Genomic DNA, 57,146 nt, shown 5'->3' with positions numbered 1-57,146 from the left:
GAGCAACAACACACCGCGACCGACACCGGCACGGAGACCGATGAACCCACCCAACCCCTCCGCGCCAGACCGTGGAAGACCTACCGACAGCAAAGAACACCCAACCGATCCACTCCTCGACGACCTCACCGCCGACACCTTCGAGTCGGACCAGGAGTTGGCGGTGTCCCTCGCCTTCACTCATGCGCAATGCCGCCACAACACGGCCTGAGCCGGTGCCGGAAACCGATGGCTCCGGCGCACCCATGTAGCTCGCTCGGCAACAAAAGCAGGCCCACCGGCTCAAAGGCCACCCACATGATTGGCCGCAAGCCGTTGATTGAATTTGTCAGCTCCGGTGAGCTCAGTCCTCGATCACCGGTCGACACGGCGAAAGGAATGGATCGAGGCGTTCCTGAATAACCCCGCGAGCCATCACCCGCACACGAAACGCCCCCGGACCTGGCGGATCCACAAAGTCGTCTGAACGCTCGTACAGCAGTCCCCAAGAGCCTGGAAATCGGGCCGCCACATGATCCAATAGCTCGGTCAACTCGCGGGCCTCGTCTCGACGCCGATTCACCAACCCATCAGCAATCAGGTAATACTCCCCGTTAAAATGCTCTAGCCGAACTTCGCCACTGAACCAGTCGATGCGGGAGATACGCACCTGCAAATCGGCAACGCCCCGCGCCAAGGAGCCGGCATCCGACTCCTCGGTGGACTCCGCAATCCCGAACCACCCATGAAACTCATACACGATCGTCACCCCAAGGGCTCAAGGTCAATTACCGGTTGAATGCCATAGTCGGCCCCATACTGCTGCAGTTTGCGGATAACATCGGGATGCGGTGGCCCTTCGAAGTGAAAATACGGAATACGGCCGGACTTGAGAGCCGCCTCGAATGTAGCCCTGGCCTGCTTCCGAAACTTGCTGCCGATGCCGAACCCGGCAGGCTTCGATTGAGCCACGTACAGATCACTGATCGCATCATATTCCCGCTTCTCCGGGTCATTCGCAAAGCGAACCCTGGAAACACCCGAGATCCTTACTGCCAAAGCATCCGCTGCAGGGTCCGGCTTGGGTACATCGACCAAGCCGCCGAGTCCACCATTGCATGGCTCCCCATCGGAACCGACCGGACCACGGCAGCTCGGTCGCGTGCCCGGCGGGGTGTTGTCGGTGGCACACGCGGAACCCGCGCCGGTGGTGCCTCGGCAGGGGGCCAGGCGGGTGTTGGGATCGCCCGGGGAGCTCGGTGGTGTGTCCGTCCGGCAGTCCACCAATGCGTCGGCGACGCCGAACGTGCCCGAGCAGTGGCCGATCAGATGTAGATCGCCCGAGTTCTCCCCATCCCGACACGCGGAAGTCGGGCCGCCGTCGCCACAGCCTCCGGTCAGCGAAGCTCCTGCCGGGAGGTCGGGAGCCACCGCCGCGTTCGGTACTTGGTTGACCTCTACGTGCACCGCGTTCGCCAGGTCGATCAGGCGCCGGGCGATCGTCTTCCAGTGGTGCTCGAACAGGGTGCTCCAACCACCGGCCGTGGTGGCACCGTTCGACCACTGGTTCCATTTGTGGGTCTCGGTGTACCGGAACCAGTCGGTGCGCTCGTAGGTGAAGGCGTTGTCGAAGAATTTGGTCACCGTCGACCAGGACCGCCAGGAAGTGGTCATGCTGGTCGCGGAGATGTACGGCGCCGGAGGCGCCGGAGGGTCGGCCGGCGGCGGAGGCGGCGGGCAGCACTTCGGCGTCACCGGCGGATTGGCTGCTACTGCCCGCTCCACCGGCACCTGGGTGGGAGTGGTCGAGCCGTCCGCGTTCACCATGACCCACATCACCGCCCCGCCGACCAGTGCGACCAGGACGACCGCACCGACGACGAGCAGGACTTCGGGGGTGAGCACCGCTTCGACGGCCACCACCGCACCGCGAATCGCGACCTGCAGTGCGGCCCGCGCCATCGGCCTGGCCGCAGTGGCCACTCTGGAGCCCGCGGACTTGAGGGCGCCGCCGACCTTGGAACCGGCCTTCTGGAGCTGTCCCTTGGCGGAATCCCAATCGATGTCGAAGTCGAAACCGATGTCGAAGCCCACCGCGAAGTGCCCGCTCGGGTCCCACCGGCTGGTCGGATTCCCCTCCCCATACGCATACCGGTTCGTCGACGCCGCCCCCCGCATCGGCACCGCCGCCGTGTCCCCCGACGCGAACGAACCGGTCCCCGGGTCGTACCACCGCGCCTGGGCCTGGACCCGGCCCGTCGTCTCGTCCGTCCACGACCCCTGGAACCCGATCGGCACCTGCGCCCCCGCCGACGCGGTGACCTTCCCGAACGCGTCGTAGGAGCGCGAGCCCGAGATCGCCCCTGTCTTGGCATCGATCAGCGCGATGGCGTCGTGATGCGCGTTGGTCAACACGCCGTAGGCCGGCGCGTCCCCCGACGGAAGTCCCCCGTCGATCCCCGGCTTCCGAGCCGCGAACGTGACGTCCGGCGGGCCGTCCCGCGCGCCCAGCACGGTGTCTCCGCTGCGCGTGAACCACCACCGGCCGTCCGTGGCGGGCTCCTTGTCGAACCCGTTGTAGCCGAACCGCCGATAGCTCGCCTCGCCCGTGTTGCGGGACATGGTCAGCCGATCGAGCGCGTCGTACTCGTAGGACGCCGTGCCGTCGGCGGTCAATCGCCCGAACGCGTCGAAGCTCTGGTTCACCGTCGACGGTGGTGCCCCCACCGCCCGGCGCGTCGTGCGCGCCAGTGTGCCGTTGGCGTCCCACGTGTAGTCCGTCGTCCCGGCCGCCGGATCGCTCGCCTGGACCAGCCGGTTGCGCTCGTCGTAGCCGAACGAGGCGCCCCCCGTGGCCACATGCTGCCCCGGTGTGCCCTCCCACTTCGTCGCGGCCTTGCGGTTGCCGACCTCGTCCCACGTGTAGTCCGTGCCGGTCCGCGCGGTCGGATCGAAGTCGCCCGACAGCCGACCCGCCTGGTCGTAGGTGTACTCCTGGGTCTTGGCACCGGCCAGTTCGCCCTCGGTCTTGGAACCGAGCAGGTTGCCCTCGATGTCCCAGCGGAAGGTCTGCTTCGCGGTCACGCCACCCGTGGCGTTGCGCACGGTGTCGCTGTCGACACGACCGCTCGCGTCGTAGGTGTAGCTGCGGGTGGCCAACGGCTTGAGGCCGTGCTTTTGTTCCTCGCCGGTGACCCGGCCCGCCGCGTCGCGCGTGTACACGCGGTCGATCTGCGAGATGGTGTCGGATACCAAGGCCAGATCCGAGTTCACGTAGTACCACGAGGTGGTGTCGGTCGCGGCCGGGCCGACACTGCCGGTGACTCGACCGTCACCGTCGTACGTGTACTTGGTCTGCCCCACATGCCCGGTCGAGAGCGTCATCAGCCCGCGATCGTCGTACTGGTACAGGGTTTCCGCGGCGCCGCTCCGGGTGTGGGTCACCCGCCCGGCGGCGTCGTACCCGAAGGTGCGCTCCGCTGCCTTGGCCGCGCCGGTCCCGCTCTCGCGCACCGTACGACCCAGCCAGTCGTACTCGAACCGCCTTGTCACGCCGCCCGGTTCGACCGCCACGGTCGGCTTTCCGGCCACGTCGTAGGACGTGGTCCAGGTGCGATCGGCAATCGCCGGATGCGCCGTCGTCGCGGGTTCGCGTTTTGTGGTCAGCAGGTTCCACGCGTTGTACGTGGTGTACGTGGCCCGCCCGGCCGCATCGGTGACCCGGGTCCGGTTGCCGACCGCGTCGTAACCGAATCGCGTGGTGAGCAACCGGATTCCGTCGGCATCGAGGCTCTCGGACACCGCCGTCACCCGACCGGCGGCGTCGAAGTCCGTGTTCCGAAACGTCCGCCCCAGCGTACCTCCGCGTTCGCCGCGAACCTGGGTGGCGTTCCCGGCCGCGTCGTACTCGTAGACGACCTCGCCCGCGAGCGAGCCGTCCGCCGCCCAGGCCACCGAGTGGAACAACTTGCCGTCGAAGTCCCAGGAGTTGTCGACGGTCCGGCCGACCGGATCCACCGTCTTGAGCACTCGACCGGCGATGTCGTAGGTGTAACTGGTCGGCCCGTGCCCGCGCACCGTCTCGGTCCGCACCTTGCCGTCCACGGTGTACGTGTAGGACACCGACTGGCCGCCCGGCGTGTCCACCCGCAGCACCCGGCCGAGGTCGTCGCTGGAGTAGGTGGTGGTGAAGCGATCCACCGAACCGCCCGGCTTTCGCTGGATGGCCGTCTCGGTGCGCTTGTGGCCGAGGTCGTCGTACGTCCACAACTGCTGGGCGCCGAGCGAGTCCACCCGGGACAGCGGATTGCCGTTGTCATCGTAGGTTGTGTCCACCACGTACGGCGCGGCACCGGTCGTCGGCTCCGGCGAGGTCACCTGGGACAGCCGGTTTCGCTGGTCGTAGCGCATCTTCGTGTCGTGGCCGTATCGATCGCGATGCCGGATGACGTTGCCCACCTCGTCGTGGACCCACGTCTCGACGGGATTCCGGACCGACCCGTCGGGGTTGGTCACCTGGGGAAACTCGACCTTCTGCCGCCGCCCCAGTGGGTCGTACGTGGTAACCGTCACCCGACCCAGCGCGTCGCGCTCGTGGGTCGCCTCACCGAACGTGTTGTAGCCGATCGCGGTCGTCGGGCGGACCTGCCGGGCCGGCGCCTCGTCACCGTTCTCGACCGCCAACGGCGGCTGCACGGTCTCGCGCGCCCGACCCAGCACGTCGTATGCCTGCTCGGTGGTGAACGCCGGGTTCGGCGTCGAGCCCATCCACGGCACGCCACGTGGATCGGTCGTGGCGATCAATCGGCCGGACCGATCCCGCTTGTACGCGGTCACCGTCTCGCCCGAGCAACACATCGTGCGCACTCCGGTGGCGATCAACTGCCCCGACGTGTCGTAGATTTGCCGCGAAGTGTCGAAGGTCGTCCGCCCGTCCGACAGCGCAGTGGAGGTCACCGCCCCGGTCTTGCTGTAGCCGGTGGAGGTCACCCGGTTGAGCCCACCGGGGTCGAGCGTGGTCACGGTGCTGCGGTTCATCGCGTCATAGCCGGAAGTGGTCACCACACTCGCCGCACCCGTACCCTGGACGTCCTTGACCACGTTCCCGGCCGCGTCGTACGTGTAGGTCCGCAGCGGCACATCCCGGGGCACGTTGGTGACCGGGTCGACGAACGCGAGCAGCGTCTCGGTCGAGCGCAGCCCGTCCGGCGTATAGCCGTACGCGACCCAGTGGTTCATCGCGTCGGCGACCTGGGACAACCGGCCACCCGGATCGTAGCGGCGAGCCGCGATCCGGATGTCGCGCGGCGTGCCACCCGGCGGGGTGTACCTGCGCAACCAGGTCTCGGTCAATCGGGTCTGCGCGTCGTAGACGAAGTCGTATTGGGTGCCCAACGGGTCGACGCTGCTCCGCACTTCGCCCAGGAACCCGTACCTCATGATGCTGGTGTCGATTCCGTCCCTGGTCACGCCGGTCTGCCGGTCGCGCACGTCGTACGTATAGAAGGTGACCCGCTCGGGGTCGCCGCCGGCAGCGAGCGGAGTCAGATCCGCCTCGTGTACCTCCAGCAGATTCCCGTCGGCGTCTCGGATGTTGGTGGTGCGTTTGCGGTGGGTCACCCCGGAGACCGGGTTGGTCACAGCCGGCTCGGTAGTGGTCTGCAGATTGCCGAGCGGATCGTAGGTGAACGTCGTCACCGCGTCGTCGACGCGCTGCTCGACCGGGCGGCCCAGGATGTCGTGCGTGACGTCGGTGACCAGTCCGGTCGGTGTCGTGGTACGCGTCACGTCGCCGAACCGGTTGTACTCGTAGTGCGTGGTACGACCGTCCGCGTCGGTCCGGCTGCGAGCGAGTCCGCAGGGCTGCAACGCGTCGGCCGGAGCACCCGGATCATTCACCACCGGCGGCCTGGCCTCGGGGGACACGCAGGTGTAGGTGAATCGGGTGACGCCGCCGTCGGGAGCCGTCGAGGACTCCACGAGGCCCTTGAAGCGACTGCCGTAGCTCTCGGGAACGTAGGTGTAGGTGGTCTGGTTCCGGTTGGCATCCTGCAACATCTCGGGCTGCCCGTTCAGCGGATCGCCGGGCAGACCGAGGTGGTTCTTGATGTGCGTGTTCACGATGGTGTTGGCGTCACGGTAGGCGTTGTGGTCGGTCGGGTGACCGGAATTCCAGTACGTCTCGGTGACGTTGCCGTTCTCGTCGAGCGTGGACGAGGGTTGACCGAACGCGTTGTAGCCCCAGATTTTCGTGTTCGTCTCGGTCGAGGGACCGCTTCCGGTCCAGCGATACAGCAGCGACGCATGGGAGTTGAAGGCATACGAGGTACGAAGCTGGTTCGGGTCGGTGACGGCGACCACGAACGCAGCGTCGGGCGTGGCCGCCGGGCCACGCGCGTACCGCCAGACCGCACCGTCCGCCAACGTCACGCTCTCAACGAAGTCGCCGACGTAGGAAACCTTGGTGAAGTTCTTCGGGTTCGGCCGGGTGGACTTGGTCAACCTTCCGGCCAGGGACGGACGTGCCGGGTCGACGTACTCGTACGTGTTGCACTCGGCACGCACGTCGCAGACCCGGCTCAGATAGGTGTAGTCGTGGGAGTAGTTCACGAACCGACCCGACTGGGCAGAGCCGTCCGGATTGTCGGCGATGTAGATGAGGTCGGCGCCGAGCCAGTTGAAGTACAGTCCACGACTCCACGGCTCCACACCGTCGCGGATGGACAGCAGTTTGCCCGTCGTGTCGTAGCTGAAGTAGTGGGTCTCGCCGCTCACGGCGACGATCTCGGTGATCTTCCCGCTGCTGTTGAATCGGTAGACGGTGCCATCCGCCATCCGCAGCGATTTCTGCCCGCTGACCTCCGTTCCCGCCGACTCGCCGTAGGCCGCCGTCCAACTCCCGTCCGGATTTTCTCCATACCGAACCTGTCGACCGTCCGGATAGGTCACCCGCAGGAAGGGGCTGTCGGGTTCGATCATCGACCGCATGTCCAGCAGCGAGGACCAGCCCACCCCGAACACGCCCTGTGTGGGGTTCGCGCTGTTGTACACCCGGACGACCTCCAGCGGGCCACCGCGCGCCGGCACGCTCAGGTCGGTCTCCTGGCGGGTGTAGTTCCCCCGATACAGCCCCACGCCCGCCGGGTCCACGGCGGCGGGGTCGATGCCCAGCCGGCTGCCGCCCTCGACCGCGGGCACGATGGTGGAGAAGCGCGACTGTGCGCTCCACGGCGTGGTCGCGGTGTCGTCCCGGACCCGGATTCGCCACAGATAGACGGTGTTCCAGGTCATCGCATCACGCGGCGGCGACCAACGATGGTAGATCGTGAAGCCGTTGTTCGGTGTCCCCGCCCCCAACCAGCCACTGTCCAGGCAGGGCTTGGCGGGCTGAACCTGCGGGCACACCTCGTACTGCACGTCGATCGGCCGGGTGTCGTCGCCGTAGACGCCGATCGACAGCTCGGTGTCGAGTTTCGCGTAGGTGGCGTCGTAGGGCGGGCCGTAGATCCGGGCGGACGGCGGCTGGTGTGGGAGGGTGAAGTTCATCGCCTTGGATGCCTCGACGCCCCTGTTGACAAACGGGATGCCGTCGTCCTGCACGTCCCAGACCAGATTGAACGTCCCCGCGGGCAGCGGCTCGACCGCCGCGTAAAGCTGAAGGTTGCCGCCCACCGGCACGTCCCTGGTCAGCGCGGTGGGGGTGCCGAAGTAGTTGTACAGGGCTCCGTTGGCGCGATAGACGTGGTAGCCCAGCGCGAAGCTGGAGTCCGCCCGCCAGGTGTAGTTCGACGTGTTGATGATCGTGACCCACGCGTAGCCGCGTTGGGCGTAGGTCGGCAGGATGCTGAAGAACTGCCATGCGTACTTGGCCCCATACACGGCGTCCGGTGGCGCCGAGGCCGGGGCCGCGTCTGTCGAACGGGCACCGCCGCCGGGGCCGTTCGCAGGTTGCCGGACCGGCCGCGGCGCATCGCCCGGTCCCGGCTGCCGATCCCGGTCCGGGATCGGTGGGGCGTCGGCCGCCGGCGTGGTGGCGTGTGGCAGGCGGTCGAGCGGTGGGCCCTCGGTAATCCGCTTCGGCAGCGCTATGTCGGGATGTTCGGCGGAGGGCTCGTCGACGATCCGGCCCTGACGGGCCAGGGTTTCGTTGGTAGCCTGCATCTCCGGGCTGATCGCGACCGGCTTGGGGGACGGCGGGGTTTGACGTTCCGTCACCGCCTGGGCGACTCGCAGCCGGGCCTCGTACAGCGCGTCGCCCGGTTTGGCCGCCACCCGAGCCGGTGGTGCGGACGGCGGTTCGGTCGGGGCGGTGGCGGTTCGGCCGGGCGGTTGGGGTTTGGCCAGGGATGTATCCGCCGCTGCGGCATTGTTGGGGCCGGGCCAGGGAGACAGGAAGCCCGCGACGAGGGCGAGGATCAGCAAGCCGATCAGGGCCGGTCGTATTCGGATCGCCATTGCGTCCCCCTGACGCCTGTGGACGCGGTGGGCGCGGTGCACCCATGGCGGCCTTGCCGATTGTTCCCAACCAGATCGCAAGTTGTCCGAGGGCGATCCTGACGTGATATCAGAAGGCGGGACAAGCATTGGGCGCAGGGTTCACCGGGCGTTTCCCCGGTGGACGTGCGGTGGTTGGCGGTGGGCGGGGGCGGTGCGCGGAAGGCCACCGTGGGGACGGTGGCCTTCGGTGAGAGCAGGCAGGGATCGAGGCGGGGGGCGGGCGTGCTCAGTTCTTGATGGAGTAGCTGTCGCCGTAGACCTTCCAGGTCAGTGGGGGGTTCAGGTCGAGGTTGCCGGCCTTGAGGAAGACGCGCTGTTCGGTGTCGACGCGGCTGGTGTCGCTGTGCGCCTCCTCGTGTTTCATGGCGACCTTGCGAGCGTCCAGGAAGGCGTTGAGGTAGGTGGTCTCGTCGCCGCCCTGGGCCGGGGGCTTGGCCTTCTTCAGGGCGTTGGCGCGGATCGAGCCGAAGCTGTCCCGGTCGCCGCTGTCGCCGTGCATGACGATCGCGTCGTAGTAGGCGAACTGGCCCAGTGCGCCCAGACCATCGGACTTGCCGCGACTGACCGCCGGGTTGAAGTAGACCCGGTCCCGCTCGTCGTCCTGCGCCTTGCGGAAGTCCGCGTCACCGGCCGCCGTCGCCCAGGCCTTCTCGAACGAACCGCCCAGCCCGGCGTGCGAGTCCGAGCCGTTGACCTGGCGCAGCGCGGGCAGGAATTTGGCCAGCGGGTTGCCGGGCTTGCGGGCGGTGTACAACTCGACCAGGTCGAGCATGTCGCCGGTGCCGGAACAGAAGCCGATGATGCCCGCCGTGTAGCCGCGACCGTCGTTGATGTCCTCGATGTACTTGTACTGCGCCTTCCAGTCCAGGGAGGAGTTCTCCGCGCTGGACACCAGCTGCATCGCGATGTCCTTCTTGTGCGGGTCGTCCAGGCCGATCCGCGCGGTGTGCGCCACGCCGGTCGAACTCGACTGCGCTGTGCCGTTGGTGGCCGCGTAGGCCGTCGGCCCGGGTACCGCGATCAGCAGACCGGTGGCCACAAGCAGAGTCAGTCGCTTGCGGGACCGTCCGAGGTGAGCGTGCACGTGCGTCTCCGTTCCGGCCGCTGCCGGCCAAATTCGAGGCTCCGTGTCGTCCCTTTGTTAGGAAAGTTTCCTAACTAGGATGAGTCACATTGAAGCACCACCGGGGTTCCCCGCCAAGGGGGATGCTGTTGGCGAATTGGCTGCGGTGGGTGACGCCGGTCTTCGAGACTCGTTCTCGAAGACCGGCGTTGCTGTTTGGGGGTTCGGGTGTCGATGCGCGCGGCGGAGTCCGGTGGGGTTCCGGAGGAGACGGTCCGGGTGGCGAGGGCGGCGTTCCCGAAGGGGAGTCTGGCCATCCGGGTCCGTGACCGGTTGGGTGTGGTGTTCTCCGACGGGCGGTTCGCCGGGTTGTTCCCCGTTCGGGGCAGACGTGCGTGGTCACCGGGGCGGCTCGCCATGGTGTCGGTGCTCCAGTTCGCCGAGGGATTGTCGGATCGGCAGGCCGCCGAGGCGGTCCGGGCCCGAATCGACTGGAAGTTCGCGCTCGGGCCGGAACTGACCGACCCCGGCTTCGATTTCTCCGTGCTCGGCGAGTTCCGGGACCGTCCGGTCGGAGGCGAGGCCGGGCAGGAGATGCTCGACACGGTCCTGGAGGCCGCCCGGGACACGGGGTTGCTGCGTGCCGGAGGCCGGGCCCGCACCGATTCCACCCACGTCCTGGCCTCGATCCGCTCGGTCAACCGGCTGGAGTTCGTGATCGAGACCCTGCGCGCGGCACTCAACGCGGTGGCCGCCGCCGCTCCCGCATGGTTGACCGAGCACGCGGACCCGGCCTGGTTCGACCGCTATGCCACGCGGGCCGAGGACTACCGACTGCCCGTAAAGCGGACCGAACGCGTCGTTCTCGCCGAGCGGGTCCGCACCGACGGCACGCGGTTGCTTCGAGCGGTCAGGGCGCCCGAGGCACCGACATGGCTGCGCGAACTCCCCGCCGTGGAGATCCTGCGCCGAGCGTGGGTCCAGCAGTACGAAGCAAACAAGGGGCGGGTGCGGCGGCGGGCCCCAAAAGACTACCCGCCGGGCGCGAAACGCCTGGTGACCCCCTATGACATCGAGGTTCACGCGAGCGTGAAACGTGACATCGCCTGGGACGGGTTCAAGGTCCACCTCACCGAGACCTGCGACGCGGACACGCTTCATCTGATCACCGCGGTGTTCACCACCGACGCGACGGTGCCCGACATCCACGCCACCGACGTCGTCCACGCGCAGCTCGCCGCCCGCAATCTCCTGCCGGACGAACACCTCGTGGACGGCGGCTACGTCGACGGCAGGCGCATCGTCACCGCCCGGGAAGACCACGGCATCACGCCGACCGGCCCGATCGCCGGTGACACCACCGCCCAGGCAACCGGGCCCCACGCTCAGGACACGTTCACCATCGACTGCGAGAACAAGGCCGTGACCTGCCCCGACGGGCGGACCAACGTGGTCTGGCGAGAAACGCTCAGCCACCGCGACACACCCGTGGTCAGGGTGAGGTTCGCCGCCCGCCACTGCACGCCCTGTCCTGCCTGGGGCGCATGCACCACAGCCTCGACCGGGCGGTCCATCACGCTACGGACCGCGACCCGAACACGAGGCGATCCGACAAGCCCGCGCGGTTCAGGGCACCCCTGCCTGGCGGGAACGCTACGCACCCCGCCGCGGCGTCGAAGGCACCATCTCGCAAGGCGTCCGAGTCTTCGGACTGCGCGACTGCCGCTACCGAGGACTGGCCAAGACCCGGGTGCAACACCAACTCGCCGCCACGGCGATGAACCTCACCCGCATCGACGCCTGGACCAACGGCACACCCCGAGCCCACACCCGAACCTCACACCTGGAAGCACTTCGCCCCACCGAGTAAACGGTGGGGCGAATTCGCCAACAGCATCGCCGACACCGGCCCGGGGCTCTCGGAGCGGCTTACGCCCAGAGGTGCTTGGCGTACCACCGCTGATCGGTGGGGTCTTCGGAACCCCTGACGCAACTCCCCTGCATCAGCTGTGCGTCCATCGTCGGGCCCTGCGGTACGAGACAGGTGCGTGTCTCGATGTTCATGAACTGGTAGTAGCCGCTGGGCAGGGGATACACCCACCAGAGTTGGTCGTTCCAGGGCTCACAGGTGACGACGCGTGCTCCTTGGTGCACTCGGGTCAGCAGACACAGGCTGCTGTTGACGTTGGCGATCCGCCACCGGTCGTTGCCCATGTCGATGACGCGCCATCTCTGGTCGTTGGGGGGTGAGCCTGCATTGCTGCATCCACCCGCCACGACCGGGGACTCTGGAAGGGATCCCGGGGCGAACATGCAGAGTCCGCTGTAGGTCATGAATTGGTAGTCGACGCCTTGGTCGATCCAGTCGGCTCGGGCCTGTCCCGGGGCGACGAGCGCGAGAATCAACCCTGCGATGGTGGTGGCGATGATCGAGGCTGTACGGCGCATGAGGCTCCTAGGTTCGACGGATGCCTCTGAATGGTCGTGGGGCGCAAGTAGTTGCCACAAGATCGTTTCAAGCCTCGGGCAGGCCGGTTGGTTGCGGCAGTCGGGCTCGGTGCGTCTGCCTCGTTGCGCAATCCCGCCGGGGTCAGGCTGCGTGTTCGCGGAGCGCTCGAATCTGGAGCGCGGCAATCATGGGGTTCGACCTCAGCGGCGCCTTGCCCGAATCGCGCCGGGCCTTCTCGCAGCGCGCCGCTTCCCTGACGGTGAAGCAGGGCGACCCGTTCACGGTTCCGGCCGCCCGAATAAGTACCTTGTGCTTCCAGTTGCGGACCGCCGACTCCGAGACGCCCGCGAGATCGGCAACCTGGCGGACGGTGAGGAGTTCGCCGAGGTGGGTGTCGTCGTCGCAGCCGTCGAGGATCACGATGGTGGGGGCCATGTCTGCCTCCGGGTACGCGAAAGGCCCCCTCGCGAGGGGGCCTTGGGTGTTCGAGGTGGGCATGGCTCTGCCCGCAAGATCGAGTTTACCTAAACGCGGCCGGCTGACAAGTGGTGCTTGTCAGGCGTCGGGCGCCCACTCGGCTCGGTAGTTGGGGTGGTCGGAGTGCGGCGCGGCGAGGTGGCTGATCGTGCGGCATGGGTAGTCGCCGATGATCCGGCCGTCGTCCCACTGGCACACGCCGCAGTAGTAGACGACGCTGCCCCGAGCGAGGGTGTGGGGCTCGGGGGGGGTGTTTGGCGAGGATCGCCCGCTTGGCCTCGATGTCGCGGAGGACGTACGGGGGCCGTTCGCCACAACGTGCTCGGCGCTGTCACCCGCGTAGTCAACGACCTTGTCGGTCATCCGGTGGGTGACGTAGACGTCGGTGCCTTCGTCCGTTTTCCACGGTCCCGGATGGGCTTTGAGGGCGTGGCGCTCGCGCTCGTCGAGCCGCGCGCCGAGGAACGCCACCAGGTCGTCGGCCATCATCCCTCCCGCAGCCAGTCGGCCCGCTTCCGAGCGTACTCGGCGACCGCCTGGTATCCCGTGGCGTATCGTTCGTCGTCCTCCAGGGAAAGCCCCGGTTGGTCGCTGGGGAACGGGTTGGGGCCGGTGCCCATGCCGTACCTGTACTTGGCGTCCAGGTCGTCGCCGAGTTGGTCGAGTTCGGTTGCGCGCTCGGCGCGGGAACCTCGGTCGCTCATGTCCTCATCGTCTCGCAGCGGGGTATCAGGCGTGGCCACGCCTTGGCGCCAGGCAACCCCTCGCGCGCGTGCAGCAGGCACCCGAGCATGATGTTGACGGAGGGGGCCGCCAACATGGTCGAAGTCGTAATCGCGGTGGTCGGATCCCTGCTGGGCGCGGTGGCGGCAGGGGTGGTCCGGCACGTGAGCGCGGTCCGTTCCGCGCGAGTTGCTTGCGCGGACCAGGCGCGCAGGGATCGCGATGCTGCGGTGCTGATCTGGCTGCGGCGGTGAGCGAGCACCGCCTGGCGATGTGGGCTCGCGGGGAAGCCACGCTCGGCGGGCGCCGGACGCGCGGGTGCAGGAGCTGCGGAACGCACTGTGGGCGACCCGGGCCGCGATCACGGCCCCACTGGTGGCGGTGCGGATCCGGGTCGCCGACGCGGCGATCGTCGGTGCGGCCGAGGGCGTCGTGGCGGCGACGTACGCGACGCGCGAGGCGTCCGACGTCGGTGAGTTGGCTGCAGCGCGCGCTGCGGCCGTGCGGGCGCATGACCTGTTCGTGGAGGCGGCGGCACGTCTGGGTGTTTGAGTCCTGGGGCCGGATCTCGATGGGACTCAAGCCGGCGAATGGCTGATTTCTTACTTATTTCGGCTACGTCTGACTGGTTGGCTTCGCTCGTGATCACGGATACGCCGTCGATCCATCGTCTCGGGAGCCATCTTTGAAGATCCGACACACGCTCGTCGCCGCCGCGTTCGCCGTCATGGCGCTCGTCGCAACCCCGGTCGCTGCGATGGCCAGCCCCAGCCTTGCACCGACGACACAAGCAGGCGGTTCGAGTGGGCCTCCTGCCGGCGAAGGCAGTCCTGCCGCCGATGCGCTCGTCAGCAGAACGCCGATACCCCCGAAGACAATCGCCCCGCGAAACGGGAGCACCTCGCTTGACACGAATCTGTGCTATTGGTCCGAGACTCGCAATGTGGGTCGAACCGGTAGTCTGTGCAGTCCGGCCAAGGCAGGCTTCACGGGAACCACGGGACAAAACAAGCCGCTTGAGTCCGCGTCCTTCTACTTCGATCAATCGACGGCCATGACCTTGTGGGTCCGAGTTCACTTCGCCGAGGTCGGATGGACCAACTGGCGTCCGATAACAAGCACCTACGTAATGCAGTACGGCGACATCGGCGTGGGGGGACCGGCGATCGAGGCGATCGACTTTTCGTCGACCAACGGATCGCTGACGGGCGCGGGTCATGTGCAGAACGTGGGCTGGGTCGGAACTGGGACAAGCTCGAACATCACCATCGGAACCACAGGACAAGCGCGGTGGCTTGAAGCGTTCTGGGTCACGCCGAGCTTCTAGGACGCACGGAGAGAGCCCCGAGCCTGGTCGAAACGCTGTTGGCGAATGGGTCCCACCTGCCGGAACGAGACGACACCCAGCGGCTTCACCGCAGGTGGCCGTAATCGAACCGGCAGGGTTCGGGACTTCGCCAACAGCATCCAAGGCGGGGCCCTCGGCCGAAACCCGATGTGCCGCCATCAGGTTGGTTTCGAACCGGATTGACGATCGATCGGATTCGGACGACGGCGCACACGAACTTGTCGTTCGGCACGACGATATGACCCGAACGATCCCGGACGGTGAACCGACTCGCATGGTTACGCTCGGGCGGCATCCGGCCGTGCCCGTCCTCACCGCGCCCTCGCATGCCCGCCCGGCAGGCGTTGCCGCAAGGTGCATCGGGCCAGGCGTGGGGAGCATCTCGGGCACGTGCAGGTCGGCACGCAGCACGCCGGTTCGCCGCGCCGGCCGGCGAAGCAGGGGCGCGGGCGCTCGGACGGACGCACCGGGTGGGCCGGATCCTCGCCCGGGCTACCCCAGTGACCACAACCGCGCATATCGCCCACCCGTCGCCAGAAGTTCCGCGTGACTGCCCTGTTCGACCACTCGCCCGCCGTGCAACACCACGATCCGGTCCGCCCGCGCCGCCGCACGGGAGCGGAACGCGGGGTCGGAAGGCGGGACTGGAACGCGGGGGCGAACACCGGCAGGGGACCCCGAGCCGGGATCGCCCGCCGGGACGGCCCGCCGAGATGACCCGCCGAGATGGCCGTACGTCCCGCCCCCACGGTGCGTGTCCCGGGGCCGTCCCGGTGTTCCGGGACGGCCGGGTCATCCCGCCGGGTCGGCGCCGTAGCGGGCGAAGCCCTCGCCGAGGGCGATTTCCGCGAGGATCGCCGCGCAGCGTCGGTGACGGTCGACTTGCGCCTGCGGGTCGACGGCGGTGCGAATTCCCGGCAGATTGCGCAGTATCCGGGTCGCCGGCGATTCGCCGGGAATCAACTCGGTGACCAGGAAGGCGTGTTCCCGACGACGGAAATACGCGATCGGGCGCGGTGCGCTGCCGGGGAGTTCACGGTCGAGTTCGCGGAGCATCTCGTATTCGTGGGCGACTCGGTCGGGCGTGGTGGTGCGATCGGAATGCACGCCGCCGTGTCCTCGGGCCTCCTTGACGAATACCTCCCGGCCGCCGTCGGCCGCTCGCGCTACGTGGGCGCCGCCGCCGTTGGCATGCCGGATCAGCCGGATCAGCCGGATCAGCCGGATGAACGGGACACCCTGCCCGACGCACACCGCCGAGGTCACGCCCGGCACTTGCCGGGCCCGCGCCGGCGTCGCCGACACGTGCACCTGCCAATCGTGCATCGCGCCGAGCCCGGCGGCCGGGAGGCAGACGTTCCGGATGCCGTTGGGGACGAGCCGCCACGACTCGGGGAGTTCGCCCGGTTCGTAGCGGGGGCCGGTTTCGGCGGCCTTCTCGATGGGCCGGTGGAAATCGGGTTCGGCGAGCGGATAGGGCAGTTGGTCCATGGTGTCCCCGTCATGAGGAAGTACCGGATGGCTTTTCGAGCATAAGCAGCCAACCGGTCGGATAACCAGGGCCGGCCGGAAATTCGTCAACGTCGGACAATAATCAATAATAGAATCCGCGAGGTGGCGATCTGCGACCTTTGTCGACAGCTCCGGCAACTCCTGGCCAAGGGACTGGAGTTGCCCCAACGGCCACTCGCCTCGACGACGCGACCCTGCCGGCCGCCGCCGAGGCGATGCTCGACCACTTCCGCTCCCGCCTCGCCAACCTCGACCCGGACGATCCGGTCGGCACCGCGCGCCGCGCACCGGTCCCGGGGCGCCCGCCCGCCGGCCGGCTCCCCGGGCCCGTCCCTCCCTCTCCGCTCTCACCGAGACGTGGTGCCAGAGCATCGCCAACTCTCCGGTAGGCGCCGAGGTTTGACGCTCTGTGTCGCGGACGTCACACTTCGCCGCGCCAGGCTGCGCGCGCCAGATCCCCAAAACATGCCAAACCGGCATACACGTAAGGGGGATTCGGTGTCTTGTCCCGAATCGATGGGTTCCGTTTTGCCAATCGATTGGGCTTCCGTGGCAGCCAACCCGGCCGTCGCATGGCAGCATCAGGGCATGGACGAGCATCAGCGGCAGCCCGAGGTCGAGCCCGAATGGCTTGACAACGACGACTTCGATCGACTCGTGGCCGAGGTACTCCCGGACGGCGAGCCGCTGTTGCCCCCGGCTCCGACCGAGCGGATCTACGAGGGCGCCGGCCGCGGCGACACCGCCGGCGGCTGAGCCGACCCGCTTCGACTACCCGGTATACCACCTCGAATCTTGCACCACGCGCGCGAGTTCGGCCTGATCCAGCGGCGGTGCGGCAAGCGGCGGACCATACGTCGAGCCACCGATCAGCCCGGCAGACACCTGGATCACGACGGCCCGGCCGTCCGCGCGGGACACACTCGCCCCGTAGCCGCCGGCCGACTGCCCGCCGGACGCGGGTTCGCGCTGCCCGGGCGGCGAGGTCCAGGTCTTGCGCAACGATCCGTCGGGCAACGGGGTTTCCGCGCAGTCGGTGTAGGTCACGGCGATCCCGGAGTCCGCGCACCGGTTGTGTGCTTGCTCGAAGGCGGTCGTCGGCGTCACCGTGCCGTAATTGGCCCGCGGGCCGTTCACGGTGATGTCGAGATAGCCCACGCGGCCGTCCTTGGTGACGAGGTAACGCCCCGACAGTCGATGGGGCCCGTCGTCCGGCAGGTATCCGGGCGGCTGCTTGCGCACGTCGCCGACGTCCGGCCGCAGCAGCCGGGCGACGAAGGCGGACGGGTTGACCGGTTCCGGCTGCCCGTCCGCAGTGGAGCCCAAGGGCACCGTCGGCGCGACCGACACCAGGCTCGACGCCGTTGCGATCGACACCTCACCCGTCCGCGTCTCGGTCGCCGCGGGCTCGGCAGAGCCGGTGGCCCACACCGACGCCGTGGCCGACGCGGTTCCCGTCGGACCGGGCCGGGGCGAGGCCGACTCCGTCGGGGGCGCACTCACCCCCCGGGCGTCCGTGAAGCCGGCCGGTCGGAGCAGCAACGTGCTCCCGCCGATCACCGCGGCCACGGCGGAGGCGGTACCCACCGAGGCCAACACGCGTCGCCGGCGCCGGCGCACTCGGGCGGCCTCGCGAAACACCTCGTCCACGCCCACCGGCCCGGTCGCCCCCACCGGCCCGAGGCCCAGCACCGCCTGCCCCATCAGGTCCTTCATGTCCTGCTCTCGCACAGCCGTGCCCCCTCCGGTAGTGCGGCTCGAATGCCGGTCGCGGGCAACGCGTCGCCCAGGGCCAGCCGCAACGTGGCCAGCCCCCGGGCGGATTGGCTCTTCACCGTGCCCGTGGTCACGTCGAGGATCCGCGCGGTCTCCTCGACGCTCAGGTCCTCCCAGAAACGCAACACGAGCACGGCCCGCTGGCGCGGCGACACGGTCGCCAACGCGGCGCGCACCGCAAGCCCCAGGTCGGTGTCGGCCCCGCCCGCCACGGGTCGATCGGGCAGCACGTCGTGCGGACGCTCACCGCGCCAGCGGCGCCGGCGCGAGGAGATGAACACGCTCATCAGGGTGCGCCGGGTGTACGCCTCGATGTTGTCGATCCGGTCCAGCCGCCGACCCGCGAGCACGACCCGCACCAGCGTGGACTGCACCAGGTCCTCCGCCTCGTGCACGTCGCCGCACAGGAGGTAGGCGCTGCGCAGCAGTGGACCCCGCCGCGCGGCGATGAACTCCCGAAGCGGTTCGTCCGCAGCCGCCAACTCCCACCCCTCCTCGCACCCCGCGCGGCTCCCACCGAGCGCTCTTCCCCTATAAGGAGACCCGGCACGCCTGAGAGGTTGCACGAGCGCCCGAACCAATTGGGGCGGGGGTTGGGATCGGGGTCGGGGGTCGGGGCCGGAGGCCGGGGGCCGGGACCGGGGGCCGGGACCGGGGGCCGGGGGCCGGGGGCCGGGGGCCGGAGGCCGGGGGCCGGGACCGGGGGCCGGGACCGGGGGCCGGAGGCCGGGGGCCGGGGGCCGGGGGCCGGGGGCCGGGGGCCGGAGGCCGGGGGCCGGGATCGAGTGGGGCCGGGGTCGGGTCGAGGCCCGGTCGGTGCCGGGGCCGGGTGGCGGCCGAAGCCGGGGCCGGCGTGGAAGCCGGATGAGGCCGAGTCCGGGGTCGAAGTCTGGGTCGGGGCAGGGGCCGGGTGAGGGTCAGGCCCGGAGCCCCGAGCCGGAGCTGTGCTGGGTCGGGACCGGATCGAACCGGGACGGGACCGATCGGGGCCGGAGCCAGGGCCGGGCCAGGGTCGGATCGGGACCGGAGCCAGAGCCCGAGCCGGAGCTGTGCTGGGTCGAAGACCGGATCGAGCCGGGTCGGAATCGACCAGGGCCAGCCCGGGACCGGCTCGGGACGTGGGCCGGAGCCCGAGCCCGAGCTGTGCCGGGTCCGGACCGGATCGAACCGGGTCGAGCCGGGTCGGGATCGAACCGGGCCGGAGCCAGAGCCTGAGCCGGGCCGGCGTCGGCGGCGGAGCCGAAGCCGGAGCCCGAGTTGTGCCGGGTCGGGACCGGATCGAACCGGATCGGGACCGATCGGAGCCGGGCCGGGAGCGGATCGGGACCGGAGCCGGAGCCGTGCCGCGTCCGGACCGGACCGAACCGGATCGGGACCGATCGGGACCGGGCCGGGAGCGGATCGGGACCGGAGCCGGAGCCGTGCCGCGTCCGGACCGGACCGAACCGGGACGGGACCGATCGAGGCCGGGGCCAGAGCCGGGTCAGGCCCGGAGCCAGAGCCGGGTCAGGCCCGAAGCCAGAGCCGGGCCGGGGTCGGACCGGAGCCGGAGCCGAGCCGGGAGGCAGGGCTGAGGCCGGGGCGGGGCGAGGGCCGAAGCCGGACCGCCCCGGGTCGGGAGCCGCGTGGGCGCCGCCCCCGGGGTCGGCGCCCACGGCTGACGGCGGCGCGTCAGTTGCCCAAGGTGACCGGGAGTTCGCCGTATCCGCGCAGCAGCAGCCGGTCCCGGCGGATCGCGCCCGGTGCCGGCGCCAGTGTCGGGAAGCGGTCGAGCAGGCGTGGGAAGGCCACCGTCGCCTCCAGGCGGGCCAACATCGCACCCAGGCAGTAGTGGATGCCCGCCCCGAAGCTCAGCGGCGTGATCTCGGCCCGCCACGGATCGAACCGCCCCGGTTGCGGATACCGTGCCGGATCCCGGTTGGCCGCGCCGATCAACAGCAGCACCTCGCCGAGACGCGGTACCGGCACCCCCTCGACCGCCACCCCGTCCCCGAGCGCGAGCCGCGAGGTGAGCTGGACCGGCGAGTCGTAGCGCAGTACCTCCTCGACGAAGTCGCCCGGCGGCAACTGCCCTCGGGACAGGGCGGTCCGTACCGTCGTGTGCTCAAACAGCAGCGCGAGGCCGTTGCCGAGCAGATTTGTGGTGGTCTCGAACCCGGCCGCCAGCAACAGCGCCAGATTGCCGATCAGTTCGGTATCGGTGATCGCCGACTCCGGCTCCCGATCCCGCAGTTCCACCAACGCACTGACCAGGTCCGCGCGCGGCCGGGCTCGCCGCTCCGCAACCAACTGCTCGAAGTAGTCGCCCAGTTCGGTCGCCGCCCGATCGGCCGCGGCCTGATCGAGATCGGTGGACATGAACTCCAGCACGCCGAGCAGCTCATGGGCCGGGCCCCGAAAGCGGTCCCGGTCCGCCTCCGGGATGCCGAGCAGTTCGCAGATCACCCCGACCGGCAGCGGCGCGGCGAACCGATCCATGAAGTCGACCGGCGCGCCGCCCCGGCCCGCCTCGGCCATCCCGTCCAGCAGCCGGTCCACGGCGCGCTCCACGGCCGGCCGCATGGCGGCGATCCGGCGCGGCGTGAACACCGCCGCGATCGGCGCGCGCATCCGCGTGTGGTCCGGTTGGTTGGCCTGCAGGATCGAACGGCCGAGCAGCCGCCACACCGGCGTCTCGGGATCGTCGCCGTACACCGCGGCGTTCGCCTCGCGGTCGAACACGCCGAACTCCCGGCTCCGCAGCACCCGGTCGACCGCCGCATATCCGGTGACCAGGACCAGCGTGTCGCTCACCCGCACCACCGGGCCCAGCCGCTGCGCCTGCTCGTACAGCGGGTAGGGATCGGCCCGGGTCTGCGGACTGGTGAGCAACTCGACGATCGCGGCTGCGTCCACGTGATTCCCTCTCGTCCGCGTCGACGACCCGCCGGCCGTCCCTCGGAGCGTCAACCTCGGCCGACGGGTGCGGAGTTCCCGGTTCCGTCACCCACCCGACGGGGCCCGGTCCGCGGCCGGCGCCCGGTTCCCATCGCCCGCGTCGGCCTCCGCCCCCATCGCGAAGCCCCGATCGTCCGGCGCCCACCGCCACACCGCCACCGCCGCGAGCAAGGTCACCACCGCCAGCGAGGCCCACAACACCCCCGTCCCCCACGCGAGCAGTGCCATCAGGACCGCCGACGACGAGGCGTGGCCGATGCCGTAGGAGAGTTGGAACCGGGTCAGCGCCCGCCCCAGCCGATGCGCCGGCGTGGTGGCCACGACCAGCGCGGTGGCGCTGCCGGTGTACATGATCTCGCCGGCCGTATAGAGCACCGACACCAGCGCGATGCCCGCCGCCCCACCCGCGCCACCCAGCCCGCCGGCCGCCCAGAAGCCCAGGTAGGACACGCCGAGCACGAGCCCGGCGCCGGCCAGCCCCGAGCGCCTGGGGCGTCGCGACAACCACACCACGAGGGCGATCTGGGTGGTGACCACCATGACGGTGTTGCCCACGAAGATGCCGGCGGACCAGGCCGGGGACACCTGGAGCTGGGTGACCAGTACGGCGGGCAGCGCCACCTCCAGCACGTTGAAGCAGAACGCGTAGGGCAGGTTGGCCACATCCAGCACGGTGATCCGCCGACCACCGGCCGGCTCGCCCGCACCCCGCGAGCCCGCCCGACCGGTACCGACCACCCGCAACGAGCGGGCCAGCAGCGCGGCGACCGTGTAGCCGAGCGCGGTCACCCCGGCGAGTACGCGCAGCGCCCCCGTACCGCCGGCCATCGCCACCGTCGCGATCAACGCGCCGGCCCCCATCCCGGCATTGCGCAGGGAGCGTCCGGCGGCCAGCGCAGCGTCCCGATAACGCTCGTCGGCCAGCGTGCTGACCAGCGCGGCATGCGCGGGCGGCCAGCACTGGTCGCCGACGCCGAGGAACAGCGCGGCGATGGTGAACCCCCACACGGCCGAACCACCGAGCCCGGTCGCGGCGAGCAACGCCACCACCCCGAGCACTCGGATCGACATCGCGCCGGCCACCGCCGCACTGCGCGCCCCCCGGTCCAGCCACCGCCCGAGGAACGGCATCGCGACGAGCCCGAGCAACATGCCCGCGGACATCGCCGTACCGGTCTGCGCGACGCCGAGACCGAGCACCTTGATCCCGAACACCAGCAGGAACGGCCGCAACATCCCGGCGCCGAGCGCGTCCACCCCCACGGCGACCGCGTACCGGGGACCGCCCGAGGCCCGGACCAACTCCCGCAGCGCGGGCCGCTCGGGTCGTTCCCGGCGCCCGGGTGGACCGCCGCCCCGCGAGCGCGAGTGCCCGGTCGTGTTCGTGATCGTGGTCGTCGGAGCCGCATCGACCGGGTGGGCGAGGTCGTCGGTTGCGGAGGCCGGAGTCATCGGGTTCGTGGTCATGCCGACACCGTGGCCGGCTCCGTCGCGACCGGTCACCTCGATTGACGACTGTCGTCAATCGACGCCGGCCCGACCACGCCGACCTGCGATGATCGATGCCGTGAGTCTGACCATCGAAATCGCCGGGGTGCCGGTCGAGCGGCTGCTGTTCGCGGCGTCCCCGCTCGCCGAACTGACCGCGATGTTGCACGTGCTCGCCGAGCCCGGACACCATCCGGAGCACCGGGACTGGGCCGCCAGGACGCGTTCGGCACTGGCCCCCGAACTCGCCGAGCAGTTGCTCGAAGCGGAGTTCCTGTGGCGCTCGTCGCGGGCGGACTTCCTGCTGCCGAGCCGCCCCGGAGCCACCCTCGCGGAGGAACTGGACGGGGTGGACCGGCTCGACGACGAGACCTACGCATCGACCGCGCTGGTCGCCACGTGCGGTACGGACCGGACGTTGCTCGGCAGACCGTCACCGTTGCACGACGCGGCCGGCCGGGACCGGATCCTGGACCTGGCCAACGCGCGTGGTCCGCGCCAGGCCTCCTTCGCGGAGCGGCTGATCGCGGATCCGCCGATGGTCCGCGCCCGGGTACGCCGGATGTTGGAGGACTGCCAGGCGGCGTTCTTCACCGAGACCTGGCAGCGGGTGGCCCCCACGCTCGCGGCGGATCTGCGGCTGAAGACCGATCTGCTGTCCCGGCGCGGCGTGGCGGACACGCTGACCTCGGTCTCCCGGGCGATCGAACTCGACCGGCGCCGGCAGCGGATCGTGCTGGACAAGCTCCAGGACAGCACCACCAGTGCGGTCGGCGACGGGGTGACCTTCCTGCCCACCGTGTTCGGCGCGCCGCACCTGGTCGTGGTACACGCGCCGGGGTGGCGTCCGGTACTGCAATACCCGGTCGCGATCACCGACCGGTCGGCCGCCGAGGCGGTGCCGATCGACCTGGTCCGGCTGCGCCTGGAAGCGCTGTCCCATCCGGTCCGGCTGCGCCTGGTCCGGACCCTGGCGCGCGGCTCGCACACCACCGGCGAACTGGCCTCGGCCTGGGACCTGAGCGCGCCGGAGGTCTCCCGACACCTGGCCGTGCTGCGCAAGGCGGGCCTACTGACCACCCGACGGCGCGGCCGCTACGTGCTCTACAACCTGGACGCGTCGGCGACGGCGGCACTGGGGGCGGACCTGATGGCGGCGATGTTGCGCTGAGCGGGGGTGTTCCCGAGCCGACTCGGTTCGCTCGGCTCGCGGTCCCGACGCGGCTCGGGTCGCCGTCTCGCCCCGGCGGGGCTCGCGCTTCGGAACCCACTCGGCTTGCGGTCCCGTTCCGGCTCGATTCGTGTTCCCGGCTCCACTCGGCTTGCGCCCCGGGTCCAGCTCCCGCTCGGCTCGCGTTTCGGATCCCACTCAGCTCGCGCTTCGGATCCGGGCCACCGACAGCTCGTTGGCCGGCGCCACGTATTCCGTGAACAGTTTGGCGACCAGTTCGCCGCGGCTGGCCACGCCGACCTTGGCGAGCACCGCCTTGATGTGGTCGCGCACGGTGTGCGTGGTGATCCCCAGCCGCCGGGCGATCTCGTCGGTGGCCAAGCCGGCGGCCACCAGCCGGGTGATCTCCGTCTCGCGCGTGGTCAGTTCGTACGCCTCGACGATGATCGAGGCCACCTCGGCCACCGGGGCCGGCTCCAGCATCACCACGGTGAACGCGTCGTCGCCGTCCAGTCGGGACGCCTGGCACACCAGCCACCGGCCGGCGCGGGTCCGCACCCGGACCCGGCCGGTACCGGCGGCGACCAGCGTGGCGATCCAGATCGGGATCGTCCCGTCCGCCGCGTCGCCGGCCACGCTCGCGATCCGGGCGCGGGCCTGGTCGTTGGCCGAGACCAGGCGCCCGGCGCGGTCGAAGAGCAGTACGCCGGTCCCCTCCTCGGGAGCGGCAACGGCCTCCTCCGGCACCACTCCCGGGCGCAGGAACGCGCGCAACCTCCCGGCCAGCGGCGCCGACAGGCCCGCGACCAACTCGGTCTCGGCGGCGGTGAACGCCGGCCCATCCGCGTTCCGGAACAGACTCACGCTGCCCCACGGCCGGCCGGCCACCCGCAACACCGCGCGCAGTTCGTCGCCGAGCCGCCGCGGGCGCAGGTAGGCGGCGTGGAGCGGGCTCGCCTCGGGACGATCGCCGGTACTCTCCCGCAGCGCCGCCGCCGGGATCCGCGCAGCGGCCAGGGCGCGGAACGGATTGACCGTGTTCGGATCCGACTCACTCGTCCAGAACGCGGCACAACCACCCTCGTCCAGGTTCTCCACCCGGATCGGCGCGGCGATCAGCCCGGTCAGCGGATCCGTCGCGCGCCATACGGCCGCATCGAACGGGACCAGGCGACGCAGCCGGGTGGAGGCGGTGGCGAACAGGGCGAGGGCGTCGGGCGCGGCGGCGGCACGGACGAGCAGTTCGTCCCGCTTCCAACCGTCGGCGTCGGCGCGGCGGGTCATCGGCGATTCCGTTCCTGGTGTGGGCAGACGGCCCGTTTGGATGGACGGCTCGTGTGGGCGGACGGCTCGTGTGGATGGACGGCCCGTGTGGGTGGACGACTCGTGTGGACGGACAGCCCCGCTCGGCGGCGGCCCCGGTCGGCCGGAGCCACCCATCGCGTCAAACCCGCGGAACGAGCAGAAGCTTCCCGGTCGTGCGCCGCCCCTCCAGGTCCTGGTGCGCCCGCCGCGCCTCGGCCAGGGGGTAGCGCCCACCCACATGCACCCGCAGGGTGTCGGCGCCGACCCGGTCGAACACGTCCCGGGCGCGGGCGAGCAGTTCCGCGCGGTCGCGCGTGTAGTCGGCGATCCCCGGCCGGGTCAGCCGCAGCGAGCCGCCGGCCAGGAGTCGGCCGGTGTCGAAGCCGCGCACCGGGCCGCTCGTACCGCCGAGCAGCACCATCGTGCCGCGCGGTCGCAGACTCGCGAGGCCGTCGTCGAAGGTGGCCGCGCCCACCCCGTCGTAGACCACGTCCGCGCCGCGCCCGTCGGTCGCCTCGCGCACCCGGTCGGCGAACCCCGGGTAGTCGAGCACCAGTTCGGCCCCCGCCGCGCGGGCCCGGGCATGTTTGTCCGGGTCGGACACCGTACCGATCACGCGGGCACCACGGGCGACCGCGTACTGCGTGAGCAGCCCGCCGAGACCGCCGGCGGCCGAGTGCACCACGACGGTCTCGCCGGCGCGTACCGGATGGGTGTCGTGGGTGAGGTAGTGCGCGGTCATCCCCTGCATCAGGACCGCGGCGGCGGCCTCGAAGTCGACCGCGTCCGGGATCGGTACCAGGCGGTCCGCACGCACGACGGCGCGCTGCGCGTAGGCGCCGTACGCCGTGGTCACCGAACCGTCCATGGCCCACGCGACCCGGTCGCCGACGGCCACCCCGCTTACCTCCGGGCCGAGTTCGGCGACCGTGCCGGCGCCCTCGACGCCCGGGACGAACGGAGTCGGTACGGCGAACACCCCGCGCCGCTGGCTGACGTCGATGAAGTTGACCCCACTGGCGGCGACGTCCACGAGCACCCGGCCCGGGCCGGGGCGCGGCTCCGGGTGGGTGTCGACGGTGGTCAGTACTTCGGGTCCGCCGTGGCGGGTGGCGATAACGGCTTGCATGTGGCGGCGCTCCCGGGGTTGGTCGGTCGGGTTCGACTCGGCTCAGCTCAGCTCGGCTCGGCTCGGCTCGGCTCGGTTCGACTCGGCTCGGCTCGGCTCGGCTCGGCTCGACCGATCCTGCGCCCGCGCGGCCCGGCGGCCCATCCCTCACGTGGGGGATGGTCGGCCGTGGGGATGGCCGCCACCTCCTCAACTCACCCGAGGTCCACCCGCTGTGCATCCGGCTCGGCGATCGCGAACGTGCACAGCCGGGCCGCCTCCTCCACCACCGCGCGGGTGTCCTCGGCGGACAGCGGCCGGAACGGCTGTACCCGCAGCCCGGTCGCCTGCACGGACCAGGTGCCCGCAACGAAGCCGTCGACCAGGAACGTGGGCAACACCAGCGAGTGGCCCGGCATCACCCGGCGGCGATCCACCTCGGCCAGGATCCGGGATCGGTCCGCGTGGCCGAGTACGGCGTTGTCGAACGCGGGCAGGAAACGTACCGGCGCCGGCCCGTCCGCGTCGGCGAGTTCCGCGTCCGGCAGGTCGTACAGTTCCCGCCCGTCGGCATCACGCAACACCCGCAGCGGCATCGACTCGACCACGTCGCGCAGCCGCTTCAGTCCGGACCAGACCTGTACGTCCGCCACGCTGGCCGGCCCGAACGCGGCCAGATAACGCTCGACCAGCCGACGCACGTCGGGCGCCGGATCCATCGGCCGGCCGGTCCACGCCGGCGCGAGCGCCATCGGTACCGACGATCGGGTCCCCCAACCGCCCCACACCCCGTTGGGCGCCGGATGCACGATCGGCAACATACGCTGGACCGCCGCCGCGAGCACCGTGCCGGCCCGACCCGGGTAGCGCTCGACGAGAAGCCGGCCCAGATCCCGCCGATTCAGCGGCCCGTCGGCCAGCAACGCCCGTGCGGCCGCCGCGAGTTCGGCGGCCCCGAGGCCGTGCGTCTCGCGGGCGTAGTAGGCGGGTCGCAGCTCGGTGCCGGGCGCGGGTTGCAGCAGCGGCCGGATCCACGCGTAGTCCTCGGCCGCCGTCACGTGCTGGGTGCCGCGCAACAGCGTGCCGCGCACCACGTCCTTGTCCGTGTACAGCCCGGTCAACTCGGCCTGGCGGAACTCCGCGGCGCGCGTCCACAGGCCCACGTAGGGCCAGTTCTGCTCCTGCGCCTGCATCGCGACCAGGTGCCGGACGACCTGCGCGGCGGGTCGCGGGGGGCGCTCGGCGAGCAACTGACGGGCGATCAGGGTCCGGTTGAGCACCCGTCGGGAGATCGGGGCCGGCGTGGCTTTCGCTGCCGCCGGCGCGGCGGGTGCCTTCTTCAGGGCTTTCACGGCGGTCGCGGCGGTCGAGGCGGTCGCGGTCATCGGGGTCGGCGCGGTCGGCGCGGTCGGCAGTCGGCCGGGAGCGGAATCCATGATCACAGTCTGGGCCGGAATCAGGCCGGCTTTCTGCCGCATTCACCCGGACTGCCGCCGCCGTCGTCGTCGGTGCGGCGATCGCGACCGCGGCCGGATCGGCGGCCGGCACCTCGACCCGCTCCAAGATCACCTGCACGGCGATGGGCTCCACCCGCTCCGGCACCAGGCGCACGACAGCCGACGCGGTGGACCCCGCCCGCCGGAGGACGCGGACCCGCCCTCGGCGACCGGGCCGCGCGCGATCAGGTCCGCGGCCGGCCCGGTGACCGACGCGGGCACGAGGCCGGTGCCCGCGGCGACCTCGGTCCGCGCACCCGGGCCGTGCGCGGCGATCGCGCGCAGGACGAGGGCCCGCCAGAACCAACTCTTGCAATATCCATTGCGGCGGGCTGATACTCCCCAATAGATAGATGCTCAATCGATTCAGCACTACCGCAGTACCACCGCAGCACCACTGCGGCACCACCGCACCAAAGAGGATGGCCCCGTGTCCCAGCAGCCGCTCGTCACCACCACCCTGGGCCCCGTCCGGGGCTCGTGGCAGGACCACTCCGCCCGATTCCTGGGCATTCCGTACGCCAAGCCTCCCGTCGGCGACCTGCGCTTCGCCGCTCCCGAGGCCCCGGAGCCGTGGACCGAGCCGCTGGCGGCGACCGCCTACGGGCCCACCGCGCAGCGCCGTACCTTCGGCGATGGGCCGACCATCATCCCCGAGCCCTCCATCCCGGGCGACGGCGTGCTCAACCTGAACGTGTTCACCCCGACGCCGAGTCGGGAGGCTGCGCTGCCGGTCCTGGTGTGGATCCACGGCGGCGGCTTCGTGGCCGGGTCGGCGGCGAGCCCGTGGTACGACGGCAGCGCGTTCAACCGGGACGGCGTGGTGCTGGTCTCGCTCGGCTACCGGCTCGGCATCGAGGGTTTCCTGCACTTGGACGGCGCCCCCGACAACCGCGGCGTACTGGACTGGATCGCCGCGCTGCGCTGGGTCCGGGACAACATCGCGGCCTTCGGCGGCGACCCGACCAAGGTCACCATCGCCGGCCAGTCGGCGGGCGGCGGGGCGGTACAGACGCTGATGGCCACGCCGGCCGCGCACGACCTGTTCCGGGCCGCGATCTCGGTATCCGGCGCGGTGATGGAACCGCAGAGCCGCGCCGACGGCCTGGCCGTGGCCGAACTCTTCACCGCCCGCACCGGCCTGCCCGCGACCGCCGCGGCGCTGCGCGACGTGTCACACGACGAGATGCAGCGCCTCCAAAACCTGGTCACCGCGCCCGAGGAGGGTGCGCCGGCGCTGCCCGGCCTGCTCCTGGCGCCGTTCGCCGACGGCGAGTTGGTCCCCGAGGACGTATCCGCCGCCTTCCGGACCGGCTCGGCCGCACCCGCGCCGCTGATGCTCGGCGCGACGCACCACGAGTTCAACTTCGCCGCCGAACTCGGCATGCCGAACGCCCCGATCGAGGCGGCGGTGGGCGTACTCGGCGCGGTCGGCCTGTCCCCCGAGGGCATCGCGGCCTACCTGGCACTGCACGACGGCGCGACCCCGGCGCAGGTGATCGGCCGGGCCCTCACCGACAACCTCTTCCGCGCCGCCGCCCTCGCCATCGCCGAGTCACGCGCCGCCCAGGGCCGCCCGACCTGGCTCTACGCCTTCGAATGGTTGTCCTCCGCCGAGCCGTTCACCGGCACGGCCTTCCACTGCCTCGACGTCCCCTTCGCCTTCGACCTCCTGACCGCGGAAGGCGCGGAGAACGCCACCGGCCCGAACGCCCCCCAGCCGCTGGCCGACGCAATGCACACAGCCTGGGTCACCTTCATCCGCGACCTCGACCCGGGTCCGGAGTGGCCCCGCTACACCCACTCCACGCGCACCACGATGTTGTGGGACACAAACCCGACAACCGCCCCCGACCCAATGCGCCGGGAACGCGAAATCTGGGGCGCCCGGGGGCCTGTCGCCGGCTGAGCGAGAGACGGTGACGGGGACGGGGATGTCCGGCGGCCGGGATCTCGGTCCGGTGCCCCGCCTCCGTGCCGCCCATCCGCCACGTGGCCGTTCCCACCCGTCCCACCCGTTTCCACCTATCCCACCCATCCCACCCATCCCACCCGATCGGTCCGTATCCGGGACGGAAATGGTCCGGCGCCCCTCACCCCATCCGAAACCGGATCGCGGTGGGGTTCGCCGGGCTTGGGGTGGCGCGTGACCTGGGGTTTCGCCTGACGCGCGGGATGGCGCAGGTCGGCGAGTGCGGGTTTCGGGCCAGTCGGGCCAGTCGGGCCAGTCGGGCTATTCCGATTATTCGGGCCATCTGTACAGCCCGACCCTCAGGTGAGCCCCGCCGGCAATTGCGCGATGTCGGGCCCAGGCTGGAAACAGGGGCGACGGTTCCAGGCGCCCCGATCGTTCACGAGAAGGTGACGCGGATGCGTCGCATACTCCTCCCGGTTTCCGCCGTCGGTTCGATCGTGCTCATCCTCGCGGCCGTCGGCGCGTGCGGTCCCGCCGAGGAGGCGCCCGGCGGCCCGCCGGCGAGCGTCACGATGACCGTGCCGCCGACCCCCGGCGTCGCCACGACGCCGACGCCGGCCGCGCCGGTCGCGCCCTCCCCCGCGGCGCCGGCGACCACCCTCCCGCCGAGTCACGCGATGTTGTCCCGATGACGCCCGGGCGCGGCCTGCGCCGGTGCGGGATGGGTCTTCGGCAGCCGGGAAACCGCCACGATCCGCAACGAGTTCCACCGCCCGACCGTCGGTCGACCCGGGCACCTGCCCGAGCGCGGATCGTCGCCGAATACCCTCGTGGGATGGACCGTTACGAGGTATCAGCGCAACTGGAGTGGTGGGCGAATCCCCTCACCTGCCTGGCCGACTTCCCCGTGCGGGTCAGCCACACCCACGGGCCCGACACGTGGCACGCGGCCGTCTCGCCGCCGCTCACCGGGGAGATCGGGGAAGGCGCCGAATGGCTCATCGCGCTCGATCCGTGGTTCACCCTCCGCTTCGCGGACGACTCGACCATCGAGGTCGAGGTAACGCACTCCGGAGACGTCAACGACCTGCGGTTGGTCGCCATCGAGGATCGGATCGCGGCATGACGGAGCACGTGGCGGCCGTAACGGCCCTGATCGTCGTGGACATGCAGGTGGCCTTCGTCACCGGGGACGGCGCGGTGTCGGAAGCGGATCGGGTGGTGCGGACGGTTCGGGGGTTGGTCGACGCGGCCCGCGCGGCGGGGGCGCTCGTGGTGCATCTGCAAAATGACGGGGATGTGGGTACGGAGGACGAAGTCGGCACTGCTGGCTGGGAGTTGCTGCTGCCGGTGCGGGTCGGCGACCGGGAAGCGGTGGTTCGGAAGGTCGAGGACGACGGATTCGAGGGAACGGCACTGGCGGAATTGTTGGCCGGTGCCGGGGTGACCGCCCTCGCCGTGTGTGGCGTGCAGTCGGAGATGTGCGTACGGGCGACCGCCGAGAGCGCGTTGGAGCGCGACTATCGGGTCGTACTGCCGCATGACGCGCATGGCACGTACGACATTCCGGCCGCCCCGGGGATCAGCGAGGCGGTACCGGCCGCGATGGTCTCGCGCGTGGCCGAGTGGGCGTTGGGGGACGAGGTCGAGATCGTCGCTCGCGCGGCGGACGTGGTGTTCCGCGCCCCCGGGGCCACGGTCTGAGCCCGACCAACAGCACCACGGCGACCCACACTTCGACCACTTCCCGCCGCGCCCGCAAGCTCGGTACGCAGCGGCCGAGGCCGCCCTGGGAAGGCATGCCGTACAGCGTCGTCGCGACCGAACGAGCAACGGCAGCCGACGCCCCTTGATCAACGGCATCCTCGGACGCGTCCCGGCCGGGCCCGAGCGCCGGGCGGTATGCACGCGGATCGCCTCGGTCAGGCCGGTGAACTGCCGCTCAAGGCCAGCGAGCGTCGGCAAGCCTCGGTGCGGTGTCGTGCGTGTCGTGCATCCGTCCGACGCCGGCGGCCGGGTCCGACATCGGGCTCGGGGGCGAGGCGATCACACGATGCGGACGACCGTGATGAACAGGAATTCCGCCGTTACCTGGTAGACCACGATGAAGTCCCCCGCCGACGCCTGCCGGTGGTCGCGGTCCCGCATCTCGGAAGTGGCGGACCCGTAGGGGTCGCCAGCGATCAGGGCCACGCCCCTGTCGAGCGAGGCACGCTGGCTGGAGGACAGTTGCGAGCGGATTTTGTCGCAATCCGGGCTGTACTTCACCGAATAGCTCATTCGGAATCGGCCTCCTGTTCACGGGCTTCGACCAGCAGGCGTTCCTCTTCTCGCAAGGCGTCGACCTTCGTGATGTCCTCGTCCCATGCGGGGGTCGGCATCAGAGCCCAACGGTGGAGGACGAGAAGGAGGTCACGCGCGTGCGCGTTGCCGACCTCCTCGTCGAACTTCTCGTGAAACTCATCGGGGAGTGCGGCGCGGATGCCGTTGATCGAGGCCGGATACCGGATCTCGTCCCCGTTGAGAAGATGGGTCGTGAACGTGGCCGCCATGGCGCCTCCCAGCTGTGTGCGGAAGGCCAGGGTGGCACCGCACCGCCCGTGATCGGTAGCCGGCGCACACGTCCGGAGTACGCGACCGCTGTGCGCCCTGCCATCCAGCCGGACGAACGGCCGGACTTGGCGGCGCTACGCTCGCGCGTCGAGGCTGCCTGGAGGTGCCGGTGCGGCTCGAAGTACAACCGCACCGAGGTCGGCACTCTCCTGCCCGATCCGATCGGCGACGGTGAGGTCCGGCCGAAGCTGTGCGAGTTGTGCGGGACGGCAATCACCGACAGCGGCGAGCCATAGGGGTCCCCGACTCGGGGAGAATCGGGCGGATACGGCGAACCAGGGATGGGTTCCGCTCGGCTCGGCACCGGCCGTTGCGGTTCCCCGTGTCGGCTGCGCGCCCGCCGTGCTCAGGGGGAAGCTGGTGTGGAGCCTGGTGCGGAACCCGTCGTCGAGCCGACGTGAGTGAGGCCCAACGACCTGACCATGTCGAGCATTTCGGCGCGGTGCAGTGCGGCCGGGTTGCCTGCGACGGGTTGGATGTGGCCGTCGATCTCCAGGGCCACCAGGCCGTGCATGCGGCCCCAGACGCGTAGCGCGAGCGCCGCTGCGGCGGGTGGCACGTCCGGGAGGTCTGCCCGGATCTTCGCGACGTAGTCCGGGTGGAGGTCGGACCAGGACGTGTCCTCGGGCTGGTTGTGCCGGGCGTGGGGCCAGGCGGCGGCCACCAGGCGGGTGAGGTCGCGGCAGACCCGACGGGCCGTCTGCTCCACCGGGCCGCCCTCGGGCGGCTGGTAACCGGGGACGGGCTGGCCGTAGAAGAGCCGGAAGCCCTCCGGGTGCGCCAGCGCCCATTCCCTCAGCGCCTGGCCCCAGGCCACCAGCCTGCCGCCGGGATCGGTGGCAGGCACCGCGTTGCTCGCGGCCTCCACCGCCTCCGCGAGCGAAGCGGCGATCTCGCTGATCAGTGCCGTGATCAGCTCGTCCCGGTTGGGGAAGTACCGGTAGATCGCGCGTGGGGTCATCCCCATCTCGCGGGCGATGCCGCGCAGCGAGATCGCGCCCGGCCCCTCGTCGGCCATCTGCCGCAGCGCGATGGCCTTGATCTCCCTGGTCGTCTCCGTCCGCAGCCGCTCCCGGCGGCTCGGCACGGCCTCGACGTGTCCGCCCTCGTCCTTGCTCACCTTGAGAAGGTTACAGCAGGTGTATTAGTCTCCGGCGGGTTGAAAAGTACACACCGTTTCCTAAGGAATCAGGGGATACACATGTCCGCTTACGTCATCGTCGGAGTCGACGTGCTCGACCAGGAAGCCGGCCTCGCCTACGCCGCCGTGGCCCAGCCGTCCATCCTCGGCCACGGCGGCCGCTACCTGGTGGCAGGCCCCACACCCGAGGCCGTCGAGGGCACCTGGGACTTCTCCCGGCTCCTGGTCATCGAGTTCCCCGACATGGACCGGATCCGGGAGTGGTACGACTCGCCCGAGTACCGGCGGGCCCGTGAGATGCGGAAGGGTGCGGCTCGGGTGCGGATGTTGTTCGCCGAGGGCTCGCCGCCCGAGGGCTTCTCCCTCCCCGCGTAGCCGAGGATCGCGGCAAGCGGCCGCCTGCGCTGCGGTTGGCGAGCCGTCACCGGGCCGAAGGCCGCCATCCGCAGACGGCACGTTTCGGCCGACCTCCGTCGGCCGCCTGCCGACGGAGGCCCGGCAACAGCGGGGGCGACCCATTCCGGCGTACTCGGGTGCTACCCCTTCGTCCACGCCGGCCCGACGAGCCGGTGCCGGCGCCGGTGCGTGCCAGTGCCAGTGCCGGTGCCAGTGCCGGTGCCAGTGCCGGTCCAGCAGGTACGCGGTCCAAATCAGGATGTCCGGCAGCCCCCGCTCGCGCAGCCGGTCGTCCACCCCCGCCGCCAACGCCGGCGCGGACGGCCGCCGGTCCGCGCCGATGCGCCGCTTCGGCACTCGGCGCCCCGCCTCCAGCACCAAGTCAGTGTCGCCCGGACAGCCCGCAGCCACCGACGCCACGACCGCGGTCGGCTCGCCGCGCCAAAACGCGGTCATCGCGACCGCCTCGACCGGGCTCCCGGCCCGACCGCAGAAGTCCGCCACCAGCGCGGCGCGCACTCCCCCACGCCATCATCTGCGCGTGCAGGTTCGCGCAGGTTCGCGTACGAATCCACCCCGACCACCGTGACGTCCCCGGACCGCAGTTCGGCGGCGAGGTCGGGTGCGGGGCGGGGTCGAGATCCTGAGACGCGTCAGTACAACCGGCCGCCCGGGCGTCAGGCCCACCCGGCTCATCCGTCGAGCGTGCTCGTGCCCCCGTCGGCTCCCACCGGGCCGGCGATCGGCTCCGATTCCGGCGCCGGGGTGGCCGGTTCGTGATCGGGGCAGTCCAGGCGTAGTTCGCCGTCGCCGAACGGGGCGTCGACAAAAGCGCAGTGGTGTGGGCGGTCCGGGTCGTCCGGGTGGGCGTCCGGCCGGTAGAAGCGGCAGGTGACGCAGGTGCGGGAGACCGGGATCGCCCGGTGTCGTTGCAGGACCCGGATCATCGTGGTGGTCCCACGCAACATCGCCGCCACGTCGTCGTCGCCGAGCGCGTCGAGGGCGGCGCGCAGCGGCGGGGGGACGAGGGCGAGCCGGTCGGCCTCGGCGCGGCCGGCCTCGGTGAGGGTGAGCGTGACCGCCCGGGTGTCGACCGGGTCGCGCTGTCGGTCGGTCAGCCCCTTCGTGGTCAGCGACCGCACCGCATCGCTGACCGTGGGGGCGGTGGACGCCAACGCCGTGACGATCTCCCGCTGCCGACGCGGCCTTTGGTCACCGGCCAGGTACAGCAGGATGTCGGCCTGCAACGGGGTGAGGTTGGTGGGGCCGGCCTGATGCCAGGCGCTCAGTTGTACCGCTCGGCCCAACCGGCCCAGCCCGATCAGCAGTTGCTCACTCGGTGACAGTCCCGGCAATTCGCCCGTCATTCGAACCTCCGTCACCACATTCCGTGCGGGATGGCCGCCATCCCCCTTGCATTCTAGGGAGTGCCAACTATATTTGGCACTGCCAACAAGGACTTGGCACTGCCAACAATGCTTGCCTCCTACTGTCTCCCGAAGGAGATCCACCCATGTCTCGTCTGTCTCGTCTGTCCACCGTCGACCCGGACACCGCCGCTCCCGCCGCCAAGCGCCTGCTCGACCAGGTCCAGCGTGCCCTGGGTGTAACGCCCAACATGATGCGCGCGATGGCCACTTCCCCGGCCGTCCTGGACGCCTACCTCTCCTTCGGCGCAGCCCTGGCCAAGGGCCACCTGTCCGCCGCGGTCCGCGAGCAGATCGCGCTGGTCACCGCCGTGGAGAACTCCTGCGAGTACTGCTACGCCGCACACCACGTCCTCGGCGCCAAGGCCGGCGTCGACGCGACCGACCTCGCGGCCGGCGGCCACGCCCGGGCGTCCGACCCCAAGGTCGCCGCGGCCCTCCGCTTCGCTCGGGCCGTCATCCGGGACCGGGGTTTCGTCTCCGACGAGGAACTCGACGCCGTACGGGCGGCCGGCTACGGCGACGGCGAGATCGGCGAGATCATCGGCTCGGTCGCACTCAACACCTTCACCAACTACTTCAACTCCGTCGGACGCACCGAAGTGGACTTCCCCCCGGTCCCCCTCCCGAAGTAACCACCCCGCCCCCACGACCACGCACACCCATCCACAACACGCCCCGACCACCCACCTTCACATCGGGCGGCCGGGGCGCGTCCCGTGCATTCCGGTCGTCGGGCAGGGTCACGGCTTGAGGCCCGCCAGCAGGACCACGGTCAATGGGTCGTCGGCGCGGGCGCCGGGGCGGCAGACCATTACCTTGACCAGGCCGGCGATCTCGGTGGGGGTGAGGTCGGCGCGTAGGCCGCCTTCCGTCTGGGCGCGTTCGATGAGGGTGGCGAATACTGCGCCAAGCCCCGGAGCCCACGCCGACAACTAGTCGAGCGCAGCGGCGCGCTCCGCGAGGGCGAGTAGTTCCGCCGGTGCGGATCGCCCTGCAATCAGCGTCAATTCGTGAATCGCGCCACGCGCAGCGACATGACTCCGAACCGTCTCGGGGGCAAGTTCTTCCGCCCGCAGCAGGCACTCGACCGCGTCGCCGACGTGACGGCGCTGAACATGCGCACGCCCGAGATCCATCAGCAACCGGGACTGCCGTTCCGGTGACAGCGCACCGGCATCGATGCGCGCCCCGACGTCCAGGGCCTCACCGGCGTCCCCGAGATCAACTGCGGTTGAAACCGCCTGGATCTCGACATTCGTCGGGCCGAACTCGAGATTGAAATCATTGCGGTCGGCGCCGAGTCGCCGTGCGATCGTCCGGGCCTCTTCGATCTCGCTTCGCGCTTGATCCCGATTCCCTGCTCGGGCATGAACCAACGCCAGCGCGAGGTGCAGTGCCCCCAACACCGAGAGCCCCTCCGATCTGCCCAGCTGCGCGGCACCGTGCGTTTCCAAAGCACGCACTGCCGTGGTTGCGGCATGTTCGGCTTGGTCCAACCGCTTGAGTCTGACGAACGCCTGCGCCAAGCGATAGATGCCGGCGAAGGTCCCGAGCACGTCGTTCGACTGCTCGGCGGCACGAATCGCACGGTCTGCCGCGACCCATGCGGCATCAGCTTCGTCTTGACGAGCGAAAGCCGCGGCGAGGGCCTGATACGTCCGAGCAAGGAGAGCGTACAAGGCGGGCCGCTCGCGGTCCGGAGCCGAACGGACCGCCGTCTCCAATCGATCCAGCAACGGATCGACCAGAACACTGAGTTCGGCGAACTTCGCAGCGTGGATGAGCGCCCACACGTCGTCTACCTGTCGACTCAGCTCCGACAGGGACGGAAGGCCCATCCTGTCCTCGGCGGAGAGGAGCACGCCCAACGCCGGATGGCCCGAGAGGGCCAACCGCGCCATGTCGAGATCGTTAGGCTCATCCGCGCCAACCGCAGGTACGGGCATAGGCGTTGGTGCGTCCGGGTTCAAAGCCTGCGTCGACACACCCAGGGCATTGGCGAGCAACTGCAAGACGTCGAGCCGTGCGACCGGTTGCACGCCTCGTTCGACCTGCGAAACCCAACTGGGTGTGCGGCCGACCAGGGCCGCGAGTTCCATCTGCGTGATGCCACGTTGGCGTCGCACGGCGGCCACCCGCACGCCGACGCCTTTACGCCCGCCGTCAGGCGTCACGCGTCACCCCGATCGGAATCCCCGCCGCTCCCAGCGGATCAAGGAAGTCGACCTCAACCGAGTCGACGAACGCTTCTCGCGCGGCAAGAAATCGCCGGATGTGAGGTTGCTGCTCATGTCGGTCGAACGCCTCACGGTCTACATACAGCTCATAGAAGATCCGCTGGAGGGGTTGGCCCTCAACAGCGTGGCTGACATACACGAGCGTTCCGGGCTCCTGCTCCCGGATGCCGACCAAGGTCTCCGTCACCAAGGCGTCGAAGGAACGAACCGCCGTTTCGTCGCGAGCGGTAAAGCGCACGTTCAGGCCGAAGGCCATCTCACTACTCCCCTCATCGAGCAGCAGACAGTCTTCCATGCTCGGGTTCCTTCTGCGACTCATAGTTCTTCTTGACTAGCAATTTCTCTGCTAGTAGATTCGCAGTATTGCTTCACTTCATGTTCGTAAGTACATCACCGTCGGGGGCAGCCAACTCGACACAACCGGCTTCGAGTTCACTGGCCCGGCGCCTGAGGCAGTACCTGGATGCCGGCGGGGAGATCTGTGGGCCACGGACACGACACCCCGAACCTGCTCGCTTCTTCGCGCCGCCGGAGGACTTCGTGGTGCTCGCCAACAAGCCCACTCCACCCGACTCCGACGCCGTCACAGTGCGGATGGGGCCCCCTTTGATGGGCGTCGTACGCGTGGATGGGTCGAAGAACGCGGCTCTGCCCCTGTTGGCGGGCGCCGCAGCCTTGGGTCGCACCGTGCAGGTGTGCGGAATTCCGGACAGCACCGACGTGCAGTTGATGCTCGACCTACTGGGGCCGTGCGGATACCGCGTAGCCCGGCCGGTGAATCAGCCGGGCACCGCGATCGTCCTGCCTCGGCCACGCGGAATCGAGAACCTGCCGCTTCCGAACGCCGCACGAATCCGCGCTTCCTACTACCTCGTCCCCGCCCTGTTGGCCTCGCAGGGTCGGGCAAACCTGCCATGGCCGGGCGGGTGCTCGATCGGTGATCGCGGCATGGAGGTGCACTTCAAGGTCTACGCGGCCTTCGGTGACACCGTCACGACCCATGAGTACGGGTACTCGGTCACCGCATCGACGTCCTGCCCACACGAGGTCCGTATCGCTCTGCCGTTCCGTTCGCGCGGCGCCGGCGTGGCCGCCATCCTCCGTGCGGTGATCGGAGGTCACCGGCTCCTGTTGGGCAATCCGAACCTGTCCGCGGAAACCACCGCTCTGCTCGACGCGCTCACCGCTGCGGGATGGCACATCGACGCCCGGCCGGAGGTGCTGCGCGTCGAACCCGGCGGCACGTGGGTGGAGTCCGTGTCCTGGTCGGTCCCCGGCGACAAGATCGAAGCCGGAACCCTGGCCTGCGCAATCGCCGCGACCGGCGGCTGTGGACGTATCGAAGGCGTACGCGATGTGGACATCACGATCGTGGCCGGCTTGCTGATACGACTTGGCGTCCCGGTGTTCGTCGAGCCCGACGCGCTGATCGTGTGCGAGGGCTCCCGGCACACGGGCCTGCCGCTGGAAGCGGTGGCGTCATTGGCACCCGGCGGCTTGGACGCCGACTTCGAACCGTCACTGATGGCCCTGGCACTCGGCCGGCCCGGCACGCACCTGTTCGCAGACACCATCAACCCCGGCAGGCACGGCAATCTCCTGCCCCAACTCGCCCGGCTGGGTGCCCATATCGAGGAGTTGACGCCCACCGAATGCCGGCTGACCGGCCCACAGCACTTGACCGGTGCCACTGTCGAGGCAACGGACATCCGTACCGGCTCCGCCCTGCTGATCGCCGGCCTGACCGCACACGGCAGCACCACGGTGACCGGGTTGGATCAACTCCGTCGGGGACACGCCGATCTGCCCGCCAAGCTCCGCACGCTCGGCGCGGACATCCCCGAGGTTCCCTCCCGATGAACCTCCCGAACCGAACATTGCAGCGAGTGGTCGCCACCACGGACGTCCACTCCTGCCTCGACGCAGCAAGCGGCATGCTCGCATACCTCCACGATGCGCGCGCCTCGTCCCTGGTGGTCGACTGCGGGGACTTCTTCGAGGGAACCGGCTACTACCGGCTCGGCGGCGGCTCGGTCGAACGCAAGCTCCTGCTGCGGCTGTACGACGTACTCGCCCCCGGAAACCACGGCTGGCCCCACCACTTCGAGCCGGGCCTACGCGCACGGACCGTATGCGCGAACGTCGTCGACGCCGGCCGGAACGAGCTGCTGTTCCGACCGCTGCACCGGACGAACATTCAGGGACGACGGGTCGCGGTCACCGCCGTGATCGGTCCGCAGGCATTCGCCGCCATTCCACTCGCCGAACGGGTCGGACAGCGCGTCACCGACCCTGTACACGCGCTGCGGCAGCTGATGCTCGAACACCACCACACCGTCGACGACTGGGTCCTGCTCTCCCACACCGGGTTCGAAGACGACCTCGACCTCGCCCAGGCGTGCCCCTTCCTCGACATCGTCTTCGCCGGGCACTGCCACAGCCACCACTACGCACCCCGTCAGGTCGGCTCCACGCTCGTGGTCAAGGGCGCCGAGCTCGGCCGCGGATACGCCGTCGCCGAACACGATGGGTCGTCGTCGGGATGGACGGCCCGAAGCTGCCGCTTCGCCGACATGGCCACGGTTCCCGAAGACCTGGTGCCGTTGGCGAACGAGATCGCACGCTTAGGGGAACGACTCGCCGTGCCGCTCGGTCTCGTGGCACGACGTTGGCGGGGCGCTGGCGCCCCTGGCCGGCGTGAGCTCCTGGCTGCCACCGCAGCCCGCCTGCACCGCGAGAGCAGCATCCCGGTGGTCCTGAACGAGACGGTGCTGCGGCCGACCGCTCTCGGCCGAGTCCTGCGATTGGCGGACGTCCTCGGCGTCGAACCCTTCGGGAACCGCCTGATCAACGCACTTCTGCCCGACGTCGCGATCGACGACATACCCGGTCTGCTCTCCCGACTGACGCACCGCGCGGGCCCGTTGGTCACCGCCCCCGACCCGCTGCCCGCCGACACGTACACCGTTCTGACCACCGACTACCTGGCCGAGACCATCGACGCCGCCCGTCCCCACGAGACCGGGCCGCTGCTCGGCGATGCCGTCCGCGATGTCCTCATCGACGGCGGCGAGCGCAACGAAGGAGAGCCACCGTGATCCTCACCGGTCCCGAGATCACCGCCGCCGTCCACGACGGGCGTCTGCGGATCGACCCGTTCGTTCCCGACCAGGTCAACCCCAACAGCTACAACATCCGGCTCGGGCCCAAGTTGCTGACCTACACCGAGCCCGTCATCGACGCGCACCGGCCCAACACCACGACCATGGTCGGTATCGGCGCCGGCGGCCTCGTCCTGGAGCCCGGCGAGTTGTACCTGGGACACACTCTCGAACAGGTCGGCTCCGACGCCTACGTGCCCCTGCTGTTCGGGCGTTCCTCCGTCGGGCGCCTCGGGCTGTTCGTCGAGATCACCGCGCCCATCGGCGACATCGGTTTCCACGGGCAGTGGACCCTGATGCTCTCCCCGATCCGACCCCTGCGTGTGTACGCGGGCATGAAGATCGGCCAGATCATGTTCTTCGTTGCCACCGGATCGGTCATCCTCTACGACGGCAAGTACCAGACGGCCAACGGGCCCCAACCATCGAGCTACTGGCGCGACCTCGCCCCGAGCGGGGTACCGTCGTGATCCTCACCGGCCCCGCCATCGCGGCAGCCGTCGCCGCACGAGAGATCTCCATCGACCCGTTCGACCCGAAACGACTCTCCCCAAATGCCTACGACTGGCGCCTGGGCGAGACCCTGCGGGTCTGCGACGGCGACCTCGACGCCGCTGCCCGCAGCACGTTCGTCGAGATCTCCATCCCCACCAACGGCTACGTCCTGAGGCCCGAAGTGTTGTACCTGGGCCTGACCTGGGAGCGCACCGGGTCCGAGACCTACGCCCAGTTTCTGAACGGCGACCGCACCATCGGATCCCTCGGCGTCTGGGTCCACGTCTCCGCTCCGCTCGGCCACGTCGGACACGCGATCCGCTGGACGCTGGAGATCCGCGCCGCCAGGCCAGTACGCGTCTACCCCGGCATGACCTTCGGAAAAGTCGTGTTCCTGCACACCTTCGGCGCCCGGACCAGCTACCGGATGTGCGGCCTCAAGTACGCCGCCACGCAAGGCATCGACATCTCCCGCCTCTACGAGGAAGATCCCGGAGGCCAGTCGTGAACACTCCAGGCAGCCCATCCGTCGCCACCGCGCTCGACCTGCCTGCGGGCAGCCCCGGCGGCAGCGTCGAACTCTTCCTCGACCTCTACACCGGCCGCAATCCGCGCATCCCCGCACAGGCATTCATGCTCGCTCCGGAAGGCGCCTCGCCCCGCACACCGGCCGGTCTGGAACTCCTGGCCGTCGACGACAAGTGCCTGTCCGGGCCCCGCTTCAGCCACTACGTCACCACCCTGCAACGCGCCCTCGCGATCGCGATCGACACCTCCCACATCGACCTCCTGCACCTGCAACACCTCACCTTCGGAGCTACCCCCGCCCTGATGCGTGCCCTCCCCGAACATCCCCGCATCGCCCTGGTCCACGGCACCGACCTGCTCTTCGCCGAAGCCCATCGCACCCAGATGCGGGTCCTGTACGAAACCGTCCGCGCCGCGCACGCGATCGTGGTCCCCAGCGGAGCGATGGCCGACCACCTGCGCAAACTCGCCCCCACCCTCGAACGCCGCAAGATCGTCCACATCCCCTGGGGCATCCCCGATCGACTGATCACCGTGCCGCCACCCCGACCCACACGCGGCCCCAGCGGCCATCTCCGCCTGCTGTACGCCGGCCGACTCAGTGCCGAGAAAGGCGTCGACTCACTCGTCCGCGCCCTCACCATTGCCCAGGGCGTACAACTGAGCATCGCCGCACCACAAGCGCAGTACCGGCAACTGATCCCGACCCTCAATCGCGTCGGCGTCAAGGTCCGCTACCTCGGGTGGCTCCGCCGACGCCAACTCTGGAAGGCATTCGCCGAACACGACGCACTCGTCGTCCCCTCCATCACCCTCGAAGCCATGGGTCTCGTCGCCCTCGAAGCCCAAGCCTGCGGCCTGCCCGTCCTGTACCAACCGGTCCCCGGACTGACCGAAACCCTCAAGGAAACGGCCCTCGCGACCAACCTCACCGACGCCGCGAGTCTCGCCCGCGAGCTCACCCGGCTACGGGCCTCACCCGAGTTGCTGCCCGCGCTTCGTGCGGCAGGGCTGCGCAATGCCGCACGGTACCCGCTGAGCACCACAGGCATCGCACTGACCGAACTCGGCCGCCGATTCGGCTGATTCCACGCGCCGATCCCGGAACGACCTCCGTCCGCCAATACGCTGACGAGCGAGGACCGCACAAGGAACGAACGGGGAGACGATGACACCCGGGACCGACGACATCGAACAACTGCTGACCACCGGCCTCCGTGACCGGATCTACCCGGGAGCGGTCTGGGCCGTCGGCGACGCCGGTGCCACCCACGCGACCGGAACCGTCGGAGTACGCGACCCGGCCGAGCCCGACGAGCCGATGCGCACGGACACGATCTTCGATGTCGCCAGCCTCACCAAGATCATCGCCGTGTGGGCCTCCCTCGGTGCCCTCTGGGAAGACGGCGACCTCCCCCTCGACGACGCCCTCGGCACGTTCTGGCCGGAGGTCACCGGCCGCCCACTCGGCACCGTCACCGCCCGCCGACTCCTCACCCACACCGCAGGCGTCCCCCTCCGCGCGAACCTCGAGAAGCTGTATGGCTCCGACCCCGAGGCCATCCGCGCCGGCGTGCTGCACGAGGCCCTGCACCGTCCACCCGGGGAGGCCGTCGAGTACACCGACCGGGCCGCCCTCATCCTCGGCTACCTCGCCGAACACCTCGCAGGCAGGCCTCTCGACCAGGTTGCGCACGCCCGCACCTGGCTCCCGCTGGGGATGAACGACACTCGTTTCGGTCCCCTCCCGGCAGCCCTCGCCGCCCGCTGCGCGCCCACCGAGCTCGACCAGGAGACCGGCAGGTACATCCAGGGCTCGGCCCACGACTTCTCGGCTCGTCTCCTCGACGGTGTGTGCGGCATCGCCGGGGCCTTCTCCGTCCTGGACGACTTGGCCCGTTTCCTGCGGTACCTGCTCGACGCGGCCTCGGCCGGCTCCGGGCCGGGCTTCGGCCCCGCCTGGGTCGAGGAATCCCTCACCGTCCACACCGGCGAACTCGAACCCGCCCGCGGTCTCTTCTGGCACCCCGCCCCGAGCACCGACCCCGCCGACGGCACCTACGTCCACTACGGCTTCACCGGCACCGCGATGTGGATCTCCACCAAACAGAATCGCTGGGCGATCCTGCTCACCAACAAGATCTACTACACCCGCGACCGCGAACCTTTGACCGCTGTCCGCAATGAATTCCGGAAGCTGGTCTTCGGCGGCTGACCACGCCGCCGCGCGGGACGGCGTGGCACGGATCGTGGGCACGACGATGCACATCGGGTGGTCAGGGCGCGTCCCAAGTAATCCGGTGGTCAGGCAAGATCACGGCTTGAGGCCCGCCAGCAGGACCACGGTCAGGGGGTCGTCGGCGCGGGCGCCGGGGCGGCAGACCATTACCTTGACCAGGCCGGCGATCTCGGTGGGGGTGAGGTCGGCGCGTAGGCCGCCTTCCGTCTGGGCGCGTTCGATGAGGGTGGCGAATACCGTGTCGAACTCGGCTTGCAGCCTGGCCACTTCGGGGTCGGCGGCCGGGGCCTCGGAGAGTGAGGCGACCAAGGCCAGGGGTAGGCCCATGCAGTACTCGACGATGTCGACCAGGGTCTGCCGGCCCGGTGCGTCCCGGTCGGTCGCCTCCCGGGCGTAGGCCAGCAGGTCGTGCAGTGCGTCGGCGGCGATTCGGCGCAGCAGGGCGTTGCGGTCCGGGAAGTGCCGGTACAGGGTGCCGACGGCGACGCCCGCCTCGCGCGCGATCCGGTCCATGGACACGTTCGCACCGTGCTCGGAGAGCAGGCGCAGGGCCGCCGCGCCGATCAGTTCGCGGTTGCGCTCGGCGTCGACTCGCACTCGGTGAACTCCTTCTTCCGGGCCGACGGTCGGCCCAACATGAATTCGAGCTTCAGTTTAGGCTACGCTGCCCCGGACAACCTGAAGCTCGGATTCATCTTGGAGTCGCGATGCGCATAGGGATCTTCCTCAACCCCGACCGGACCGGGCTGGACGAACTCCTCGGTCGGGTCGGGGAGGCGGCGCGGATCGGGCTGGACAGCGCCTACTTCCCGCAACTCGCCTCGTGGGACGCGCTCACCGTGGCCCCGCTGGCGGGCGTACGCACCGAGGGCATCGAGGTCGGAACCGCGATCGTGCCGACCTATCCGCGGCACCCGATCGCCTTGGCCGGCCAGGCGTTGACCGCGCAGGCGGCCGTCGGCGGACGGCTGACCCTGGGCGTCGGCCCGAGCCACGGGCCGTTGATCGAGGGGACGTTCGGCTACTCCTACGCTCGGCCGGCCGACCATGTCCGCGAATACCTCACCGTGTTGGGCCCGTTGCTGCGGGGTGAGGCCGTCGAGCACCACGGGCGTACGCTCACCGCGGTCGGCCGGCTCGACGCACCCGGGGCGGATGCGCCCTCGGTGTTGCTTGCCGCGCTGGGCCCGCGGATGTTGCGCATCGCGGGCGAACTCGCCGACGGCGTCGTGGTGGTGTGGACCGGCGCGGACGAGGTGGCCCGGCGGATCCGGCCGGCGGTGGCTGCGGCGGCGCAGGCAGCGGGGCGGCCCGAGCCGCGGATCGTGGCCTCGGTGGTGGTCAGCGTCACCGCCGAGCCCGATCGTATCCTCGGCGGGATCGAGGAACGGCTCGGCTTCGCCGCCGAACTCCCCAACTATCGCGCCCACTTGGACCGGCAGGGCAAGAAGGGCCTGGGTGAGACGGTGATCGCGGGGGACGAGGAGCTGGTGGCGCGGGAGGTGCGTCGGTTCGCGGCGGCTGGGACGACCGAACTGCTGATCAGCGTGGCGGGGGATGCCGAGGAGCAAGTGAGGACGTTGGCGGTGCTTTCGGGTTTGCGGGGTGGGTTGACCTCAAGCGCCGGCCGGGCTGATCCGGACTTCGGCTGAACTCGGGCTTCGATGAGGCTTTTTGGCCTCAAACGCCGGCCGGGCTGAGCTGGGTTTGGCCGACCTCGGGCGTTGGTCGGGTCGCTTTGGCCTCAAGCGCCGGCCGGGCTGAGATGGGCTTCCCCCGACCTCGGGCGTCGGTCGGGTTTCGTTGGCCTCAAGCGCCGGTCGATCTGATTGCTTTTGGCATACCTTGGACGCTATTTGCCCTGGGTTGGCCTCAAGCGCCGGCCGGGCCGGGGGACCTCCGGCAGGTGAAGATGCCTGGCCGGGTGGAGATGGTCGGCCAAGTGGTGGCACCCGGCCGGATCGGCCCGAGCGCGGGCCGGACCCGTTGGGGTTTGCGGGCTACTCGGCCTCGCGTACCACCAAGTCGGCGGTGGGTAGCGGCGTTGCCTGGATTGTGCCGACTCGGTGGGATAGTTCCTGGTTGAAGGCTGTGGTCAGGAGGTCCAGGCGGACTCGGTCTCGGGACTGGTCGAAGAGTGGCACACCTGCCGCCGGGTCGGCCGCAGTGATCAGTTCGGCGTAGCGGGCGCGCAGGCGGGCGTCGGACAGGTCTACCCGGTCGGCGAGTGTGTCGCGCAGGGCGGTGGAGAGTTGGGCTGCTTCGGTTCGGGCGAAGCTCTCCTCGTCGTAGCGTGGCACACCCGGCAGCGGTCGGCCCGCCGCCGCGGCCGTCGCGCGCCGGGCGTTCTCCGCGTCGAGCCGGGTTCGGAAGCCCGCCTCGGTCGGGTCCGCCAACAGCCCCGCCTGGCAGGCCCATTGGCGCAATACGGCGTCCCCGACCGCCGCGCGCAGGGAGCGTTCGACCAGGGCCGCGTGCGGCGTTCGCCCCTCGATCGGCGTGGTCCAGTAGTCGGCACGGGCACGGGCGCCCGCACCGGCGCGCGGCAGCTCGGCCACCACGTCGGCTCGCAGCCGCACCGTCGCCCGGCGCAACTCACCGGCAGTCAATGGGACTTCACCGACCATGGCGACAACCGTCGCAGCGTCGACGCGCGTCGGCGGCGCGGCGGTCCCCCGGTCCGCCGCCGGGGACGGGACGAGGAAGGCCACCAAGGCACCCACGACCACGACCGCAACCGCGATCAGCACGCTCGATGCCACAACCCCCCGGGTCCGGCCGGCCGACCACTTCCGGCGGACCGGCCCCTTGTCCCGCCCCCGGCGGGGCATCAGACCACCTTCAGATCGAACACGTGCAGTCCCGGCCCGGCGATCGGGCTGCCCGCCGGCAGGGTCACCGAGGCGACCGTCCGGGACGGGTCGATGGCGAGCGAGGCCACCCGTACCGTGACGTCCTCCTCGGACCGCGCCGAGGCCGGTGTCCGGTAGTCGGTCTGCGGCTTGTGGTGGTAGGCCGCCCGGACCGCGACCTGATCGGCGGGACCGTCGACCGTGCTCCACCAGTCGCCGAGGGCCAGGGTCGCCGTCGTGCTGCTCCCGTCGGTGTAGGTGACGGTCACCGTCCCACTCTGTGCGCCGTACGCGCCCGCGCCCAGTACGACCAGCCGGCTGCCGCTGCCGGTGAGCGCGATCCGCTGGCCCGCGACCTTGACGTTGTCCGGCAGGCCGTACGCGCGCGGATGCCAGGTGAACCCGGCCCCGCCCGCGCCGACCGTACCGCCGGGGGTGTAGCCGGCCGCCGCCAGCGCCTGGCCGGAGTAGCTGCGTCCGGACAGGCCGAAGCCGCCGGTGTTCGGGTTGGCGTCGTCCCCGACGGCGACGTTGTTGTACGCGGCGGCGATCGACGGGTACAGCGGCGCGTCGACCGCGGGCCCGTTGTACGCACCGCGGTTGACACCCACGGGGGTGACCGCGTTGCCGAAATAGTCGCGCGAGCCCAGGTCCGGGACGGCAACCCCGCTGCCCAGTGCGGGAGATCCGGCCAACAGCGCGTAACCCCCGGCGTCCGTACGGCCGGTCGCGGTGCCCGGTGCGGCAAGCCCGGGATCGGTGGTCACCGCCGAGGCGTCACCGCTGGGTGCGGTGAAGCCGCCGGAGTAGACGTTGGCCTGGTAGCCGACGCCCGTTCCGGTGGGCAGTGCGCCCTGTCCGGCGACGAAGACGTTGTTGGCGACGAGGGTGTCCGCGGCCGGGCCGTTGGGGAGTTCGACGTCGAGCTTCTTGCTCGGGCAGAAGAACGTGTTGTTGTACATGCGCAGCGGACTGGTGTTGTCGCCCGACGCGTTGGCCCGGATCCGGCAGTCGTCCTGGGCGATGTTGAAGCGCAGGATCTGGGTGGCATGGAAGTTGCCGAGCGCGGTGCAGTTCTCGCAGCCGAGGTAGAAACCGCCGCCGTTGTCGTGCGAGTAGTTGTACTGGTAGGTGCACGAGCCGGTGATCGCGCCGTCGCAGTCCCACGCGGTGGAGTCGAAGATCGATGGCCGCTGGCGGGTGACCTCGTTGTACTGGAAGACCGGGTTGCGCGAGTTGATCGGCCACATTCCGGCGAAGTTGCCGTTGAGGTAGGGGTACTTGCCGCCGCCACCGTCGTCGAAGAGGTTGTATTCGACGAGCGGCGCGTCCGAGCCGTGGACCACGATGCCGTCGCCGCCGACGCTGCGGATCGTATTGGCGCGGATGAGTACGTCGCGGTGGAAGTCGGCGGGCTTGACCGAGATCTTGATGCCGCCGCCGCCGGTGTCGTGTACCTGGTTGTCGGCGATGGTGATGCCCTCGATCGGGCCGGCGGTTGGTTTGCCGAGTACGACGATGCCGGCCGACGCGGAGAACCAGCCCGCGTTGGCGCCGGTCTTGTCGCTCCAGCCGGCCACGTCGGAGACCTCGAGGTCGCGGACCACGATCCCGTACTTGCGCTCGGGGGTGGTGGTGTCGATCTGAACTCCGGTACGAAGCGCCTGGGTCGGTGCCGGATTGGTGATGTGCAGGCCCTGCACGGTCCACCAGCTCTGGTCGACCAGGCGCACGGTGGAGGGGCCGCCGGTGCCTTGGATCAGCGGACGCGGGCCGTCGCCGTAGGCGCCTATCGTGATCGGGTTGCCGGCGGTGCCGTTGCCTTCGGGTTGGAGGGTCCCGGTGCATACCGTGCCGGCGCGCAGCAGGATGCGGTCGCCGGGTTGGTAGGTGTGGGCGTTGACGGGGGTCAGGTCGCCCAGGGGGTCCTCGGGGGTGGTCCCGCCGGCGTCGAGGCGGCCGACGCCGCAGTCCACGTAGGTGGTGGTGGGCCCCGTGGTGGTGGGTCCGGTGGCGGCGCCGGCCGTCGGGGTGATGGCCGCCGTGGCGGCCAGGACGGTTGCCGCGAGGGCGAGGGTGGGTCTGAAGCCGTGCATGTGACCTCCGGTCTGGGGGGTCTTGCCTTCTGCCTCCGGCGTGGGCCGGAAGTTGTGTGGCCGGCCGGGCTGCGCCCTGCCTGGCCTCAAGCGCCGGCCGGGCTGATTTTGGCTTTCGTCCGACCTCGGGCGTCGGGCGCCCTGGGTCGGCCTCGAACGCCGGCCGGGCTGAAGGAGCCGATCCCCGCTCCCCATCCAGCCCGGCGGGCGTTCGAGGCCACCGCACCGCGGCCCGCTACGCCGAGCGGGTGAGCGTCTCCGGCTCCACCGGGTGGGTGAACGGCAACCCCTGGGTGTAGCGGTCGAGTTCGTCCAACGCGGAGGCGACCATGCGACGTAGTTCGCCGCCCAGGGAGCCGGCGATGTGGGGGGTGAGGAGCACATTGGGCAGGTCGTAGAGCGGGGAGGCGGCCGGGAGTACTTCCGGTTCGGTGACGTCGATGACCGCGTCCAGCCGGCCCGCCACCAACTCCTCCGTCAGCGCCTCCTGGTCGACCAGCGAACCGCGGGCCGTGTTGATCAGCGTCGCGCCGTCGCGCATCAGGGATAGCCGGCGGCGGTCCAACAGGTGCCTGGTGGCCTCGAGTTCGGGGGCATGGATGCTGACCACGTCGGAGTGCAGGACCAGTTCGTCGAGGGCGACGCTCCGCGCGCCGAGTGCCTCGGCCTGTTCGGCGCTCACGTACGGGTCGTGCAGCAGCAGCTCGAAGTCGAACGGGCGGAGCAGCTCCAGCACCCGGCGGCCGATTCGGGACGCGCCGACGATGCCTATCGTGCGTCGGTAGTTGCCGAAGCCGGGGAAGCGGGCGTCCCAGTCGACCAGTCGCCGCTCGGCGCGGTAGGCGTCGCGGATCCGCAGTACCCGCTTGTTGGCGAACAGCACGGCGGCGACCGTGTATTCGGCCACCGGCAGCGCGTTGGCCGCCGCCCCCGAGGAGACGATCAGGCCGCGCGCCCAGGCCGCGTCGGTCAGGTGGTGCTTGACCGAACCGGCCGCGTGTACCACCGCGCGCAGTCGCGGCGCGCGCGCCAGTACCGCCTCGTCCAACCGGGCGCTGCCCCAGCAGGTGAACAGTACTTCGGCCTCGGCCAGCGCGGCGGCCGACTCCGGGCTGTCGAAGTCGCCCGCGATCAGGTCGAGATCGACCTCGGCCAAGGCACTGAGCCGGGCCCGGGCCTCGGGGTCGAGGATCCGCGTGGCCACCGAGGGGTCCATCGCCAGGAGCAGCCGGGGCCGGTGCCGGGCGGCGGCGGTGCCTGCCGCCCCGGCGTCGAATCGGGTGGCGCCGTTGGTCACTTGACGCTCCCCGCGGAGAGCCCCGAACGCCAGTGGCGCTGGAGCGAGACGAAGGCGACGACCAGCGGTACCACGGCCATCAGCGATCCGGTGATGACCAACGGGTAGAACTCGGGGGAGGCGTGCGCGTTGGTGTTCCACGAGTACAGACCCAGGCTGACCGGGTAGAGCTTCTGGTCGGAGAGCATCACCAGGGGCAGGAAGAAGTTGTTCCAGATCGCGGTGAACTGGAACAGGAAGATGGTCACGAAGCCGGGCATCATCATCGGCATGGCCACCGAGAAGAAGGTCCGGACCTCGCCCGCGCCGTCCATCCGGGCGGCCTCGAGCACCTCGCCGGGGATGTAGCCGGCGCTGAACACCCGGGCCAGGTAGACCCCGAACGGGTTGACGATGACCGGGATGAACACTGCCCAGAAGGTGTTGACCAGGCCCACCTTGGAGGCGAGCAGGTACAGCGGCAGCGCCACGGCGGTGGTCGGCACGAGCACGCCGAGCAGTACACCGCCGAACAACTTCTCCTTGCCGGGGAAGTCGAACTTGTCGAACGCGTAGCCGGCGAGCACGCTGATGAACGAACCCAACGCCGCGCCGACGCCCGCGTAGAGCAGGCTGTTGAGGTACCAGTGCCAGTAGATGCCGTCGCTCTCGTTGCTGACGGCCTTGACGTTCTCGGTGAAGTGGAAGCCGTCGAAGGCGAATCCGTCGCCGCCGAACAGGCCGCCCATGTCCTTGGTGGCCGCGATCAGCAACCAGGCCAGCGGCAACATCATGTAGAGGGTGACCAGCACCAGGGCGCCGTTGACGGCGACCTTGGACATCAGCGCCTCGGTGGCGCGGCCCTTGGCCCGCGGTCGGCGGGCGGGTCGGTGCGCAGGGGTGCGGTCGGTCGGCGCGGGCGCGGCGTCGGCCGTGGCCCCGTCCGGTTGGTGCACGGTGGTGCTCATGCGGTCCTCCGTCCGGACGACAGGCGGGTGACGCCGAACGACAGTGCCGCGGCGAATACGGCGAGCAGTACGGAGGCCGCCGCCGCCAGGCCGAAGTCGTTGGCGCGGAAGGCGGCCGAGTAGGCGTACATGTTGGGGGTCCAGGAGCTGCCCACGGCGGGGTTGGCGTCGCTGAGGATGGACGGCTCGGTGAACAGTTGCAGCGAGCCGATGATGGTGAACAGCATGGTCATCGCCACGGCGGCGCGGATCATCGGGATCTTCACGGAGACCGCGATGCGCACCGGTCCGGCGCCGTCCACGGTGGCCGCCTCGACCACCTCGCGCGGGATCGCCTGGAGTGCGGCGTAGAAGATGATCATGTTGTAGCCGATCCACTCCCACGTGGCGATGTTGACGATGGAGAACAGCGCGGTGTCCGAGGCCAGGAAGTCCCAGTGCAGGCCGCCGGATTCGAGCAGGTCGACGACCGGGCTCAGGCCCGGGGTGTAGAGGTAGACCCAGATCAACGCGGCGATGATGCCCGGCACCGCGTGCGGCAGGAACAGCGCCAGTTGGAAGAACCGCCGGGCCCGGGCCAGCGCCGAATCGAGGAGCAGGGCCAGGGCGAGCGCGGCGCCGACCATCACCGGGATGTAGAGGAGGCAGTACAGGCCGATCGCGACGAAGCCGTCACGGAACTTCTCGTCGCTCAGCGCGTCGGCGTAGTTGCCGAGGCCGGTGAACACCCGTCTGGTACCGCCGAAGCCCAGTCCCGAGGTCTTGTCGGTGAACAGGCTCAGCCAGATCGCGTAGCCGATCGGCACCACCATGGTGGCGATGAACAGCACGTAGAACGGGGTCAGGAACAGCGCGGCGGTGGTCTTCCGGCGCCGGCGTCCGGCGCGCAGGGATGTGCTCATGGAACTGCTTCCTCGTGGCGTCCCCCGGTGCGTGGTGGCGCGCGGCGCACCGGGGGCCTGCGGGTCACGGGTCCGGGCCGACGGGCGGCCTCGTGCGGGGTCAGCTCTTGACCGAGATGCCGCGCTTCCGCAGCTCTTCGACGGTGGTCTTCTGGGCCTCCTCCAGGGCGCCCACGATGCTGCCGCCGCTGGAGAGCTTGCCGAGTTGGTCCTTGAGCACGGTGTTGGTCTGGGTCATCGACGGACCCCAGGTCCAGCCCGCGCCGATCCTGCCGGTCGCCTCGGTGAACAGCGGGTAGATGTCCTGCTTGCCGAAGTAGCCGGTGTCGAAGAACTGCGCGGCGGTGGGCACCAGTTCGGTGGCCGCCGGGTAGGCGCTGGAGGAGCCGCTGGCGATCCGCGCGGAGATCCCGTCCTTCGTGGTGGTCATCCACTCGATGAAGGTGAGCGCGGCCTGGGTCTTCTTGCTGTCCTTGCTCACCGCGAAGGTCGAGCCGCCGAGCATGCCGTTGCTCGGTGTCCCCCAGTCCGGGAGCGGGGCGACGGCCCACTTGCCGGCCAGGTCGGGCTGGCTGCTCTTGAGGACGCCCGCGCTCCACGAGGCGCCGACGATGCCGACCGTGCCGCCGCTCTTGAGGTCGGCGTTCCACTGCTGGCTGAACGAGGGCTGGACGCGCACCAGGTCGTCGGAGACCAGCTTGTTCCAGTAGTCGCCGATCTTCTTCGAGTTCGGGTCGGTCAGCGAGACCTTCCAGCTGTTGCCCTCGGTGGCGAACCAGGAGCCGCCGGCCTGCCAGGTCAGCCCGGCCATGGTGCTGGGGTCGTCCGGGTAGAAGGTGCCGATCCGGGCGTTCGGGTCGGCCTTCTTGACCTGCTCGGCGGCGGCCCGGTACTCGTCCCAGGTCTTGGGCACCGCAATGTTGTGGTCGGTGAAGAAGTCCTTGCGGTAATACAGCGCCATCGGCGCGGCGTCCAGCGGCACCGCCCAGGTCTTGCCGCCCAGTTCGGTCAGCTTGTTGACCGAGGCGGGGAACTTGCCCTTGAGTCCGGACACCTTCGCGGTGAGGTCCTGCACGGCCCCCTGGCTGACGAAGTCCGGCAACTGCGGGTATTCGATGGTCAGTACGTCGGGGGCGTTGCCCGCCTTGACCGCGTTGGCCATCTTCGCGTAGCCGCCGGCGTTGCCGGACGGGATCTGTTCGTACTTGACCTGGATGTCGGGATGCGACTTGTTGAACGCGTCCACGACCTCCTGGGTGCCCTTGGTCCAGGACCAGAAGCTCAGTTCCTGCTTCTGGCCCGGGGCGCCGCCCGAGGCGGGGGCGGCGCCGGAGTCCTTCTTCTTGTCGTCGCCGCCACCGCAGCCGGTGACCAGGCTCAGGGCGGTGACCAGGCCGACGAGAGCCGTGCCGAGTCTGACGGATGTGCGTTGCATGGATGCTCCCGGGTCGAACCTGCATCGATGGCGATATCGAAGGCGATAGCGAGCATCATTCGGTCAGGAGCGAACAGCGTCAAGAGCAAATGAACAATCGATGAAAAACGAAACTCATCATGATCGTTCGATCACGGAGCGGTTCGTGCCGCGACGCCGGTTCGGGCGGTCTCGGTGCGCGGGGTCTCGGTACGAGGGTTCTCGGCCCGCGGGGTCTCGGTACCCGACGTCTCGGTACCGGTCGCCTCGTCCGCGTGCTCGTCCTCGCCCGTGGTGGCCCGCAGCCGCAATCTCGGCACCAGCGAGATGTGCCGCGGGGCCCGCTCGTCGTCGGCGTCGGCCAGCCGCGCGGCCAGCAGTTCGACCGCGATCCGGCCCACCTCGTGCTTGGCCGGCGCGATCGCGCTCAGCGGCGGATCGGCCAGCGCGGCGACCTCGTCGTCATACGCGATCAGCGCCAGATCGCCGGGTACGTCCAGGCCGGCCGCCCGCAGTCGGGACACCAGGAGCAGTGCGTCCTGGTCGTTGTGCACGAGCGCGGCGGTGGCCGCGCCCGACCGGGCCGCCTCGATCACCCGGGTGACCGCTCGATCGAAACCGTCCGCGTCCTCGCCCGGATGCGGCGTCTCCACCCCGGCCGGATCCGGCGGGGTCAGGCCGAGCGCGGCCATCGCGGCGCTGTACCCGGCGTGCACCGCCGGCGTGGTCGGACTGCCCAGCCGGGCCACCAGGAGGATCCGCTCGTGGCCCAGCGCGCCGAGCCGGCGCACCGCCCGCGCGGCGCCGAGCGCATGGTCGGAGGCCACCCGGTCCAGGTGTTCGAGGCCCGAGCCGATCTCCGCCCGGCGCTCCACCAGCACCACCGGCACCGGGAGTTGCCCCATCCAGGCGTCCTCGCCGCCCGGTCCTGGCGCCCGCGAGGGGGTCAGCAGCAGCCCGTCCACGCCGCCGCGCAACAACTGGTCGACCTGGTCCCGGTCTTCGGTGGGCAGATAGCGCGAGATGCCGAGCACCAGCCGGCCGCCGATCGCCTCCACCGCGTCCCGGGCGCCGCGTACCACCTCGGGAAAGTAGTAGGTGGCGGACGGTACGAGCATGCCCACCGTCGGGCCGTCGTGGTTGCCCGGGACCGGCCGGCCGCCCGCCACCGATGGACCGAAGGGCGCCGCCGCCGGGCGCGCGTGCGGCAGGGTGGCGCCGCCGTGTACCCGGGCCAGCAGGCCGCTCGCCACCAGCGCGGTGACGTCGCGGCGCACGGTGACCAGGGATACGCCCAGTTCCTCGGCGATCTCGACCACCTTGACGCTGCCCTGTTCGCGGGCCGTCCTGAGAATGAGTTCCTGCCGCTGTTCCGCCAACACCGTGGACGTCGTCCTTCCGCTTCACGCACGCCCGGGTCGGGGCATGCCCCCCTGCGCCCGGCTGCTGTCCGGTCGCGGCCTCAGCCTAGGGCATCACCATTCGATTTTGATTGAAAAGGATCGTTCGATCAAACCAACCCTTGACCTGATCGTTCGACCCCGCCTAGCGTGTCGAAGCCCGCGCGCGTCCAGCCAAGGAGATCCGTGAACGCCCCACACCCGTTCGTGCTGCCGCCCGAGGACCGCGTGCTGAGCCCGTACACCGGCTGGACCCGCGCACACTGGGAGGCGGTGGCCGACGGCCTGCTCGCCGCCGTCGGCCCGTACCGCTCACCGGGCGGCGCGCTGATCACCCTGCCCGGGCCCACGAGTTGGTCCGGCGCCCGCTCCGACGGCCTGGAGGGATACGCCCGCACCTTCCTGCTCGCCGCACTGCGGGCGGCGGGCACCGCGGCGTCCGGCCGACCGGTCCCGGCGGGGCTTCTGGAGCCCTATGCCGACGGCCTGCGCACCGGAACCGCCGCGCCCGGCACGGCCGATCCCCAGTCATGGCCGCTGATCGCCGATCGTGGCCAGGCCATGGTCGAGGCGGCATCCGTTGCCTTGGCCCTGCACCTGACGAAGGATCAACTCTGGGACCTGCTCGACGAATCCACCCGCGACCGGGCCGCCGACTGGCTGGCCGGCGCGCTGCGCCACGAACCGGTCGACAACAACTGGTGGCTCTTCCCGGTCGCGGTCGGCACGTTCCTGGACGCGGCCGGCCGACACCACGAATCGGCCCGCGCCGCGATCGAGCGGGGCCTGGCCCGGATCGACGAATGGTATGTGGGTGACGGCTGGTACACGGACGGCCACGGCCGCTACTTCGACCACTACAACGGCTGGGCGATGCACCTGTACCCACTGCTGTGCGCGGCGGTGGCGGGCGAGCCGGCCGACCCGGTCCGACGCGAGCGGTTGGCCGAATTCCTCACCGGCTACGGTCGCCTGTTCGACCGCGTCGGCGCACCGCTGCACCAGGGTCGATCCCTGACCTACCGCTTCGCCGCCGCGGCCCCCCTGTGGCTGGGCGCCCTCGTCGACGCCACGCCCTACTCCCCCGGCACCACGCGCCGCCTGGCCAGTGGTGTGCTGCGGCACTTCCTGGACCGGGGCGCGGCCCGCGACGGCCTGCTGTCCCTCGGCTGGTACGGCCCCGACCCCGCGACCGTGCAGTCCTACTCGGGCTCGGCGTCCCCGTACTGGGCGGCCAAGGGCTTCGTCGGCCTGCTGCTCCCGGACCACCACGAGGTATGGACCGCGACCGAGGCCCCCGGCCCGGCGGAGGCCGACGACACCGCGCTCGGCCTGCCGGGCCCCGGTCTTTTGCTACACGCCGGCCGGGGCGCGGCCAGGTTGGTCAACCACGGCGCCGACCACCAACCGGCCGCCGGCGCCCCGGAACCCGACGACCCGCTCTACGCCCGGCTGGCCTATTCGACGCTCACCGGCCCGACCCGCGAGGGCGATCCGGCGGACAACCACGTGGGGTTGGTCCTGGACGGGCGGGTGAGCGAACGCGGCCGGGTCGAACCGCTCGGCGCCGGGCCGGACTGGGCCGCCTCGGCACACGTTCCGGCGCCGGGCACCCGGATCGTGTCGATCAGCGTGGTGCGCGGTCCGTACGAGGTACGCGTGCACCACGTCGAGGCGCCGGCGGGCACCTCGGTATGCGAAACCGGCTGGGCGCCGGCAGCCGCGCGCGCCGACGAACTGCGCTCCTCGGCCGAGGGGATCGAGGCGCGAGTCGAGGCGCTGGTCGGCACGTCGTCCGTAGCGACCACCCTCACCGGCGCACTGGGCTGGGATCGGGCCGAGATACATCCCGTCCCGCACGGAACCGCGTTCGGCCCGGCGGCCGAACTGGCCGTCCTGCACGGCACGGTGGCCACCCGCCGGCCACTGGTCAGCGTGGTGTCGCTGACCTGGGCCGACACCGAACCCACCCCCGCGCCGCGCGTGTCGGCGACGGCGTCGGGGGTGGCGGTCGGGTGGGGCGACGGGACGGTGAGCGAGGTGGTGCGGGACGCCTCGGGGCGCTGCGCCGTCACCCACTCGGAGCCGGCGGTCAGGCGCTGATTCGACGCACCTTGAGGGTGTTGTCGATTCGGGTCGTGGGTTTGCCGTCGGGGTCGTTCTGGATCCGCTCGTGCTCCTCGCAGCGGAGCACCTCCCATGCCCCGTCCGGGAGTTCCAGCGCGGCGAGCACGCTCGCGGGGGTGGGGAGCTCCATCTCCGGGTGCGGGTTCTCCTCCCAGGCGGGCAGGCCCGAGTGGCCGACGATCAGGAGTACGCCGCCGGGCAGGACGGCCGCGGCGGCCGAGCGCAGGATCGCCTCACGGGGCAGGTCGCCGTGCGAGTGCAGGAAGTGTGCCGAGACCAGGTCGAAGCCGCCGGTGGGGAAGGTCGCGCCCAGGTCGTGCCACTCCCACTCGATCCGGTCCCCGACGCCCTTCTCCCTCGCGTGCTCGGCGGCGCGCGCGAGGGCGATCCGGGAGACGTCGATCCCGGTCACCGTCCAACCACGCTCGGCGAGCCAGATCGCGTCGCCACCCTCACCGCACCCGATGTCCAGGGCGCGCCCGGGGGCCAGGTCGGCGGCCTCGCGGACCAGCGTGGCATTGGGATTGCCACTCCAGATCCGGTGACTCTCCGCGTACCTGGCGTCCCAGAGCGCGGCAGCCGAGAGCGCTTCGTCGTGCGGGTGTGCGGTCATCGCGCGGTCCTCCAG

Annotated in this window: 50 protein-coding genes and 1 pseudogene; 20 read left to right on the top strand and 31 right to left on the bottom strand. The window is 70.3% G+C overall.

Going from position 1 to position 57,146, the window contains the following annotated elements:
* Positions 1-343 precede the first annotated feature (343 nt).
* The 3 genes from ABIA38_RS09195 to ABIA38_RS09185 all read right to left on the bottom strand — a co-directional run bounded on the left by ABIA38_RS09195 (position 344) and on the right by ABIA38_RS09185 (position 9,559).
* Positions 344-748, bottom strand: coding sequence for an Imm7 family immunity protein (locus ABIA38_RS09195; RefSeq protein WP_424637991.1), 405 nt, complete (start codon positions 746-748; stop codon positions 344-346).
* Positions 745-8,433, bottom strand: a complete 7,689-nt coding sequence (locus ABIA38_RS09190; RefSeq protein WP_424637990.1) for an RHS repeat-associated core domain-containing protein — start codon at positions 8,431-8,433, stop codon at positions 745-747. The genes ABIA38_RS09195 and ABIA38_RS09190 overlap by 4 nt, the downstream gene beginning before the upstream one ends.
* A gap of 268 nt (positions 8,434-8,701) precedes the next feature.
* Complete coding sequence (locus ABIA38_RS09185; RefSeq protein WP_424637989.1) at positions 8,702-9,559, bottom strand: chitosanase; 858 nt, start codon at positions 9,557-9,559, stop codon at positions 8,702-8,704.
* Positions 9,560-9,766: 207 nt separating this feature from the next.
* On the opposite strand from ABIA38_RS09185, the pseudogene ABIA38_RS09180 reads away from it, so the two are divergent.
* Positions 9,767-11,408, top strand: a pseudogene (locus tag ABIA38_RS09180) (IS1182 family transposase).
* Between the two features lie 59 nt (positions 11,409-11,467).
* On the opposite strand, the gene ABIA38_RS09175 reads toward ABIA38_RS09180, so the two are convergent.
* The 4 genes from ABIA38_RS09175 to ABIA38_RS09160 form a co-directional block, all read right to left on the bottom strand.
* Positions 11,468-11,752 carry an RICIN domain-containing protein gene (locus ABIA38_RS09175; protein ID WP_424637988.1) on the bottom strand — a complete coding sequence of 95 codons (285 nt, stop codon included), beginning with the start codon at positions 11,750-11,752 and terminating at the stop codon, positions 11,468-11,470.
* 376 nt (positions 11,753-12,128) lie between these two features.
* Positions 12,129-12,422 (bottom strand): hypothetical protein, encoded by a 294-nt coding sequence (locus ABIA38_RS09170; protein WP_424637987.1) that lies wholly within the window; start codon positions 12,420-12,422, stop codon positions 12,129-12,131.
* 120 nt (positions 12,423-12,542) lie between these two features.
* Positions 12,543-12,950, bottom strand: a complete 408-nt coding sequence (locus ABIA38_RS09165; RefSeq protein WP_424637986.1) for a DUF6221 family protein — start codon at positions 12,948-12,950, stop codon at positions 12,543-12,545.
* Entirely contained in the window at positions 12,950-13,168 is a 219-nt protein-coding gene (locus ABIA38_RS09160; RefSeq protein WP_424637985.1) for a hypothetical protein, read from the bottom strand. Before ABIA38_RS09160 ends, ABIA38_RS09165 begins: the two co-directional genes overlap by 1 nt.
* A gap of 114 nt (positions 13,169-13,282) precedes the next feature.
* Here ABIA38_RS09160 and ABIA38_RS09155 point away from each other — a divergent pair, with 114 nt between their 5' ends.
* The 3 genes from ABIA38_RS09155 to ABIA38_RS09145 all read left to right on the top strand — a co-directional run bounded on the left by ABIA38_RS09155 (position 13,283) and on the right by ABIA38_RS09145 (position 14,514).
* Complete coding sequence (locus ABIA38_RS09155) at positions 13,283-13,441, top strand: hypothetical protein (RefSeq protein WP_424637984.1); 159 nt, start codon at positions 13,283-13,285, stop codon at positions 13,439-13,441.
* Positions 13,442-13,505: 64 nt separating this feature from the next.
* Entirely contained in the window at positions 13,506-13,739 is a 234-nt protein-coding gene (locus ABIA38_RS09150) for a hypothetical protein (RefSeq protein ID WP_424637983.1), read from the top strand.
* Between the two features lie 133 nt (positions 13,740-13,872).
* Entirely contained in the window at positions 13,873-14,514 is a 642-nt protein-coding gene (locus ABIA38_RS09145; RefSeq protein WP_424637982.1) for a hypothetical protein, read from the top strand.
* 813 nt (positions 14,515-15,327) lie between these two features.
* Here the strand turns inward: ABIA38_RS09145 and ABIA38_RS09140 are convergent.
* Positions 15,328-16,215 (bottom strand): hypothetical protein, encoded by an 888-nt coding sequence (locus ABIA38_RS09140; RefSeq protein ID WP_424637981.1) that lies wholly within the window; start codon positions 16,213-16,215, stop codon positions 15,328-15,330.
* 420 nt (positions 16,216-16,635) lie between these two features.
* Between ABIA38_RS09140 and ABIA38_RS09135 the strand changes: the two genes are divergently transcribed.
* Complete coding sequence (locus tag ABIA38_RS09135) at positions 16,636-16,803, top strand: hypothetical protein (protein WP_424637980.1); 168 nt, start codon at positions 16,636-16,638, stop codon at positions 16,801-16,803.
* Positions 16,804-16,818: 15 nt separating this feature from the next.
* Here ABIA38_RS09135 and ABIA38_RS09130 read toward each other — a convergent pair whose 3' ends face one another.
* The 4 genes from ABIA38_RS09130 to ABIA38_RS09115 form a co-directional block, all read right to left on the bottom strand.
* A complete protein-coding gene (locus tag ABIA38_RS09130) occupies positions 16,819-17,778 on the bottom strand; it encodes a hypothetical protein (RefSeq protein ID WP_424637979.1) in 960 nt (319 codons plus the stop codon).
* Positions 17,760-18,305, bottom strand: coding sequence for a SigE family RNA polymerase sigma factor (locus tag ABIA38_RS09125; protein WP_424637978.1), 546 nt, complete (start codon positions 18,303-18,305; stop codon positions 17,760-17,762). Before ABIA38_RS09125 ends, ABIA38_RS09130 begins: the two co-directional genes overlap by 19 nt.
* Positions 18,306-19,494: 1,189 nt before the next feature.
* Positions 19,495-20,718: a cytochrome P450 gene (locus tag ABIA38_RS09120; protein ID WP_424637977.1), complete on the bottom strand. Its 1,224-nt coding sequence runs from the start codon at positions 20,716-20,718 to the stop codon at positions 19,495-19,497.
* Positions 20,719-20,805: 87 nt separating this feature from the next.
* Complete coding sequence (locus ABIA38_RS09115) at positions 20,806-22,227, bottom strand: MFS transporter (protein ID WP_424637976.1); 1,422 nt, start codon at positions 22,225-22,227, stop codon at positions 20,806-20,808.
* Positions 22,228-22,327: 100 nt separating this feature from the next.
* Between ABIA38_RS09115 and ABIA38_RS09110 the strand changes: the two genes are divergently transcribed.
* Positions 22,328-23,419, top strand: a complete 1,092-nt coding sequence (locus tag ABIA38_RS09110) for a DUF5937 family protein (RefSeq protein ID WP_424637975.1) — start codon at positions 22,328-22,330, stop codon at positions 23,417-23,419.
* Positions 23,420-23,617: 198 nt separating this feature from the next.
* Here ABIA38_RS09110 and ABIA38_RS09105 read toward each other — a convergent pair whose 3' ends face one another.
* The 3 genes from ABIA38_RS09105 to ABIA38_RS09095 all read right to left on the bottom strand — a co-directional run bounded on the left by ABIA38_RS09105 (position 23,618) and on the right by ABIA38_RS09095 (position 27,268).
* A complete protein-coding gene (locus ABIA38_RS09105) occupies positions 23,618-24,703 on the bottom strand; it encodes a helix-turn-helix transcriptional regulator (RefSeq protein WP_424637974.1) in 1,086 nt (361 codons plus the stop codon).
* A gap of 160 nt (positions 24,704-24,863) precedes the next feature.
* Positions 24,864-25,853, bottom strand: a complete 990-nt coding sequence (locus ABIA38_RS09100; protein ID WP_424637973.1) for a quinone oxidoreductase family protein — start codon at positions 25,851-25,853, stop codon at positions 24,864-24,866.
* Between the two features lie 194 nt (positions 25,854-26,047).
* On the bottom strand, positions 26,048-27,268 hold the full coding sequence (locus ABIA38_RS09095) for a winged helix DNA-binding domain-containing protein (protein WP_424637972.1): 1,221 nt from the start codon (positions 27,266-27,268) through the stop codon (positions 26,048-26,050).
* A gap of 490 nt (positions 27,269-27,758) precedes the next feature.
* Here ABIA38_RS09095 and ABIA38_RS09090 point away from each other — a divergent pair, with 490 nt between their 5' ends.
* From ABIA38_RS09090 to ABIA38_RS09075, 4 genes are all read left to right on the top strand, one after another.
* On the top strand, positions 27,759-29,237 hold the full coding sequence (locus ABIA38_RS09090; protein WP_424637971.1) for a carboxylesterase/lipase family protein: 1,479 nt from the start codon (positions 27,759-27,761) through the stop codon (positions 29,235-29,237).
* Between the two features lie 461 nt (positions 29,238-29,698).
* On the top strand, positions 29,699-29,935 hold the full coding sequence (locus tag ABIA38_RS09085) for a hypothetical protein (RefSeq protein ID WP_424637970.1): 237 nt from the start codon (positions 29,699-29,701) through the stop codon (positions 29,933-29,935).
* Between the two features lie 143 nt (positions 29,936-30,078).
* Positions 30,079-30,369, top strand: a complete 291-nt coding sequence (locus tag ABIA38_RS09080) for a hypothetical protein (protein WP_424637969.1) — start codon at positions 30,079-30,081, stop codon at positions 30,367-30,369.
* Positions 30,366-30,947 (top strand): isochorismatase family protein, encoded by a 582-nt coding sequence (locus ABIA38_RS09075; protein ID WP_424637968.1) that lies wholly within the window; start codon positions 30,366-30,368, stop codon positions 30,945-30,947. The genes ABIA38_RS09080 and ABIA38_RS09075 overlap by 4 nt, the downstream gene beginning before the upstream one ends.
* Positions 30,948-31,289: 342 nt before the next feature.
* On the opposite strand, the gene ABIA38_RS09070 is transcribed toward ABIA38_RS09075, so the two are convergent.
* From ABIA38_RS09070 to ABIA38_RS09060, 3 genes are all read right to left on the bottom strand, one after another.
* Positions 31,290-31,523 (bottom strand): type II toxin-antitoxin system RelE/ParE family toxin, encoded by a 234-nt coding sequence (locus ABIA38_RS09070; RefSeq protein WP_424637967.1) that lies wholly within the window; start codon positions 31,521-31,523, stop codon positions 31,290-31,292.
* Complete coding sequence (locus ABIA38_RS09065; RefSeq protein ID WP_424637966.1) at positions 31,520-31,795, bottom strand: hypothetical protein; 276 nt, start codon at positions 31,793-31,795, stop codon at positions 31,520-31,522. Before ABIA38_RS09065 ends, ABIA38_RS09070 begins: the two co-directional genes overlap by 4 nt.
* Positions 31,796-32,202: 407 nt before the next feature.
* Positions 32,203-32,976 (bottom strand): TetR/AcrR family transcriptional regulator, encoded by a 774-nt coding sequence (locus tag ABIA38_RS09060; RefSeq protein WP_424637965.1) that lies wholly within the window; start codon positions 32,974-32,976, stop codon positions 32,203-32,205.
* Positions 32,977-33,057: 81 nt separating this feature from the next.
* Here ABIA38_RS09060 and ABIA38_RS09055 point away from each other — a divergent pair, with 81 nt between their 5' ends.
* Complete coding sequence (locus tag ABIA38_RS09055; protein ID WP_424637964.1) at positions 33,058-33,372, top strand: DUF1330 domain-containing protein; 315 nt, start codon at positions 33,058-33,060, stop codon at positions 33,370-33,372.
* 713 nt (positions 33,373-34,085) lie between these two features.
* Here ABIA38_RS09055 and ABIA38_RS09050 read toward each other — a convergent pair.
* Positions 34,086-34,760 carry a MarR family winged helix-turn-helix transcriptional regulator gene (locus ABIA38_RS09050; RefSeq protein ID WP_424637963.1) on the bottom strand — a complete coding sequence of 225 codons (675 nt, stop codon included), beginning with the start codon at positions 34,758-34,760 and terminating at the stop codon, positions 34,086-34,088.
* Between the two features lie 146 nt (positions 34,761-34,906).
* On the opposite strand from ABIA38_RS09050, the gene ABIA38_RS09045 reads away from it, so the two are divergent.
* The gene (locus tag ABIA38_RS09045) at positions 34,907-35,455 is read left to right on the top strand and encodes a carboxymuconolactone decarboxylase family protein (protein ID WP_424637962.1); all 549 of its coding nucleotides are present in this window, start codon (positions 34,907-34,909) and stop codon (positions 35,453-35,455) included.
* Between the two features lie 108 nt (positions 35,456-35,563).
* On the opposite strand, the gene ABIA38_RS09040 is transcribed toward ABIA38_RS09045, so the two are convergent.
* From ABIA38_RS09040 to ABIA38_RS09030, 3 genes are read right to left on the bottom strand one after another with little or no spacing between them, the layout of a single operon-like run.
* Entirely contained in the window at positions 35,564-35,755 is a 192-nt protein-coding gene (locus tag ABIA38_RS09040) for a hypothetical protein (protein WP_424637961.1), read from the bottom strand.
* Positions 35,756-36,997, bottom strand: a complete 1,242-nt coding sequence (locus ABIA38_RS09035; RefSeq protein WP_424637960.1) for a helix-turn-helix domain-containing protein — start codon at positions 36,995-36,997, stop codon at positions 35,756-35,758.
* A complete protein-coding gene (locus ABIA38_RS09030; RefSeq protein ID WP_424637959.1) occupies positions 36,987-37,355 on the bottom strand; it encodes a putative quinol monooxygenase in 369 nt (122 codons plus the stop codon). Before ABIA38_RS09030 ends, ABIA38_RS09035 begins: the two co-directional genes overlap by 11 nt.
* Before the next feature lie 299 nt (positions 37,356-37,654).
* Here ABIA38_RS09030 and ABIA38_RS09025 point away from each other — a divergent pair, with 299 nt between their 5' ends.
* The 6 genes from ABIA38_RS09025 to ABIA38_RS09000 all read left to right on the top strand — a co-directional run bounded on the left by ABIA38_RS09025 (position 37,655) and on the right by ABIA38_RS09000 (position 43,459).
* Complete coding sequence (locus tag ABIA38_RS09025) at positions 37,655-38,920, top strand: UDP-N-acetylglucosamine 1-carboxyvinyltransferase (protein ID WP_424638174.1); 1,266 nt, start codon at positions 37,655-37,657, stop codon at positions 38,918-38,920.
* Between the two features lie 26 nt (positions 38,921-38,946).
* Complete coding sequence (locus ABIA38_RS09020) at positions 38,947-40,158, top strand: bifunctional metallophosphatase/5'-nucleotidase (RefSeq protein ID WP_424637958.1); 1,212 nt, start codon at positions 38,947-38,949, stop codon at positions 40,156-40,158.
* Positions 40,155-40,691, top strand: a complete 537-nt coding sequence (dcd, locus tag ABIA38_RS09015) for a dCTP deaminase (protein WP_424637957.1) — start codon at positions 40,155-40,157, stop codon at positions 40,689-40,691. The genes ABIA38_RS09020 and dcd overlap by 4 nt, the downstream gene beginning before the upstream one ends.
* Positions 40,688-41,224 carry a dCTP deaminase gene (locus ABIA38_RS09010; RefSeq protein WP_424637956.1) on the top strand — a complete coding sequence of 179 codons (537 nt, stop codon included), beginning with the start codon at positions 40,688-40,690 and terminating at the stop codon, positions 41,222-41,224. Before dcd ends, ABIA38_RS09010 begins: the two co-directional genes overlap by 4 nt.
* Positions 41,221-42,330, top strand: coding sequence for a glycosyltransferase family 4 protein (locus tag ABIA38_RS09005; protein ID WP_424637955.1), 1,110 nt, complete (start codon positions 41,221-41,223; stop codon positions 42,328-42,330). Before ABIA38_RS09010 ends, ABIA38_RS09005 begins: the two co-directional genes overlap by 4 nt.
* An 82-nt stretch (positions 42,331-42,412) precedes the next feature.
* Complete coding sequence (locus tag ABIA38_RS09000) at positions 42,413-43,459, top strand: serine hydrolase domain-containing protein (protein ID WP_424637954.1); 1,047 nt, start codon at positions 42,413-42,415, stop codon at positions 43,457-43,459.
* A 99-nt stretch (positions 43,460-43,558) separates the two neighbouring features.
* Here ABIA38_RS09000 and ABIA38_RS08995 read toward each other — a convergent pair whose 3' ends face one another.
* Complete coding sequence (locus ABIA38_RS08995; protein WP_424637953.1) at positions 43,559-44,080, bottom strand: TetR/AcrR family transcriptional regulator; 522 nt, start codon at positions 44,078-44,080, stop codon at positions 43,559-43,561.
* Positions 44,081-44,190: 110 nt separating this feature from the next.
* Between ABIA38_RS08995 and ABIA38_RS08990 the strand changes: the two genes are divergently transcribed.
* Entirely contained in the window at positions 44,191-45,135 is a 945-nt protein-coding gene (locus ABIA38_RS08990) for a TIGR03564 family F420-dependent LLM class oxidoreductase (protein ID WP_424637952.1), read from the top strand.
* Positions 45,136-45,483: 348 nt separating this feature from the next.
* On the opposite strand, the gene ABIA38_RS08985 is transcribed toward ABIA38_RS08990, so the two are convergent.
* From ABIA38_RS08985 to ABIA38_RS08955, 7 genes are all read right to left on the bottom strand, one after another.
* Positions 45,484-46,110, bottom strand: a complete 627-nt coding sequence (locus tag ABIA38_RS08985) for a hypothetical protein (protein WP_424637951.1) — start codon at positions 46,108-46,110, stop codon at positions 45,484-45,486.
* A 203-nt stretch (positions 46,111-46,313) separates the two neighbouring features.
* Positions 46,314-48,431: a right-handed parallel beta-helix repeat-containing protein gene (locus tag ABIA38_RS08980; protein WP_424637950.1), complete on the bottom strand. Its 2,118-nt coding sequence runs from the start codon at positions 48,429-48,431 to the stop codon at positions 46,314-46,316.
* 235 nt (positions 48,432-48,666) lie between these two features.
* Entirely contained in the window at positions 48,667-49,647 is a 981-nt protein-coding gene (locus tag ABIA38_RS08975; RefSeq protein WP_424638173.1) for a hydroxyacid dehydrogenase, read from the bottom strand.
* 77 nt (positions 49,648-49,724) lie between these two features.
* Positions 49,725-50,675, bottom strand: a complete 951-nt coding sequence (locus ABIA38_RS08970; protein ID WP_424637949.1) for a carbohydrate ABC transporter permease — start codon at positions 50,673-50,675, stop codon at positions 49,725-49,727.
* Positions 50,672-51,577, bottom strand: a complete 906-nt coding sequence (locus ABIA38_RS08965; RefSeq protein ID WP_424637948.1) for a carbohydrate ABC transporter permease — start codon at positions 51,575-51,577, stop codon at positions 50,672-50,674. The genes ABIA38_RS08970 and ABIA38_RS08965 overlap by 4 nt, the downstream gene beginning before the upstream one ends.
* A gap of 100 nt (positions 51,578-51,677) precedes the next feature.
* Positions 51,678-53,012, bottom strand: coding sequence for an ABC transporter substrate-binding protein (locus ABIA38_RS08960; protein WP_424637947.1), 1,335 nt, complete (start codon positions 53,010-53,012; stop codon positions 51,678-51,680).
* Positions 53,013-53,143: 131 nt separating this feature from the next.
* The gene (locus ABIA38_RS08955; protein WP_424637946.1) at positions 53,144-54,373 is read right to left on the bottom strand and encodes a substrate-binding domain-containing protein; all 1,230 of its coding nucleotides are present in this window, start codon (positions 54,371-54,373) and stop codon (positions 53,144-53,146) included.
* A gap of 204 nt (positions 54,374-54,577) precedes the next feature.
* Between ABIA38_RS08955 and ABIA38_RS08950 the strand changes: the two genes are divergently transcribed.
* Positions 54,578-56,494, top strand: coding sequence for a DUF2264 domain-containing protein (locus ABIA38_RS08950; protein ID WP_424637945.1), 1,917 nt, complete (start codon positions 54,578-54,580; stop codon positions 56,492-56,494).
* On the opposite strand, the gene ABIA38_RS08945 is transcribed toward ABIA38_RS08950, so the two are convergent.
* Complete coding sequence (locus ABIA38_RS08945) at positions 56,484-57,131, bottom strand: SAM-dependent methyltransferase (RefSeq protein ID WP_424638172.1); 648 nt, start codon at positions 57,129-57,131, stop codon at positions 56,484-56,486. The genes ABIA38_RS08950 and ABIA38_RS08945 overlap by 11 nt on opposite strands.
* Positions 57,132-57,146: the final 15 nt, after the last annotated feature.

The sequence above is a fragment of the Embleya sp. AB8 genome, assembly GCF_049739465.1.
Taxonomy (GTDB): Bacteria; Actinomycetota; Actinomycetes; order Streptomycetales; family Streptomycetaceae; genus Embleya.
The sequence above is the reverse complement of the archived record's forward strand: the minus strand, read 5'-3'. Positions and strand labels throughout refer to the sequence as shown.

Excerpts from the sequence above, each read along its gene's own strand:
- ABIA38_RS09070 (WP_424637967.1), bottom strand. The coding sequence starts at position 31,523 with ATGAGCTATTCGGTGAAGTACAGCCCGGATTGCGACAAAATCCGCTCG.
- ABIA38_RS09115 (WP_424637976.1), bottom strand. The coding sequence starts at position 22,227 with ATGACCACGAACCCGATGACTCCGGCCTCCGCAACCGACGACCTCGCC.
- ABIA38_RS09075 (WP_424637968.1), top strand. The coding sequence starts at position 30,366 with ATGACGGAGCACGTGGCGGCCGTAACGGCCCTGATCGTCGTGGACATG.
- ABIA38_RS08960 (WP_424637947.1), bottom strand. The coding sequence starts at position 53,012 with ATGCAACGCACATCCGTCAGACTCGGCACGGCTCTCGTCGGCCTGGTC.
- ABIA38_RS09080 (WP_424637969.1), top strand. The coding sequence starts at position 30,079 with ATGGACCGTTACGAGGTATCAGCGCAACTGGAGTGGTGGGCGAATCCC.
- ABIA38_RS09030 (WP_424637959.1), bottom strand. The coding sequence starts at position 37,355 with ATGGAAGACTGTCTGCTGCTCGATGAGGGGAGTAGTGAGATGGCCTTC.
- ABIA38_RS08990 (WP_424637952.1), top strand. The coding sequence starts at position 44,191 with ATGCGCATAGGGATCTTCCTCAACCCCGACCGGACCGGGCTGGACGAA.
- ABIA38_RS09190 (WP_424637990.1), bottom strand. The coding sequence starts at position 8,433 with ATGGCGATCCGAATACGACCGGCCCTGATCGGCTTGCTGATCCTCGCC.
- ABIA38_RS08945 (WP_424638172.1), bottom strand. The coding sequence starts at position 57,131 with ATGACCGCACACCCGCACGACGAAGCGCTCTCGGCTGCCGCGCTCTGG.
- ABIA38_RS09100 (WP_424637973.1), bottom strand. The coding sequence starts at position 25,853 with ATGCAAGCCGTTATCGCCACCCGCCACGGCGGACCCGAAGTACTGACC.
- ABIA38_RS09165 (WP_424637986.1), bottom strand. The coding sequence starts at position 12,950 with ATGGCCGACGACCTGGTGGCGTTCCTCGGCGCGCGGCTCGACGAGCGC.
- ABIA38_RS08965 (WP_424637948.1), bottom strand. The coding sequence starts at position 51,577 with ATGAGCACATCCCTGCGCGCCGGACGCCGGCGCCGGAAGACCACCGCC.
- ABIA38_RS09000 (WP_424637954.1), top strand. The coding sequence starts at position 42,413 with ATGACACCCGGGACCGACGACATCGAACAACTGCTGACCACCGGCCTC.
- ABIA38_RS09170 (WP_424637987.1), bottom strand. The coding sequence starts at position 12,422 with ATGGCCCCCACCATCGTGATCCTCGACGGCTGCGACGACGACACCCAC.
- ABIA38_RS09135 (WP_424637980.1), top strand. The coding sequence starts at position 16,636 with ATGGACGAGCATCAGCGGCAGCCCGAGGTCGAGCCCGAATGGCTTGAC.
- ABIA38_RS09050 (WP_424637963.1), bottom strand. The coding sequence starts at position 34,760 with ATGACGGGCGAATTGCCGGGACTGTCACCGAGTGAGCAACTGCTGATC.
- ABIA38_RS08985 (WP_424637951.1), bottom strand. The coding sequence starts at position 46,110 with ATGGTCGGTGAAGTCCCATTGACTGCCGGTGAGTTGCGCCGGGCGACG.
- ABIA38_RS09025 (WP_424638174.1), top strand. The coding sequence starts at position 37,655 with ATGGGGCCCCCTTTGATGGGCGTCGTACGCGTGGATGGGTCGAAGAAC.
- ABIA38_RS09105 (WP_424637974.1), bottom strand. The coding sequence starts at position 24,703 with ATGACCCGCCGCGCCGACGCCGACGGTTGGAAGCGGGACGAACTGCTC.
- ABIA38_RS09055 (WP_424637964.1), top strand. The coding sequence starts at position 33,058 with ATGTCCGCTTACGTCATCGTCGGAGTCGACGTGCTCGACCAGGAAGCC.
- ABIA38_RS08980 (WP_424637950.1), bottom strand. The coding sequence starts at position 48,431 with ATGCACGGCTTCAGACCCACCCTCGCCCTCGCGGCAACCGTCCTGGCC.
- ABIA38_RS09155 (WP_424637984.1), top strand. The coding sequence starts at position 13,283 with ATGGTCGAAGTCGTAATCGCGGTGGTCGGATCCCTGCTGGGCGCGGTG.
- ABIA38_RS09175 (WP_424637988.1), bottom strand. The coding sequence starts at position 11,752 with ATGGGCAACGACCGGTGGCGGATCGCCAACGTCAACAGCAGCCTGTGT.
- ABIA38_RS09065 (WP_424637966.1), bottom strand. The coding sequence starts at position 31,795 with ATGGCGGCCACGTTCACGACCCATCTTCTCAACGGGGACGAGATCCGG.
- ABIA38_RS08970 (WP_424637949.1), bottom strand. The coding sequence starts at position 50,675 with ATGAGCACCACCGTGCACCAACCGGACGGGGCCACGGCCGACGCCGCG.
- ABIA38_RS09085 (WP_424637970.1), top strand. The coding sequence starts at position 29,699 with ATGCGTCGCATACTCCTCCCGGTTTCCGCCGTCGGTTCGATCGTGCTC.
- ABIA38_RS08975 (WP_424638173.1), bottom strand. The coding sequence starts at position 49,647 with ATGGACCCCTCGGTGGCCACGCGGATCCTCGACCCCGAGGCCCGGGCC.
- ABIA38_RS09045 (WP_424637962.1), top strand. The coding sequence starts at position 34,907 with ATGTCTCGTCTGTCTCGTCTGTCCACCGTCGACCCGGACACCGCCGCT.
- ABIA38_RS09095 (WP_424637972.1), bottom strand. The coding sequence starts at position 27,268 with ATGGATTCCGCTCCCGGCCGACTGCCGACCGCGCCGACCGCGCCGACC.
- ABIA38_RS09160 (WP_424637985.1), bottom strand. The coding sequence starts at position 13,168 with ATGAGCGACCGAGGTTCCCGCGCCGAGCGCGCAACCGAACTCGACCAA.